53 protein-coding genes (2 of these 53 only partly in view) are annotated in these 54,817 nt (G+C 69.8%); 27 read left to right on the forward strand and 26 right to left on the reverse strand.

Annotated features, from left to right (window positions below; all coding sequences use genetic code 11):
• Positions 1–766, reverse strand: the 5' portion of a protein-coding gene (locus ACN469_RS18350; protein WP_498769653.1) for a bifunctional methionine sulfoxide reductase B/A protein. The gene continues 398 nt to the left of window position 1, outside the view; only the first 766 of its 1,164 coding nucleotides appear in the window; the start codon lies at positions 764–766; its stop codon lies beyond the left edge, outside the window.
• A gap of 162 nt (positions 767–928) precedes the next feature.
• On the reverse strand, positions 929–1,822 hold the full coding sequence (locus ACN469_RS18355) for a GspE/PulE/PilB domain-containing protein (RefSeq protein ID WP_498769655.1): 894 nt from the start codon (positions 1,820–1,822) through the stop codon (positions 929–931).
• Between the two features lie 320 nt (positions 1,823–2,142).
• Between ACN469_RS18355 and ACN469_RS18360 the strand changes: the two genes are divergently transcribed.
• The 4 genes from ACN469_RS18360 (at position 2,143) to ACN469_RS18375 (ending at position 4,848) form a co-directional block, all read left to right on the forward strand.
• Complete coding sequence (locus ACN469_RS18360) at positions 2,143–2,883, forward strand: MotA/TolQ/ExbB proton channel family protein (protein ID WP_498769657.1); 741 nt, start codon at positions 2,143–2,145, stop codon at positions 2,881–2,883.
• A 128-nt stretch (positions 2,884–3,011) separates the two neighbouring features.
• The gene (locus tag ACN469_RS18365) at positions 3,012–3,500 is read left to right on the forward strand and encodes an ExbD/TolR family protein (RefSeq protein WP_253995333.1); all 489 of its coding nucleotides are present in this window, start codon (positions 3,012–3,014) and stop codon (positions 3,498–3,500) included.
• Between the two features lie 25 nt (positions 3,501–3,525).
• The gene (locus ACN469_RS18370; protein ID WP_498769659.1) at positions 3,526–4,104 is read left to right on the forward strand and encodes an ExbD/TolR family protein; all 579 of its coding nucleotides are present in this window, start codon (positions 3,526–3,528) and stop codon (positions 4,102–4,104) included.
• Positions 4,105–4,188: 84 nt separating this feature from the next.
• Positions 4,189–4,848 (forward strand): HAD family hydrolase, encoded by a 660-nt coding sequence (locus tag ACN469_RS18375; RefSeq protein WP_498769661.1) that lies wholly within the window; start codon positions 4,189–4,191, stop codon positions 4,846–4,848.
• 19 nt (positions 4,849–4,867) lie between these two features.
• Here ACN469_RS18375 and ACN469_RS18380 read toward each other — a convergent pair whose 3' ends face one another.
• Positions 4,868–5,659, reverse strand: coding sequence for a helix-turn-helix transcriptional regulator (locus tag ACN469_RS18380; RefSeq protein WP_498769663.1), 792 nt, complete (start codon positions 5,657–5,659; stop codon positions 4,868–4,870).
• 163 nt (positions 5,660–5,822) lie between these two features.
• Here ACN469_RS18380 and ACN469_RS18385 point away from each other — a divergent pair, with 163 nt between their 5' ends.
• The 4 genes from ACN469_RS18385 to ACN469_RS18400 all read left to right on the forward strand — a co-directional run bounded on the left by ACN469_RS18385 (position 5,823) and on the right by ACN469_RS18400 (position 8,543).
• The gene (locus tag ACN469_RS18385; RefSeq protein WP_498769665.1) at positions 5,823–6,437 is read left to right on the forward strand and encodes a putative glycolipid-binding domain-containing protein; all 615 of its coding nucleotides are present in this window, start codon (positions 5,823–5,825) and stop codon (positions 6,435–6,437) included.
• 90 nt (positions 6,438–6,527) lie between these two features.
• Positions 6,528–7,079 (forward strand): hypothetical protein, encoded by a 552-nt coding sequence (locus ACN469_RS18390; protein WP_498769667.1) that lies wholly within the window; start codon positions 6,528–6,530, stop codon positions 7,077–7,079.
• A 121-nt stretch (positions 7,080–7,200) separates the two neighbouring features.
• On the forward strand, positions 7,201–7,629 hold the full coding sequence (locus tag ACN469_RS18395) for a hypothetical protein (protein ID WP_498769669.1): 429 nt from the start codon (positions 7,201–7,203) through the stop codon (positions 7,627–7,629).
• Positions 7,626–8,543: a hypothetical protein gene (locus ACN469_RS18400; protein ID WP_498769671.1), complete on the forward strand. Its 918-nt coding sequence runs from the start codon at positions 7,626–7,628 to the stop codon at positions 8,541–8,543. Before ACN469_RS18395 ends, ACN469_RS18400 begins: the two co-directional genes overlap by 4 nt.
• Before the next feature lie 68 nt (positions 8,544–8,611).
• Here the strand turns inward: ACN469_RS18400 and ACN469_RS18405 are convergent, their stop codons facing one another.
• Entirely contained in the window at positions 8,612–8,833 is a 222-nt protein-coding gene (locus tag ACN469_RS18405; RefSeq protein ID WP_234068031.1) for a DUF5683 domain-containing protein, read from the reverse strand.
• A gap of 257 nt (positions 8,834–9,090) precedes the next feature.
• Between ACN469_RS18405 and espC the strand changes: the two genes are divergently transcribed.
• Positions 9,091–11,499, forward strand: coding sequence for a serine histidine kinase EspC (gene espC, locus ACN469_RS18410; RefSeq protein ID WP_498769802.1), 2,409 nt, complete (start codon positions 9,091–9,093; stop codon positions 11,497–11,499).
• A 28-nt stretch (positions 11,500–11,527) separates the two neighbouring features.
• On the opposite strand, the gene ACN469_RS18415 is transcribed toward espC, so the two are convergent.
• A complete protein-coding gene (locus tag ACN469_RS18415) occupies positions 11,528–12,511 on the reverse strand; it encodes a quinone oxidoreductase family protein (RefSeq protein ID WP_498769673.1) in 984 nt (327 codons plus the stop codon).
• Positions 12,512–12,609: 98 nt separating this feature from the next.
• Between ACN469_RS18415 and ACN469_RS18420 the strand changes: the two genes are divergently transcribed.
• On the forward strand, positions 12,610–13,575 hold the full coding sequence (locus tag ACN469_RS18420) for an AraC family transcriptional regulator (RefSeq protein ID WP_498769675.1): 966 nt from the start codon (positions 12,610–12,612) through the stop codon (positions 13,573–13,575).
• Positions 13,576–13,580: 5 nt separating this feature from the next.
• Here ACN469_RS18420 and ACN469_RS18425 read toward each other — a convergent pair whose 3' ends face one another.
• A complete protein-coding gene (locus ACN469_RS18425; RefSeq protein WP_498769677.1) occupies positions 13,581–14,867 on the reverse strand; it encodes a serine hydrolase domain-containing protein in 1,287 nt (428 codons plus the stop codon).
• A 75-nt stretch (positions 14,868–14,942) separates the two neighbouring features.
• Here ACN469_RS18425 and ACN469_RS18430 point away from each other — a divergent pair, with 75 nt between their 5' ends.
• The 6 genes from ACN469_RS18430 to trxA all read left to right on the forward strand — a co-directional run bounded on the left by ACN469_RS18430 (position 14,943) and on the right by trxA (position 20,571).
• Positions 14,943–15,584, forward strand: coding sequence for a TetR/AcrR family transcriptional regulator (locus ACN469_RS18430; protein ID WP_498769679.1), 642 nt, complete (start codon positions 14,943–14,945; stop codon positions 15,582–15,584).
• A gap of 140 nt (positions 15,585–15,724) precedes the next feature.
• Positions 15,725–16,384 carry an LON peptidase substrate-binding domain-containing protein gene (locus ACN469_RS18435; protein ID WP_498769681.1) on the forward strand — a complete coding sequence of 220 codons (660 nt, stop codon included), beginning with the start codon at positions 15,725–15,727 and terminating at the stop codon, positions 16,382–16,384.
• A gap of 108 nt (positions 16,385–16,492) precedes the next feature.
• Positions 16,493–18,385 (forward strand): NAD(+) synthase, encoded by a 1,893-nt coding sequence (nadE, locus tag ACN469_RS18440; protein ID WP_498769683.1) that lies wholly within the window; start codon positions 16,493–16,495, stop codon positions 18,383–18,385.
• Positions 18,386–18,535: 150 nt separating this feature from the next.
• Positions 18,536–19,678, forward strand: coding sequence for an outer membrane protein (locus tag ACN469_RS18445; RefSeq protein WP_498769685.1), 1,143 nt, complete (start codon positions 18,536–18,538; stop codon positions 19,676–19,678).
• Between the two features lie 146 nt (positions 19,679–19,824).
• Positions 19,825–20,151, forward strand: a complete 327-nt coding sequence (locus tag ACN469_RS18450) for an FKBP-type peptidyl-prolyl cis-trans isomerase (protein WP_498769687.1) — start codon at positions 19,825–19,827, stop codon at positions 20,149–20,151.
• 39 nt (positions 20,152–20,190) lie between these two features.
• Positions 20,191–20,571, forward strand: coding sequence for a thioredoxin (trxA, locus tag ACN469_RS18455; protein WP_498769689.1), 381 nt, complete (start codon positions 20,191–20,193; stop codon positions 20,569–20,571).
• Between the two features lie 100 nt (positions 20,572–20,671).
• Here the strand turns inward: trxA and ACN469_RS18460 are convergent, their stop codons facing one another.
• A complete protein-coding gene (locus tag ACN469_RS18460) occupies positions 20,672–21,265 on the reverse strand; it encodes a DUF2378 family protein (protein ID WP_498769691.1) in 594 nt (197 codons plus the stop codon).
• A gap of 66 nt (positions 21,266–21,331) precedes the next feature.
• On the reverse strand, positions 21,332–22,210 hold the full coding sequence (locus tag ACN469_RS18465) for a hypothetical protein (protein ID WP_498769693.1): 879 nt from the start codon (positions 22,208–22,210) through the stop codon (positions 21,332–21,334).
• A gap of 153 nt (positions 22,211–22,363) precedes the next feature.
• On the opposite strand from ACN469_RS18465, the gene ACN469_RS18470 reads away from it, so the two are divergent.
• Together ACN469_RS18470 and ACN469_RS18475 are read left to right on the forward strand one after the other, a co-directional pair.
• A complete protein-coding gene (locus ACN469_RS18470) occupies positions 22,364–24,940 on the forward strand; it encodes a TonB family protein (protein ID WP_498769804.1) in 2,577 nt (858 codons plus the stop codon).
• A gap of 139 nt (positions 24,941–25,079) precedes the next feature.
• Positions 25,080–25,880 (forward strand): hypothetical protein, encoded by an 801-nt coding sequence (locus ACN469_RS18475; protein ID WP_498769695.1) that lies wholly within the window; start codon positions 25,080–25,082, stop codon positions 25,878–25,880.
• Positions 25,881–25,885: 5 nt separating this feature from the next.
• Here ACN469_RS18475 and ACN469_RS18480 read toward each other — a convergent pair whose 3' ends face one another.
• Positions 25,886–27,133 carry a sterol desaturase family protein gene (locus tag ACN469_RS18480; RefSeq protein ID WP_498769697.1) on the reverse strand — a complete coding sequence of 416 codons (1,248 nt, stop codon included), beginning with the start codon at positions 27,131–27,133 and terminating at the stop codon, positions 25,886–25,888.
• Positions 27,134–27,199: 66 nt separating this feature from the next.
• On the opposite strand from ACN469_RS18480, the gene ACN469_RS18485 reads away from it, so the two are divergent.
• A complete protein-coding gene (locus tag ACN469_RS18485) occupies positions 27,200–27,793 on the forward strand; it encodes a Crp/Fnr family transcriptional regulator (RefSeq protein WP_498769699.1) in 594 nt (197 codons plus the stop codon).
• A 14-nt stretch (positions 27,794–27,807) separates the two neighbouring features.
• Here ACN469_RS18485 and ACN469_RS18490 read toward each other — a convergent pair whose 3' ends face one another.
• From ACN469_RS18490 to ACN469_RS18540, 11 genes are all read right to left on the reverse strand, one after another.
• Positions 27,808–28,803, reverse strand: coding sequence for an Ig-like domain-containing domain (locus ACN469_RS18490; protein ID WP_498769701.1), 996 nt, complete (start codon positions 28,801–28,803; stop codon positions 27,808–27,810).
• A 120-nt stretch (positions 28,804–28,923) separates the two neighbouring features.
• A complete protein-coding gene (locus ACN469_RS18495; protein ID WP_498769703.1) occupies positions 28,924–29,625 on the reverse strand; it encodes a hypothetical protein in 702 nt (233 codons plus the stop codon).
• 145 nt (positions 29,626–29,770) lie between these two features.
• Complete coding sequence (locus ACN469_RS18500; protein WP_498769705.1) at positions 29,771–30,409, reverse strand: hypothetical protein; 639 nt, start codon at positions 30,407–30,409, stop codon at positions 29,771–29,773.
• A gap of 77 nt (positions 30,410–30,486) precedes the next feature.
• Positions 30,487–31,092 carry a hypothetical protein gene (locus tag ACN469_RS18505; RefSeq protein WP_498769707.1) on the reverse strand — a complete coding sequence of 202 codons (606 nt, stop codon included), beginning with the start codon at positions 31,090–31,092 and terminating at the stop codon, positions 30,487–30,489.
• A 51-nt stretch (positions 31,093–31,143) separates the two neighbouring features.
• Entirely contained in the window at positions 31,144–31,812 is a 669-nt protein-coding gene (locus ACN469_RS18510; RefSeq protein WP_498769709.1) for a hypothetical protein, read from the reverse strand.
• 343 nt (positions 31,813–32,155) lie between these two features.
• On the reverse strand, positions 32,156–33,598 hold the full coding sequence (locus ACN469_RS18515; protein WP_498769711.1) for a sulfatase family protein: 1,443 nt from the start codon (positions 33,596–33,598) through the stop codon (positions 32,156–32,158).
• A 68-nt stretch (positions 33,599–33,666) separates the two neighbouring features.
• Complete coding sequence (locus tag ACN469_RS18520) at positions 33,667–34,236, reverse strand: MarR family winged helix-turn-helix transcriptional regulator (RefSeq protein WP_498769713.1); 570 nt, start codon at positions 34,234–34,236, stop codon at positions 33,667–33,669.
• Between the two features lie 192 nt (positions 34,237–34,428).
• Positions 34,429–35,058, reverse strand: a complete 630-nt coding sequence (locus ACN469_RS18525; RefSeq protein WP_498769715.1) for an EcsC family protein — start codon at positions 35,056–35,058, stop codon at positions 34,429–34,431.
• Positions 35,059–35,094: 36 nt separating this feature from the next.
• Positions 35,095–35,538 (reverse strand): hypothetical protein, encoded by a 444-nt coding sequence (locus tag ACN469_RS18530; protein WP_498769717.1) that lies wholly within the window; start codon positions 35,536–35,538, stop codon positions 35,095–35,097.
• A gap of 97 nt (positions 35,539–35,635) precedes the next feature.
• Positions 35,636–36,028 carry an aspartate 1-decarboxylase gene (panD, locus tag ACN469_RS18535; protein ID WP_498769719.1) on the reverse strand — a complete coding sequence of 131 codons (393 nt, stop codon included), beginning with the start codon at positions 36,026–36,028 and terminating at the stop codon, positions 35,636–35,638.
• Positions 36,029–36,122: 94 nt separating this feature from the next.
• Complete coding sequence (locus ACN469_RS18540; protein WP_498769720.1) at positions 36,123–36,965, reverse strand: LEA/WHy family protein; 843 nt, start codon at positions 36,963–36,965, stop codon at positions 36,123–36,125.
• Positions 36,966–37,136: 171 nt separating this feature from the next.
• Between ACN469_RS18540 and ACN469_RS18545 the strand changes: the two genes are divergently transcribed.
• From ACN469_RS18545 to ACN469_RS18565, 5 genes are all read left to right on the forward strand, one after another.
• Positions 37,137–38,603, forward strand: a complete 1,467-nt coding sequence (locus ACN469_RS18545) for an alpha/beta hydrolase (RefSeq protein WP_498769722.1) — start codon at positions 37,137–37,139, stop codon at positions 38,601–38,603.
• Between the two features lie 13 nt (positions 38,604–38,616).
• Positions 38,617–39,351: an ABC transporter ATP-binding protein gene (locus tag ACN469_RS18550; RefSeq protein WP_498769724.1), complete on the forward strand. Its 735-nt coding sequence runs from the start codon at positions 38,617–38,619 to the stop codon at positions 39,349–39,351.
• Positions 39,348–40,520, forward strand: coding sequence for an ABC transporter permease (locus tag ACN469_RS18555; RefSeq protein WP_498769726.1), 1,173 nt, complete (start codon positions 39,348–39,350; stop codon positions 40,518–40,520). The genes ACN469_RS18550 and ACN469_RS18555 overlap by 4 nt, the downstream gene beginning before the upstream one ends.
• 103 nt (positions 40,521–40,623) lie before the next feature.
• The gene (locus tag ACN469_RS18560) at positions 40,624–41,691 is read left to right on the forward strand and encodes a DUF2804 domain-containing protein (protein WP_498769728.1); all 1,068 of its coding nucleotides are present in this window, start codon (positions 40,624–40,626) and stop codon (positions 41,689–41,691) included.
• An 11-nt stretch (positions 41,692–41,702) separates the two neighbouring features.
• Entirely contained in the window at positions 41,703–42,818 is a 1,116-nt protein-coding gene (locus ACN469_RS18565; RefSeq protein ID WP_498769730.1) for a hypothetical protein, read from the forward strand.
• Between the two features lie 29 nt (positions 42,819–42,847).
• Here the strand turns inward: ACN469_RS18565 and ACN469_RS18570 are convergent, their stop codons facing one another.
• The 3 genes from ACN469_RS18570 to ACN469_RS18580 all read right to left on the reverse strand — a co-directional run bounded on the left by ACN469_RS18570 (position 42,848) and on the right by ACN469_RS18580 (position 47,426).
• Positions 42,848–44,206, reverse strand: coding sequence for a DUF6986 family protein (locus ACN469_RS18570; RefSeq protein WP_498769732.1), 1,359 nt, complete (start codon positions 44,204–44,206; stop codon positions 42,848–42,850).
• A 24-nt stretch (positions 44,207–44,230) separates the two neighbouring features.
• A complete protein-coding gene (locus ACN469_RS18575) occupies positions 44,231–46,783 on the reverse strand; it encodes a M1 family metallopeptidase (protein WP_498769734.1) in 2,553 nt (850 codons plus the stop codon).
• 103 nt (positions 46,784–46,886) lie between these two features.
• A complete protein-coding gene (locus ACN469_RS18580; protein WP_498769736.1) occupies positions 46,887–47,426 on the reverse strand; it encodes a hypothetical protein in 540 nt (179 codons plus the stop codon).
• 142 nt (positions 47,427–47,568) lie between these two features.
• Between ACN469_RS18580 and ACN469_RS18585 the strand changes: the two genes are divergently transcribed.
• The 3 genes from ACN469_RS18585 to ACN469_RS18595 all read left to right on the forward strand — a co-directional run bounded on the left by ACN469_RS18585 (position 47,569) and on the right by ACN469_RS18595 (position 51,443).
• Positions 47,569–49,638: a sensor histidine kinase gene (locus tag ACN469_RS18585; protein WP_498769738.1), complete on the forward strand. Its 2,070-nt coding sequence runs from the start codon at positions 47,569–47,571 to the stop codon at positions 49,636–49,638.
• Positions 49,639–49,779: 141 nt separating this feature from the next.
• Positions 49,780–50,442 (forward strand): NlpC/P60 family protein, encoded by a 663-nt coding sequence (locus tag ACN469_RS18590; RefSeq protein WP_498769740.1) that lies wholly within the window; start codon positions 49,780–49,782, stop codon positions 50,440–50,442.
• A gap of 68 nt (positions 50,443–50,510) precedes the next feature.
• Positions 50,511–51,443: a transglycosylase domain-containing protein gene (locus tag ACN469_RS18595; RefSeq protein ID WP_498769742.1), complete on the forward strand. Its 933-nt coding sequence runs from the start codon at positions 50,511–50,513 to the stop codon at positions 51,441–51,443.
• Between the two features lie 10 nt (positions 51,444–51,453).
• Here ACN469_RS18595 and ACN469_RS18600 read toward each other — a convergent pair whose 3' ends face one another.
• The 3 genes from ACN469_RS18600 to ACN469_RS18610 all read right to left on the reverse strand — a co-directional run.
• Positions 51,454–53,379, reverse strand: coding sequence for a CBM96 family carbohydrate-binding protein (locus tag ACN469_RS18600; protein WP_498769744.1), 1,926 nt, complete (start codon positions 53,377–53,379; stop codon positions 51,454–51,456).
• Positions 53,380–53,594: 215 nt separating this feature from the next.
• Positions 53,595–54,182, reverse strand: coding sequence for a hypothetical protein (locus ACN469_RS18605; protein WP_498769746.1), 588 nt, complete (start codon positions 54,180–54,182; stop codon positions 53,595–53,597).
• On the reverse strand, positions 54,179–54,817 hold the 3' portion of the coding sequence (locus ACN469_RS18610) for a hypothetical protein (protein WP_498769748.1). It continues 93 nt past the right edge of the window; 639 of the gene's 732 nt are visible here — the last part of the coding sequence; the start codon falls outside the window, past its right edge; its stop codon occupies positions 54,179–54,181. The genes ACN469_RS18605 and ACN469_RS18610 overlap by 4 nt, the downstream gene beginning before the upstream one ends.

Here is a 54,817-nt window from a genome sequence, read left to right on the forward strand (position 1 = left end):
CGACGTCCGTCTGGAGCACGCCCGGAATCTTGCGGAGCAGGTCCTCCATGCCCCAGAAGCAGCCTCCCGCGAGCAGCGCCGTCTCGGTGACACCCGACGCGGCGAGCGCCTTGCCCACGTCCACCTTCGCGGGCGTCGCGCTCGCGGGCTTGCGGCCGAACAGCGTCAGCCACTCGCCGTATCCCTGCTTCTCCAACTCATTCACCGGCACGAAGCGCAGCGACGCGGAGTTGATGCAGTAGCGCTGCCCCGTGGGCTGCGGCCCGTCGTCGAACAGGTGGCCCAGGTGGGAGTCTCCCGCCTTCGAGCGGACCTCGACGCGCGCCATGCCCAGGCTCGAGTCGCGCTTCTCCACCACGTGCGCGGACTCCACCGGGCGCGTGAAGCTGGGCCAGCCGGTGCCGGAGTCGAACTTGTCCTTGGACGAGAACAGCGGCTCGCCCGTGACGACGTCGACGTAGAGCCCGTCCTCGTGGTGGTTCCAGTACGCGTTGCGGAACGGAGGCTCGGTCGCCTCCCGCTGCGTCACCTCGTACGCCATGGGAGACAGGGTGCGGCGCAGCTCCGCGTCCGAGGGCTTCTCGTAGCGGCGGGAATCTCCCGGGGCGGACCGAGTCCCTGCCTCGAGCGCGCCTCCCGGCGTGGCCGCGCTGCTCGCCTGCGTGCACGCCGCGAGCACCACGAAGGCCATTGATAACAACAGACGTCTGGACGCGCTCCACGAACGCGAGCGGGCGGAGCGTGAGCTGATGATGACGGACGACATGGCTGGAGCCTCTCTCCGGACACACCCGACGCGCGGGGGTTCTGCTTCCCTTACGCGCGAGGCCCGAAGTCGGTTTCAGCCAAGGCCCAGGTACCCCGGGAAGCCAGCGGACGACCAGGCCGCCGGTTCACGCCAGCGGCCCGGGTGCGCGAGGCGCACGGCTCAGCCCTTGTTCTCGCCCTCGTCGTCCAGCTCGCGGCTGAACTCCTCGCCGCTGAGCAGCCCCTTGCGCGCCATGATGCGCATCAGCGCCCAGAACTTGCGCTCCAGCTCCTCGATGCGGTCCGGGTCCTCGCGGGCCTGCCCGAAGAGATAGTCCAGGTCATCGAGCACCCCGCCAGCCGCGGGGGGCTTCGGCTTCGCCGTGGCCTGCTCGCGCTTCTGCTTGCGCTGCTCCTCCCGCGTGCGGATCAGCTCCGCCAGCGAGGTTCGCTGGGTCGTCTCACCAGGGGGCAGCTCCTCGCCGACGATGACCTCGTCCTCGTCTTCGTCCGCACCCGCGTCGCCCGGCGGAGGCTGGGTCGAAGGCGCGGGCTTCGCGGGCACGGCGGCGGGCCGCGCGCGGGCCGTCGGAGCGGCGGGCCTGGCGCTCGCCCCACTCGCGGGTGCGACGGGGACCTTGTGGTAGTAGCGCAGGATGGCGCCCCGCACGGCGGACAACGCCGCCACGCGCACGCTCACCTTGAGTCCGGTGGTGAACTCAATCTCCTCCACCGCCGGCACGTTGAGTGGATCACTCATCGCGACGACGAGCTGACGACGTCCGCCCACGCTCTCCAGCGCGATGGGGAACAGGTCGTGCTGCTCGCAGAAGCGCGGGCGCAGCATGTGCACCGCGGCCCACTCGGGCGTCACCGCCTGCAGATCCACCTGCGGCATCCCGAGCGCCTGACTCAGCGCGCTCGAAAGCGTCGCCTCGGTGATCGCTCCCTGGGCGATGAGTGTCGCCCCCAACCGCTGCCCTGACTTCCGGTGGGCCGCGAGCCCCGCCTCGAGCTGGGCGACGCTGATCGCCCGCTGCTCCAGCAGCAGCTCGCCAATGCGCTTCCTCGCCATGCGCCGGCATTAGCATGCGTTCCCTGGGCTCGGAAGCGCGCGCTGACACAACGGCTCGTTCTTGGGAAGCCCCCCAGAAGGCCCGCACTGCTGCCTGGAGTCCATGCTGGCAAGGGGTACTCCAGCGCAAAATTCCTGTGAGATTTCAGCACTTAACGCCAGGACCCCTGCCTTGACACCCCAGACAGCCATTCCTAAAGTCGGCACCACCGTTTTCAACATCCATACCTGCCGCCCATCTCTGGGGCGCACGCCCGGGGGGGCGACAGGTTCTGGAAGGTCCGGACCGCCGGGCCAAGCTGCCGTGGAGGCAAGACGCGATGAACCTGGGTTTTTTGACGAATCTGGCCGTGCTCGCCAACGCGGGTGGTCCCGAGCGTGGCTTCTTCGAAGAGATTGCCAGGCGCTGGGAGGCTGGTCAGTGGGGCATGTATCCCATCGCGGCCTGTCTCGTGGTGGCCCTGTCCATCATGGTCGAGCGGACCATCGTTCTCTTCGGCAAGGCGTCCATCAACAAGGAAGCCTTCCTCCGTGGACTGAAGAAGCACATCTACGCGGGTGACCTGGACAAGGCCATCAACTACGTGGCGGGCCAGAAGGCGACGCCGCTGACGAGCGTCATCAAGGCCGGTCTGATGAACGTCCCCAAGGGCCAGGACGAAGTGCAGGCGGCGCTGGACGAGGCCACCCTGCGCGAGACGCCTCGCCTGGAGGCCCGCAGCGGCTACCTGGCGATGCTCGGCAACGCGGCGATGCTCGCCGGTCTGCTCGGCACCGTGTCGGGTCTCATCTCCTGCTTCGAGGCCGTGGCGAACGTGAACCCGGCCGACAAGGCGACCATTCTCGCCAACGGTATCTCCGAAGCCATGAACTGCACGGGCTTCGGGCTGGTGACGGCCATTCCGTGCCTCATCGCCTTCTCCGTGCTGATGGGCCGCACCCAGGGGCTGATCAACGACATCAACGAGACCAGCGTCTCCGTGCTGAACCTCATCGTGGCGAACAAGGACAAGTTCAAGAACCTGAATGTCCCCGCCGCTCGGGACCACCACGACGACTGAATCGGGCTCCCGTAGGGAACCCGGAACCCGGGCGCGCTGTCCTGTCCCCACATAGCGTGGGGGCAACGGCGCGCCCCTTTCAGTCTCTTGCCGCGCTTCACCGCGCGGGGCCGTAGGAGGACAACGCCATGGCCGGCGGAATGGACACAGGAGGTGGTGGGAAAGGCGGCAAGAAGTCGCTCGATGCTCCCATCAACCTGACCGCATTCATCGATCTGATGGCAGTGACCATCAGCTTCCTCATCATGACGGCGGTCTGGACGCAGATTGGCCGTCTCCAGGTTTCCCAGGCGGGAGGTCCCTCCACGGAGGAGGAGCAGCCGCCGACGGAGACCAAGACGGTGCAGCTGACCCTGCTCATCACCCCGTCGGAGCTGCGGCTCTCGGCGGACCAGAGCACGTTCGACCCCATCCCCCTCACCAAGGACGGCAAGGGCAAGACGGACCTGTCCAAGCTGGTGGCGCGCTTCAAGGAGTTGAAGGCGCAGCTTCCGGACCAGACAGCCATCACCCTGCAGCCCGAAGACAAGGTCCGCTACGAGGACCTGGTCCGCATCATCGACGAGTGCATCGGCTCTGGGTTGCCCCAGGTGTCGGTGTCCGCGGCGATGGGCTAGCCGAAGCACGGAGCCACACCCAGTCATGGCCATCAAGGTTCCAGGCAAGCGGTACGGCAAGCGGCTCGAACACTCCAAGGTGTTCGGGCACGGCGCCGCCCACGCGAAGCGCAGCGGCTACTCCGACCTGCTCATCACTCCGCTGGTCGACATGTTCGTCATCATCGTGCTCTTCCTCATCGCGAACTTCTCCGCGACGGGCGAGGTGCTGATGATGACCAAGGACATCCAGCTCCCGGAGGCGGTCCACGTCCAGGAAGTGGAGATGCACCCCGTCGTCATGGTGTCCGGCGAGCAGGTGAGCGTGTCCGGCACCATCGTCGGCCGCGTGGAGGACTTCTCCAAGGACGAGTACCTCAACATCCCCGCGCTGGAAGAGAAGCTGCGGGACATGAAGAAGCAGTTCGAGGACCTGCACGCGATGGCGAACGACGACGCCAACACGTTCAAGGGCGACATCAACATCCAGGCGCACAAGGATGTGGAGTACGCCATCATCAAGCGGGTGATGTTCAGCTGCGCCACGGCCGGCTACAACAACATCAACTTCGCGGTGCTGACCGTCGCGGGACCGGACGACGCCACCGCCGCGGTCACTCCCTGAGAGACCGCTGAACGGGCCTCGAAGCCCTGAACGCCCCGGCCCTGTTGGCTGGGGCGTTTTTGTTTTCCCGGGAGACCTCATCACATGCAGCTTCGTGCCGTCTTCTTCGACCTGGATGGGACACTGGTGGATTCGCTGGGGGACATCGCGGACGCGATGAACCATGCGCTGGCACACCACGGCCTGCCCACGCATCCGGAGCCTGCCTACCGTCGCTTCGTCGGTGAGGGGGTGAGGGAGCTGGCGCGCAGGGCGGTGCCCGCGGGCCGTGAGGACCTGGCCGCGCCGGTGCTGGAGACGTATCGCGCGTACTACGACGAGCACCTCTTCGACCGGACCGCGTCCTACCCCGGCATCCCCGCGCTGCTGGCGACGCTGGCGGAGCAGGGCGTGGTGATGGGCGTGCTCAGCAACAAGTCGGACAGCTTCGTGAAGCGGCTGGTGGAGCGGCTGTTGCCGGGTGTGGCCTTCGCTCGGGTGTATGGCGAGCGGCCAGGGGTGCCTCGCAAGCCGGACCCGACGGCGGTGCTGGGGATGGCGGCGGAGCTGGAGCTGGCCCCTGGCGTGTGCGGCTTCGTGGGCGACACGGCCGTGGACATGGAGACGGCGCGCGCGGCGGGCATGTACGGCGTGGGCGTGACGTGGGGCTTCCGCGACGCGGAGGAGCTGCATGCGCACGGCGCGCGCGCGGTGGCCACGACGGCGGAGGAGCTGCTCACGGCGCTGCGCTCGGCGCGCTTCTGAGTGGAGGTGGCCTCGCGGCTCAGGCGCCGGGGGGCGTCAGGGTCTTCCTGACAGCGCCCGGTGTCTTGCCGTAGCGACGCTGGAAGGCGTTGCCCAGGTGGCCCTGGTTGGCGAAGCCCGCCTCCAGCGCCACGTCGGCCAGGGGCAGGTGTGTGTCCAGGAGCAGCGCGAGCGCATGTCGCAGCCGCGCTTCCTGGAGGTGCTGATGGATGCCGGTGCCCATCACCTTGCGGAAGACGCGGCACGCGTGGAATGCGGACACGCCCGCGCTCCGGGCCAGGGACTCCACGGAGGCTCGCGCGTCGAAGTGGAGTGACGCCTCGTGGGCGATGGCCTCGGCGATATCGCGCTCGCGTCGGCTCACCGAGGTGTCCGGCCGCTCTGTGGGGGAGAGGACGAGGGCCAGGCTCTCCTCCAGCTTGACGCGGTCCACGGGCTCGCCCCGCGTCGCGCGGGCCAGCAGGGACTGGAGCCGCACGTACGCTTCGGCGCTGACCGGGAACGTCGTCGTCTCCGCCTGGGGGCATTGGCTCAGCCACGGGCCACGCACGGAGAGACACGCGTCGCCTCCGCCGTGCGGATGGCGGATTTCACAGGGCCGGCGCGGGTGCATGCGCAGGCCGACACCCGGCGCCACCACGGCGCGTGTCCGCGCGTCGCGGAACTGGAAGCGACCGTGGAGCGCGAGGATGACGCGCTCGCTGTCCACGCCTTCCTCCTTCGGCCGGGGGCTGTCGTGTCCATCGCAGGTCACCCGGGCGAGCTGAAGGTCCGGGGCGCTGAACAAGAGCGAGGCGTGCAGGCGCGGCATGCCGTCACGATGGCGTGGTGACGGGGGCACGGCAAGGGTGAGCAGGGTGTGCTCGCGAACAGTGGGAGCAAGGATGTGTAAGACGGCCCGGCTCGCGCTGCCTAGGGTTTGCCTCGACTTCGGTGAGGCGCCGACGCTCCTCTTCCCTTCGCGAGCACTCCTCATGACCTCTCCCCAGGACGACATGGACTCCAACTCGGGCTCGACGCGGCGGTGTCTCCGCGCGTGGCAATGGACGCGACAGGACCAGCCCGGGAGCGAGTACTGCGAGCTGCGGGAGTTCGACGGCGGCTGGGAGTTGGCGGGCTCCGTGGTGGTCGCGGAGGAGGGGGTGCCCTTCCTCGCGGAGTACACCGTCACGTGCGATTCGCGGTGGATGACGCGGGAGGCGCGCATCCTGATGCATGGTGGTGACGCGCCACGCTCACTCGTCCTCCGGGTGGACGAGCAGCAGCGGTGGTGGCGAGGCGACGAGGAGGTCGCCCAGTTCCGTGGCTGCACGGATGTGGACCTGGGCTTCACGCCCTCCACGAACACGCTGCCCATCCGTCGGCTGTCGCTGCCGGTGGGACAGTCGAGCGACGTGACGGCGGCATGGGTGCGCATGCCGGACCTGGCGCTGCTGCCGCTGCCGCAGCGCTACACGCGGCTTTCGCCCACTCGCTTCCGGTACGAGAGCCGGGGCGGGAGCTTCGTCGCCGAGCTGGAGACGGATGAGCTGGGGCTGGTGACGCGCTATCCGCCCGCGTGGGAGCGCGTCGCCGTCACTTCGCGCTGAGTCCGCGGCTCGGAGTCAATCGGAGTCCACCTTCAACACCGTCATGGCGGGGCTCGAGCTTCCTCGGGGCCCGAATGGGAGACGTGCATCATGTCGCATCACGAGTCCCCGCTCTCGCAGCGGGCCCTGGAGTTGCTCCGCGCGGAGGGACCGCTGCCCGCGCAGGCCGAGTCGCTCGCGCTGTTCGGGCGCTTCGTCGGCGCCTGGGACATGGACGTCGCGTTCTTCGACGCGGCGGGGAAGGAGGTCTTCCGCCAGCCCGGAGAGTGGTCCTTCTCCTGGGTGCTGGACGGACGTGTCATCCAGGACGTGCTCAGCTATCCGAATCCGGAGGGACTGAGCGCCGCCGTGGGGGCGCGTCGCATCGGCACGTCGCTGCGTCACTTCGACCCGAAGACAGGGACGTGGCGTGTCATCTGGCTGGGCGCCACCGCGGGTTATCTCGTCGTGCTCAACGGCAAGGCCGTGGGCGACGAAATCCACATCGAGGGGCCGGACCCGGATGGCAAGGCGCTGCGCTGGAGGTTCACCGCCATGGCCGAGGACTCCTTCACGTGGAGGGGCTTCCTCTCGGACGACGGTGGCGCCACGTGGCGACTCACGCAGGAGATGAGGGCCCGTCGCCGTGTCCATCACCCTTGAGTGCCAGCCCCTCGCGGGGGGCTGGACGGTGGAGTCGTGAGGACGCTCCGGGTCCTGGCGTTGGCGTACACGGGCCGTGGCTTTCACGCGCGGCTCGAGGCCCTTACGATGGGGCCGTGAGGTGCATCACTTGAACACCCAGGGCACTCCGCCCGGTGCGAATGTCCTGCGGGGGCTGTCGAAGTTCCGCCTCGGCCGGGTGCTGCTGTGGGCTCTCGCGGTGTGGCTCGGGCTGATGGCGCTCGTCCCGGGCCCCGGGCGCGAGGAACTGCTGACCCTGGCCCTGTTTCCCGCCGTGCTCGCGGCCTGGGGGAGCTGGACGGCCTGGCGCGAGGAGCGTGAGTCCGCGCGGCGTGGGACGGTGGCGTGGCTGCTGCCTCGACTCGTGTTCGTCGCGGTCCTCCTGGGCGGCGCGGCGCTCCTGCTGTGGTGGCGCAAGCGGCGGGACGCGAAGGTGGCGCTGCCTCCTCCTCCGTCTCCAGAGGACGTGGACCGGTGGGCCGTGGCGGAGCTGCGCGAGGACTCGACGCCGGTGGAGCGTGTGGCGTGAGCGCGTCCGTGAAGACGACGACGGGTTCGGGGGCGCGGACGATGGAGTCCGCACCGTCTGGAGTGTCAGGCTCGGAATCGGCCACCGGAAACGGGGTGTCGATGGAGCAGGCTCCTTTCTCCGCGCCGCTGGAGTCGTTGTCGACGACGTCCGAGCCACACGCGGCGACCGAAGCCCCTCCCCCCAGCAATCGCCGCGTCATGAAGGGCGTGGCGCGCGCGGGCCTGCGGATGCTCGTGGGCGTGGTGCCCGCGCTCGTGGGCTCGGGGCTGTGGGGCGCGGTGAAGGGGTTCTTCCTCTTCGGCACCTTCGGGCTCGCCCTGGCGGGGACCTTCCTCCTCGCGCCGCGCATGCTCGGCATGCCGCCGACGCCCGGGTGGCTGGAGGCCCTCAGCCTGGGGCTCACTCCCTTCGCCCTGGCCCTGGCGGGCGGGTATGCGCTGATGCTCAACGGCCTCGGCTCCCGACTCGCGGAGGAGGCACAAGAGCGCGGGTGGATGGGGTACGCCTATGCCGTGCTCAAGCCCGCGGCGCTCCATGTCGCCCGGCGCCTGCGGAGCACGGGCCCGCTCGGTCGCAAGGAGCTGATCCAAGCCGTCGAGTCCTCCGTGGCCGAGCGGCTGCGCGAGCCTCCCGAGGAGGACACCGGGCCGCCCTCGCGCACGGAGCGGCTGGAGCGCTTCCTCATGGAGCAGTCCTACCGCGTCCTCGGCGCCGTCGCCCTGCGCACGGTGCTCACCGCGCCCGACACCGCGACGGCGGTGCACGAACTGGAGACGCTGGCCGTGGACCGGCTGGAGGTCTCCCTGGTGGAGACGCTGGAGGACCTGTTCTTCGTCCAGCAGGTGCTCGCGCTCGTCGTCGGCTTGCTCGTCGCGGCGATTCCGACCTTCATCCTGCTGTTCTCGCGCTGAGCGGCGCGGAGAAAAAAGCGCGGGCCGACTACCCCTGAGAGCCGGCCCGCGCCCCGCGAATGCCGTCGCTACACGACGGTGACGCGGTACTTCTCTTTGTCCTCCGCCCGGTTGTGCGCGGTGGCGGCGGAAATGATGTGGCACACCCAGCCCAGGCACCCGCCCGTGCCAATCCAGAAGCCCGGGGTGATGATGAGCCAGAAGACACCGCGCAGAATGTCGCCGTTGTAGATCTGCCCCACACCGGGGATGAGAAAGGACAGCAGGGCTGCGATTCCGGGACGCGACATCGTCTTGGTACCTCCTGTCTGTCCCTACGCACCGCCCCCAGAGCCATTGCATCGCCGAGGTGTTTCCGACCTATCAGCTCCTGGACGCTTGCCTGCCCTGTGGGACGGGGGGAAGGTGCAATACCGAGCCTGGCCCGCTACCATGGACTTCACTTTGTGAACCCGTCGGGTCGGCGGACGGGTCTTCCGGGGGGATGGTCATCATCGGGCTGCTTCGAGCCAGCGCACGCGCGCTTCGCGGGCGGCATCTCTTGGAGATGCTGGTCCTGGCTGGGGTGTATCTGGCCGTGGCTCGGCTGGGCCTTTCCCTGTCCACCGTGGGAGGAAATGTCAGCCCCGTCTGGCCGCCCACCGGGGTGGCGCTCGCGGCGCTGGTGCTGCGCGGTCCGCTGCTGTGGCCGGGCATCTATCTGGGCGCCTTCCTGGCGACCGCGTCCACGGGCGCGCCGCTGTCGGTGGCGCTGGGCGTGGCCACGGGGAACACCCTGGCCACCGTGCTCGGGGCGTTGCTGACACGTCGGCTGCGCATGGGCTCGGACCTGTCACGCATCCGTGACGTCGTCGTGCTGTGCGTGGGAGCGGGTGCGGTCTGCACCGGGGTCAGCTCGCTGGTGGGGCCGTTGTGCCTGCTGCTGGGGGGCGTGCTGCCTCCGGAGGTGCTGGGCCGCGCGGTCTGGGTGTGGTGGGTGGGGGACTTGATGGGCGTGCTCGTGGTGGCGCCGCCGCTCTTGCTCTTGAGCCGACCCACCTGGCCGCACCGGCCAGGCGAGGCGCTGGCGCTGGCGGGGCTGACCACCGTGCTGGGCGCGAGCATCTTCCTCTTCCGGAACCTGCAGCCCGGCTTCGCGCACGCGGCCAGCTTCCTGCTGTTCCCCATTTCGGCGCTGGCGGCGCTGCGCTTCGGACCTCGGGGCGCGGCGATGGCCACCCTGGCCATCTCCATGGTCGCCATCACCGGCACGGTGCGAGGCCAGGGGCCGTTCTCCTCGGGCAACGTGGAGCAGGACCTGCTCGTGCTCCAGCTCTTCGTCGTCGTCAACGCGGTGACGGGCCAGTTGCTGGCGGCGGCGAGCGAGGAGCGACGGCGCGCGGTGGAGAAACTCCAACTGCTCGCCACCACCGTGAGAGGCGTGCACGAGGGCGTCTTCATCGCGGAGGTGGAGGGCCCCGGCAAGCTGCGGACCGTCTTCGCCAACGAGGCGCTCGGCCTGCTGTTGGGGCGGTCTCCGGAAGAGCTGGTGGAGCAGGACCCGTGCAAGCTGTACGGCGACCAGGACCCTCGGCTGTGTCAGCGCCTGAACGCGGCGCTGCTGGCGGGCGAGTCGCTCTGCGTGGAGACGACGGTGCCGCGCAAGGATGGGCGCGTTGTCTCGACGGAGGTGCTGTTGTCGCCGGTGCGCGCCACGGGCGGGGACGTGTCGCACTTCGTGGCCACGCACCGGGACATCACCGCCACCAAGGAGCTGCAGGCGCGGCTGGTGGCGGCCGAGCGTGTCGCCGCGGTGGGGACGCTGGCGGCCGGGGTGGGGCACGAAATCAACAACCCGCTGGCCTACCTGGTGCTGAACCTGGAGTCGGCCACGCGCGCGCTGACGGAGGGCGGGATGCTGGGACAGCGGGACGCGCAGGCGAGCGTGCGTGGCGCGCTGGAAGGCGCCGAGCGCATCCGCCTCATCGTCCGCGACCTCCAGGTGTTCAGCCGTCAGGGGGACCAGGACCGGACGCTGGTGGACCTCAACGCGCTGGTGCCTCCGGCGGTGCGCATCATCAGCCATGCGCTGCGCCACCGCGCGCGGCTGGTGGAGGAGTTCGGCCCGGTGCCGAAGGTGCTGGGCAGCGAGGCCCGGCTGGGACAGGTGCTGCTCAACCTGCTCGTCAACGCGATGCAGGCGGTGCCCGAGGGCAACCCGAGCCTGCACGAGGTGCGCGTGCGCACCAGCACGGACGTGACGGGCCGGGCCCGCGTGGACGTGGTGGACACGGGCATGGGCATCTCCGCGCAGGTGATGGCGCGCATCTTCGAGCCCTTCTTCACCACCAAGCCCACCGGTGAAGGCACCGGGCTGGGGCTGGCCATCTGTCAGCAGATTGTCCGCACGCACGGGGGCGAGCTGGAGGTGCGCAGCGAGGAGGGAAAGGGCTCCGTCTTCACCATGCTGCTGCCCGCGGCGCCGGTGCAGGTGGAGGTGACGCCCCGGCCGGTGGTGCGCGCCAAGCCGGCGGTGCCCTCCACGGGGCGACGAGGCCGGGTGCTGGTGGTGGACGACGAGCCCCGGCTGGCGCAGTCGATGCGGTTGTTGCTCGAGCCCTACCACGACATGGTGATGACGACGCGAGGCAGTGAGGCCCTGGCGCTGGTGTCCGCGGGGCATCGCTTCGACGTCATCCTGTGTGACTTGCAGATGCCGGAGGTGGACGGCGCCATGCTCTACCGGCGACTGGGTGTGATGGCGCCGGAGCTGACGCGGCGGGTGGTGTTCATCTCCGGTGGGGCGTACACGGCGGAGACGCGGAACTTCATCGAGACGGTGCCGAACCTGGTGCTGGAGAAGCCCGTGCGGCCGGAGGTGCTGATGGCCTCGGTGGATGCGGCGCTGGACGCGCTCGACGCGCGGGGCGAGGACGACGAGCCCGTGGTCGCCCGCGCGGGTGGCGCGCGCCACTGAGGGCGGCGCCACCCGGAGGAACGGGTGCTCAGTCGACGCGGATGACGACCTTGCCGGTGGTGCTCCGCTCGGCCATCGCTCGATGGGCCTGTGAGACGGCCTCGAGCGGGAAGGTCTGGCCGATGACCGCCTGGAGCTGACCTCGCTCGACGAGCGACAGCGCCTCACGGAGTGCCGCCTGACGTTGCTCGAAGGGCAGGGTGAAGGTGGCGAAGCCGCCGATGGACTGGTTCTGGGCCATCATCCCGGTCATCTGCTCACGGCTCCACTGCGTGTCGAACATGCTCTCCGCGCCAAAGAGCACCAACCGTCCCCGGAAGGCGAGGGCCTGGAGGCTCCGGGCGGGAAGCTCTCCACCGCCCGCGACGAAGACGACGTCCGCTCCGAGTCCACCGGTGGCCTCGCGAACCTGCGCGGGCCAGTCCGCCTGGGACGTGTCCACGGCCGCATCCGCGCCCAGGCGCAGGACGAGGTCTCGCTTGGCTTCAGTGCTCGCGCCACCGATGACACGGGAGGCGCCCATCCGCTTCGCGAGCTGCACCAGGAACGTCCCCACCCCTCCAGCCGCGGACGGGATGTAGACCGACTCGCCCTCGCGCAGTCGCGCGCCTTCGCGCAGCCCGAGCAGCGCCGTGGGAGCCTGCGCTGGAAGACAGACGGCCTGCTCGAAGGAGACCGCGTCGGGAAGGGCGAGCACCGTGGCCGTCGGCGCGATGGCGTAGGCCGCGAAGGCGCCTTGATTTGGGAGGATCGCGACGACTCGGGTTCCCTTCGTGAGCCCCTGAACGCCGGGGCCGAGAGCGTCCACGACTCCAGCGGCCTCCAGCCCTGGGACGAAGGGGAGCGGCGGCGTGCCGGGCATGCGGCCCTCTCGCTGGCCCAGGTCGGTGAAGTTGAGCCCCGAGGCGTGCACTCGGATTCGGACCTCTCCTTCCCCGGGCGTGGGCGTGGGAACGTCGTCGAGGCGCAGCTCCTCGGGACCGCCGAACCTGTGCAGGCGAATCGCTTTCATGGTGTCTGTCTCCCGGACGGCGGGCCGTGGGACGAGGAGACTCGTGCTTCCACGCCCGTCGCGTGAGTGGACCTATAGTCCCGGGAGAAAGGACGAACATGCGCCAGAAGTCCGTTTCTCTCGTCCAACCATCCGGCGAAACGCCCGGGCTCGATGTCCTCGCGGACGTACTCCAGGGCGTGCACCTGCGCAGCCGCGTGCACGCGCGCTACGAGCTGACGGCGCCGTGGGGCATGCGCATCGATGGCTCTCCGTTCCCGCTGTTCTACGCGGTGATGCGTGGCCACTGTCTGTTGTCCACGGACGAGCGGGAGCTGTCGCTGGCGGGCGGTGACTTCGTGTTCATCCCCGCCAACGTGAAGTTCACGTTGAAGGACCGGCGTGGCACCCGCGCGCTGCCCATCGCGGAGGTCTATGCGACGCGTCAGCCCATCCGCTGCGGCGGCCTGCTGCACTACGGAGGGGGCGGTGAGGCGGTGACGCTGATGGTGGGCTCCTTCACCTTCGAGGGCGAGACGCTGAGCCCCCTGGTGAAGCACCTTCCGACGCTGCTCCACGTCCGGGCGGATGACCCCAGGTCTCCTCGGTGGTTGGAGTCGACGCTGCGCTTCGTGGCCGCCGAAATCGAGGCGAAGCAGCCTGGGCATGAGACGGTGGTGAGCCGACTCGCGGATGTGCTCTTCGTGCAGGCCTTGAGAGCGCATCTGGAGTCGCCCTCCGGGGAGAACGGCTGGCTGCGAGCGCTGGTGGACCCGCGCATCGGCACGGTGCTCCAGCGTGTCCACGAGAAGCCCGAGGCACCGTGGACACTGGAGGGGCTCGCTCGGCTCGCGGGCATGTCGCGCTCGGTGTTCGCGGAGCGCTTCAAGTCACTCGTGGGCGAGGCACCACTGGCGTACATCGGCCGGTGGCGCATGCACCGGGCGATGGCGCTGATGCGCGGCCGGGACGTCGCGCTGGCGGAGGTGGCGCGCGCCGTGGGCTATGAGACGGAGAGCTCCTTCGGCAAGGCGTTCCGGCGCTGGGTGGGCGTGACACCTGGCGCCTTTCGTCGACAGGCCTGAAGGCCTCACTGCTTCGCCGGAGGCGTCGCCGCTGGCGCCTGTGCGGCGGCGTAGACGGCATCACGCACGGCTCCAGGGAACGCGCCCGACATGCCCTCCAGCGCGGTGTTGGTCAGCGCCACCACCGTGATTCCACTGCGCGGGTCCACGAACCAGTTGTGCCCGTAGGCGCCTCCCCACTGCCACGTCCCCGCCGACTGGGGGCTGTGCGCCTGAGCCGGGTCAATGAGCACCGCCGAGGCGAGCCCCCAACCCCAGCCCGGGCCCTGCGGCTGGGACTCCGGACCCACGTGGATGGCGCCGAGCTGCTCGACGGTGCCCGGCTTCAGCACCGGCGCTCCACCCTTGCGCAGCGCCTCCAGGAACTTCACGTAGTCGCTCGCCGTCCCCACCATGCCCGCGCCCCCGGAAGGGAAGGCACGGGTGTCGAGGGCCCGGCCCGGCGTGTAGTGGACCACGCTCGCGCCGAAGGGAATGTCGTGCGTCTTGTCCATGCGCACCGGGGCTCCCTCGCCGTTCGCGTACGGCGTCGCGAGCCGCGAGACGTCACTGACGCGGAAGCCCGTGTCCTTGAGCCCCAGGGGCTGCGTGACGAGCCGTGAGACGACCTGGGGCAGCGGCGCGCCTCCCGCGCTCGCGACGACGGCGCCCAGGACATCCGTGGCCAACGAGTAGGCCCACTGCTCCCCAGGCTCCGAGGTCAGCGGGACGGTGGCGAGGCGACGCAGGTTCTCCTCCAACGTGAGCCCCGGAGGATTGTCGAGCCCATCCGAGACCTTGGCCTGTGCATAGGCCCCCAGGGCCGGCTGGTTGAAGCCGTACCGCAGGCCCGCCGTGTGCGTCAGCAAGTGGCGCACGGTGATGACGGGCTCGCGTCCATCCGGAAGCCTGGGACGGAACGTGGGCAGCCACTTCGTGACGGGGTCCTCCAACGACAGCTTCCCCTGGTCGACCAGCGCGAGCGCCGCGACGGAGACGAGCGGCTTCGTCATCGAAGCCAGCCGGAACACCGCATCCTCACGCAGGGGCTTCTTCGCCTCGCGGTCCGCGAAGCCCGCGGCGCGTCGATAGAGGACCTCCCCGTCCTTCGCGACGACGACGACGGCTCCGACGATGCGCTGGTCCGCGAGCGCCTTGTCGATGACCGGGTCCAGGCTCGCCGCGAGAGCGCTGGACCCGGGACTCGAGGTGACAGCGCTCGCCACGGCGGCGCGCGGCTCCGACTTCACCGGGGTAGCGGGAGACACACCAAGGCCAGCGGCCACCAGGAAGGTGGCGAACATGGAATTCATCGGACGGGACTCCCTTTTGTGTAGCGGGTGTTATGTAAATAGGGAGCCCGTTTTCCGATTTCAATAGTGAGCGTTATGAAAATCGACCCCACCCCTCGCCCCCGCCCGCGTGGGAGGCCCCGCGAGTTCGATGAGCTGAAGGCGCTGGACCTGGCCCTGGGGGTGTTCTGGCGGCTGGGCTACGAGGGCGCGTCGGTGGCGGACCTCACCCGGGCCATGGGCATCACCGCGCCCAGCCTGTACGCGGCCTTCGGCTCCAAGGAGGGGCTCTACCGGAGCGTCCTGGAGCGCTACCAGACGGGCCCCGGGGCCTACACGTGGAGCGCGCTCACCGAGGAGCCGACCGCCCGGGGCGCCATCGAGCGGGTGCTCCGCGAGTCGGCTCGCATCTTCACCCGTCGCAAGCACCCCCCGGGGTGCATGATTTCAACGGCCGTCCTGCGGTGCGCGGAGGCCCACCAGCCCGTGGCGGACCTCGTCGCCAGCCTCCGCGCGGGCGCGGTGGAGCTGTTTCGCGAGCGCATCGCCCGGGGCATCGCCGCTGGAGAGCTGCCGCCGGGGACGGACGCGAGCGCCATGGCCCGCTACCACGGCGCCATCATCCAGGGCATGTCCGTGCAGGCCCAGGACGGCGCGAGCGAGGCGGAGCTGCTCGGGCTGGTGGACGTGGCGATGCGGGCCTGGGGCGGAGGGGCTGGCCGCCCGCGCGCACGGTAGTCGGCGCGGGGGCGTACCCGGAAAGTCCCAGCGAATCCCGGGGGTTGCGCCGGGTAGGCCGGGGGACGCCGTGGTGGGTGGCGGGTTTGCGGTGCGACGGGCGTCCGAGAGGCTTATCAACACAGGTAAGGATGCCCGACATGACCGCCCAAGAACGCGTCGAGCGCGCCGCCGCGAGCGCGCTGAAGGTCTTCCCGCTGCCGTCGGCGGTGCTGTTCCCCCACACCGTCATTCCCCTGCACATCTTCGAGCCCCGCTACCGGGCCATGGTGAAGGACGCGCTCGCGACGGACCGCGTGGTGGCGCTGGCGCAGCTCGAGGACGGCTGGGAAGGCAAGTACGAGGGCCGGCCGCCGATGCAGTCCATCATGTGCGCCGGTGTCATCGTCTGGGACGAAGAGGTGGAGGAGGGGCGCTACAACATCCTCCTTCAAGGCGTCTGCCGCATCCGCATGGTCTCCGAGCTGACCACGGACAAGGCCTGGCGCGAGGTGCAGGCGCTGGCGCTGCCGGACCTGCCGTACCAGGGGCCCGAGGAGGAGCGGCTGCGTCAGGCCGTCTTCGAGCTGGCCGGGCGCGTGCCGCCGACGTTCGCGGAGAACCTGCTGCCGGTGACGGCCCGCGCGACGGGCGGCAGGCTCGCGGACGTGGTGGCCTCCGCCATCAGCCCGGAGGCCGAGCGGCGCCAGCAGCTCCTCGCCGAGCTGGACGTGAAGAGTCGGCTGGAGGCAGTGCTGGAGGACGTGGGCGACCTCATCGCCCGGCTCCAGCCCGTGCGGCCCTCGGGCCCGTTGAACTGACGAAGTCCGCCCCGTGGCTCTCGGGGCTTGGGGCTTGGGGCTTGCCTTGTGCGGCGCTCCGAGCATTGCTGCGCCCTGCGTCGGAAGTGAAAGGGGAGCGGGAGAACCATGCGGCTCGTGAAAGTCGGCATCGCCAGCGTCAACACCACCGTCGGAGCCTTCGTCCGCAACACGGACAAGGCCCTGGTCCTGGCGAAGCGGATGTCCGAGGACGGCGTCACCGTGGGCGTCTTCCAGGAGCAGCTCCTCGCCGGCTACCCCGCCGAGGACATGGTGCAATGGCAGGGCTTCATCGACCGGCAGTGGCCGGAGCTGGAGCGCTTCGCGCGCGAGACGGTCGCGCTCCCCACCGTCTTCGTCGTCGGCGTGGGCGTGGCGCTCCAAGGCCAGCGCCTCAACTGCGCGGCGGTGGTCGCCGGAGGCCATGTGCTGGGCCTCGTCCCCAAGGAGAAGCTGCCCACCTACAGCGTCTTCTATGAAGCGCGGACGTTCGGCCGCGGCCAGCCGGGCATGAAGGAGCGCTACCGCGGCGTGCCGCTGGGCGACTACCTGTTCCAGTTCGACTTCGGCCTCGTCGCGCCGGAGGTCTGCGAGGACATCTGGAGCGCGGACGGCCCCATGCGCCGGCGCACGTACTCGGGCGCGGAGCTGGTGGTGAACGTCTCCGCCTCGCCCTTCCGGCTGGGCTTCGTGGAGACGCGCCGCGAGCTCATCGCCACCCGCGCCGCGGACCACCAGTGCACCATCGCCTACTGCAACGCGGTGGGCAGCAACGACGGCCTCATCTTCGACGGCGGCGGCTTCCTCAACCAGAACGGCCGCCACGTCATGGAGACGCCGCGCTTCCAGGAGGGCTTCGCCTCGGCCGTCGTCGACCTGGACCGCACCCTGCGCCTGCGCGGCGAGGCCACCACGTGGCGCGTGGACCGTGAGGCGTGGCTGACCACCGGAGGCCAGGCCTCGGCGGTGCTGGACTGCACGGAGGCGGTGCGCACGCGGCGCGAGGCGCTGACGTACCCCGTGCCCGCCAACCGCAGCTTCTTCCTGCCGGCTCCGGACAAGCGGCGGCCCGCGCGCGAGGCGCTGTGCGAGGACGTCCTGGACGCGCTCTCCCTGGGCGTGGGCGACTACTTCGAGAAGACGCGCGCCTTCAAGGTGCTGGGCATCGCCCTGTCCGGTGGACGTGACTCGCTGTTGACGCTGCTCATCGCCCACCGCTACGCGAAGCGCGCGCGGCCGGAGAACCCGGGCTCGCTCATCCAGGCGTTCTACATGCCCAGTCGCTACTCCAGCGACTCCACCCGCGACGCGGCGGAGACCATCGCCCGCGAGCTGGGCGTGTCCTTCCAGAGTGTCTCCATCGACGAGGCCTTCGAGCGCGAGCGCGACGTGGCCGCGAAGATGCTGAACGGCACCCCCGTCACGCCGATTACGGAGCAGAACATCCAGGCCCGCCTGCGCGCCCAGCGCATGTGGAACTGGAGCAACTCCTGCGGCGGCCTGTTCCTCCAGACGGGCAACATGAGCGAGAAGTCCGTGGGCTACACCACCATCGGCGGAGACTTGATGGGCGCGCTCGCCGTCATCTCCAACCTGCCCAAGACGGTGGTGATGTACCTCTTGGACTACCTCCAGGAGGTGACGGGCTACGAGGGCATCCGCAAGGTGCTCGCCAAGCCCGCGGGGCCGGAGCTGGCGCACAACCAGGTGGGTGAGGAGGAGCTGATGCCCTTCCCCATCCTGGATGCGTGCTTCTACCTGTTCGCGAGCGAGAAGCTCACGCCCGCGGAGATGCTCCAGGCGCTGACGCCCATGTTCCCGGAGGTGGAGGCCGCGCGGCTGGGCGGCTATGTGGACAAGTTCGTCCGCCTCTTCACCCAGTCCATCTACAAGTGGGTGCAGTCCCCCTTGTCGCTCCACGTCGGCAACCTGGACCTGGACCGGGAGCGCGCGCTCCAACTGCCCGTCGTCACCAGCTCGGAGTGGATGCGCGAGAAGTAGGCCTGCTCGTGCAACCGTGTTGCCCGGGCTCCACGCCCGGTCGCCTGCTCAGCGAGGAGGCACGCATGGGAGAAGTCTTCCCAGGTGTGCCTTGCCGGATGTGACCTCGCCAACAAGCTTCATGTCAGCCACTCGACGACGGAGGGTTGGATGAAAGCGAAAATTCTGGCAGGCGCCATCGGGGCGCTCCTTTACGGTACCTCGGCACTGGCTTCGGACGGCGACTGCCCGCCACCCAGGGCGAGCGCGGACAACACAGGCAAGGGCGTGTTGCTGGCCCAAGCGCAGGACACCTCCGTGGATGACTCGTATCAGGAGGAAGACATCATCATCGAGACCGAGCCCGTGCCCGACTCCATGGGCGCGGATGACAACTCGGGCATCGGCGGCAGCGGACAGAGCGGGCAGGACGACTCGTCCAGCGGCAGTCAGGCCACACCTCCCGCGGAGGGTGAGCTGCGGATGAACATGCCGCTGCGCTGCGAGCCGGTGAACCAGGACTCCCAGCAGCAGGGCACGGGTGGCAGCGGCTCCAGCGGTCAGCAGGACATCCAGGGCCTCCAGGCCCCGCCGCCGCAGTCCTCGCCGCAGCCGCGTCCGGAGGCGGGCCCCGCGGTGGAGCCTCGCTCCGAGTCATACCCGGCCGAGCCCCAGGACGATGCCTTTGGCGGTAGTGGTGTCGCGGCGCCTCCTCCCTCGGACTTTCGTCCCTCGGCGGATGCCGCGGAGCCTGTCGAGCCGCTCGAGGTGAAGAAGAAGGACAAGAACGACATGCGCGGTCTGAGCGTGCTGGTGGGCGGCGGTGTGGAAGGCTACACCGGCGCGTTGGCACCGCAGATCAACCCGGGCCCCACCGCGGGCGTGACGGCGGCCATCCGGCCGTCCAAGGTGTTCGGCATCGAGCTGGGCTATACCGGCGCCATCAACGACATCGACTCGAAGCGCGGCGAGGTGAGCACGGACGGTCCTGACCTCGTGCGCAACGGTGGAACCGCGGTGGCGACGCTGGGCCTGTTCCCCACCCCGTGGCAGCCGTACGTGCTGGGTGGCATCGGTATCAGCGATTACAACTTCCGGGGCGGCCAGTCGCTGGGCTACCGGGATGACACCGTGGGCACCGTGCCGGCGGGAGTGGGTCTGCGGGGCCACGTGGGCAACTTCACGGTGGACGCGCGCGCCAACTACAACTTCCTGTTCGACAAGGACTTCGCCCCCGGCATCGAGTCCGGCGGCGGCGACTTTGGCAACGGCGGCAGCTACCAGGGCGTCGTCAGCGTGGGTGGTACGTTCTGACGCGGGCGGCCTGAGCTCTTCACGCCTGGCGTGAGTCGGTGGCGCGGTGCCCGGTAGCCAACGGGCCCGCGCCACTGTGCTTTCCAGTGCGGCGCCCCGGGGGGCGGCGAGTTAAGGTGGAGCCTTCTACTGCAACAGGAGAAGGAATGGGCTTGGGTATCGAGGACGTGAAGGTAGGCACGGGCACGGAGGCCACCGCCGGCAAGTCGGTCACCGTGCACTACGTGGGGACGCTGACGAACGGCACCAAGTTCGACGCCAGCCGGGACCATGGTGACAAGGGCTTCACCTTCAAGCTGGGTGCGGGCCAGGTCATCCAGGGCTGGGACCAGGGCGTCGCCGGGATGAAGATTGGCGGCGTGCGCAAGCTCACGATTCCGCCCGAGCTGGGCTACGGCGCGCGCGGCGCTGGTGGTGTCATCCCGCCCAACGCCACCCTGCTGTTCGAGGTGGAGCTGTTGGAAGTCCGCTGAAGTCACGCTCCGCGCTGGCGGGGAGAAACGAGGGCCGTCATGGCGACGGTGGAAATCACCAAGGACAACTTCAAGGATACAGTCGGGAAGAGCGGCATCGTCATCCTGGACTGGTGGGCTTCGTGGTGTGGCCCGTGCCGCATCTTCGCGCCCACGTTCGAGTCGGCGTCCGGCAAGCACGCGGACATCGTCTTCGGGAAGATTGATACCGAGGCGCAGCCGGAGCTGTCCGGAGCGTTTGAGATTCGCTCCATCCCCACGCTGATGGTGTTTCGTGACGGCATCCTGCTCTTCGAGCAGGCTGGCGCGCTTCCCGCCGCCGCGCTGGAGGACCTGGTCCGCCAGGTGCGCGCGCTCGACATGGAGCAGGTGAAGAAGGAAGTCGAGGAGCGCCGGAGCAAGGAAGCCCCCAAGGCTTGAGCCGGTCCCCGTCGGGCGGGCCTTGCGCCCGTCCGCGCCCCTGGCCGGAAGCGTCTCGCGGTGCTTCCGGCCAGTCGGCGGCTCCCTCGCGAAAGAGGGGCTACCAGTGGATGAGCAGCGAGAAGTCCTTGTAGGGCGGCTCGCCGGATTCCAGCTCCACGCGGAAGCGCCGCTCCGGGTTCGTCTTGAGCAGGCCACCGCGCACCAGGCCACTGCACCACGCGGGGCCGAAGAACTCGTCCTTGAAGCGCAGGCGCGCGGTGGTGTCGGAGACGCGCTCGTACTCCCGCTCGCCGAAGGTGCTGGTGGCGTCCGCCAGCCCCGAGCTCACGGACAGGCCGCGGTGCGGGTCTTCCCCGGTGATGGCCATCACCATGGCGCCCACGGGCGCGGAGAAGACGTGGCCAGCGGCGGTGAAGGACAGCTGCTCCACGGCGTGGGAATAGTCCTCGCCCAGCGTGCGCTCCACGGAGCTGGCGCCCTCGTGGAGCAGCTCCAGGTACTCGCGGGCGGGGCGGTGCGAGGGCGCGCCGCGCGAAGGGACACCGGGGACGAGCGCTCCGGCGGCCCGCGCCAGGTTCTGACCCATCCGCTGGGCGATGCTCTCGCGGAGGCTCTGCACGAACAAATCGAGCACCGTGTGCTCGGGAAGGCAGAGGGCCATGCGGGCTTGCAGGTGCAGAGGAGAGTCCATGAGACTTTCCTAGCGGCGCGAGGCCAGCCAAGTCCAGCGGGGGTGGGGTGTCCGCGGGTCGGCCTGTCATTTGGCGACCGTGCAGACACCTCCTCCGTTGAGGTGAGCCTGGTCGACAATGCTCTGGGTGACGAACTCCTGGAGCGTGCGCACATCATGCGCCCCCGGCAGATACATCACGGGCTGACCCGCTGCGTCGCGAAGCTCCTGACCTTGGGCATCCTTCAAGTCGGTGAGGTGCTGTGCGGCGAGCCCCTCCGGGGTGATGAGGCGCTCCGGGCTGGCGGTGGCGGCGATGGCGTCGAAGCGCAGCTGCACGCCTTTGTGGGTACCCAACCTGTCGTAGAACATGTGCTCCGCGTGGATGGTGACCTCCACGTCCGCGCGGGAGCCCTCCGGGACGATGATGCCCTGGGTGCCATCCACCCCGTTGATGCAGTCCACCATGCGTGCCTCCACGGGGAAGCCCATGCGGAAGTCGAAGATGCCCACGCCCGCCTTCACCGCGCGGCCCTCCACCCAGTAGCTGAAGCCGCGCTCGCGCATCATCGCCAGGTCTCCGGCGGAGACCTGACCGTCGGCGAGCTCCGTGTCGTCGCGGGGCGGGCTCACCCGGAAGCCCACGTTCCAGCGGCCCGCCGGCAGGCCCGTCAGCTCCGTCAGCGGGAGGTCGCCCTTCTGCACGTCCACCAGCACGTGGCGGCGGCTCTCGCGCGCCTCGCCCGAGGCGGACGTCAGGGTGAAGTCCCCGAGCGACACGAGGTACTTGGTGAACTGCACGGACCAGCCGTCCTGGAAGAGCGTGTCCGGCAGGCCCCGCTGGGTGCCGTCTCCACCGCTCATCGTCACGCGCACGTCTCCAGGGGGCACGGAGTCACAGGCAGGGAGCACCAGTGTCAGCGCCAGCGCGGCGCAGAGGCCAGGGACGCTCGATTTCAGTTTCATGTTTCTTGGGTGTATATGTAACCAAGTTGCAATTCAAGCGGGCCGTGATGTATCTCCGGGCTGTCGACGTTCCGGTGGCGAGGTGTCCCGGGTGCCGCCGAACCCAGGAGTGAGGTCCTCGCCGTGTGGATTGCGATGGTGGTGTTGTGTGCGATGGGTGCGCTGGAGGAGCCGCCCATTTCGCCGCCGGTCCCGGTGGAGGCGGCGGCGCCGGTGATGCCTGGGGATGCGCCGGTGCTGGAGCACCCGGCGACGGTGCTGCTGAGGCTCACGATTGATGACGTGGGCGCGGTGTCGCGGGTGGAGGTGCGCGAGTCGGCGGGCGCCGTGTTTGACCGGGCGGCGATGGGGGCCGCGGTGCGCTGGCGGTTCGAGCCGGCTCGGCGGGGTGCGGTGCCACTGGAGGTGCAGGTGGATGTGCCGGTCAACTTCGCACCCGCGCGAGCGCGCGAGGCGCTGGCCGGAGAGGCGCTGTCGGAACGGTCGAGGTCCGAGTCCGTGCGAGCCGCCGCCGTGGACGCGTCGCAAGGGGAGACGGGAGCGGGCGCCGTGGACGTGCCGACCGAGGGGTCATCACCGGTGGAGGTTCCCGAGGGTGAATCCACCGACGCGCCGAAGCCGTCCGCTGGAGCGTCTTCTCCCGTGTTCTCCACCACGGTTCGAGGTGCGGCCGAGGCGCCGCCGCCCGTCGCGGTGGGGGACTTCCACATCGAGGTGGGGCAGCTCGCGGACGTCCCGCGCAACTCGGCGTCCGACCTGATGTTGCTCGCGCCCGGGGTGATGCTGGCCAACCATGGAGGTGAGGGCCACGCGGAGACGGTGTTCATCCGAGGCTTCGACGCGGGCGAGGGCAAGGACGTGGAGATGCGCCTCAACGGCGTGCCCCTCAACGAGGTCTCCCATGCCCACGGGCACGGGTACGCGGACACGTACTTCATCATCCCGGAGCTGGTGGACTCGCTGCGCGTCACCGAGGGGCCCTATGACGCCTCGCAAGGTGACTTCGGCGTGGCGGGCACGGTGGAGTACCAGCTCGGCCTCGCGCGTCGCGGGCTCACCGCTTCAGCCGGCTTCGGCAGCTTCGCTTCGCGTCGGCTCGCGCTCGTCTGGGGCCCGCCTGAGTCCAGCGAGGCCACCTTCGTGGGGCTGTTGCTGCGACAGGGGCAGGGCTTCGGTCCGAATCGCTCCTTCGCCAACGCGACCGCCATGGCGCAGGTGGAGCTGCGGCTGGGGGACGACACTCGGCTGCGATTGCTCGGCGCCAGCTATGGGGCCCGGTTCGCGTCGGCGGGCGTGGTGCGGGAGACGGACGTGGTGGATGCGCGGTTGCCGTGCGCGGCGGACGCGGACTCGCAGTTCTTCTGTTTCTATGACGAGAACCAGGGTGGCGCGAGCCAGCGTCACCTCGTCTCCGCGGAGCTTCAGTCGCGGCTCAAGCGCGGCGGCAGGATGGTGCAGCAAGGCTATGTGGTACTGCGGCAGACGCGCATCCGCGACAACTTCACGGGCTTCATCCAGGACACGCCTCCGGGCGAGGACGTGCAGCGCGGAGACGGCACGGAGGGCTACTACCGGGGCAGCACCCTGGGGCTGCGCGGACGCTACATCCCGGGGCTCACCCTGCTGGGACAGTCGCGTCCGCTGGAGCTGGGCTACGTGGCTCGCTACGACGATGTCCGCACGCGCTCGCGACGACTGCGGGACAGCGGCGGCGCGCCGTACTCCACCTTGTTCGACAACCAGGTGCGCACCACGAACCTGGGCGGATATGCCTCCCTTCGCGTGCAGCCGCTCGACTGGCTGGCCCTGCGCGTCGGCATTCGGTTGGACACATTCCTGTTCGGCGTGGAGGACCTGAACCGTCCCGCCGTGGACCGTGATGGGCCGCGCATCCCCGAGGAGTCCCTGGATGCCTATGGCTTCTTCGCCAGTCCCCGGGCCAGCGCGGAGGTGAAGCTGTCACCTCGGCTCACGTGGCTGACCAGCGCGGGGCTGGGTGCGCGCTCCAGTGACGCCGCCGCGCTGTCGGACGCGGAGCTGGCGCCGTATGCGCGGGTCGCCTCGGGAGAGACGGGGCTCGGCTGGAGGCTGGAGGGCGAGGCTCGGCCGTACTCGCTGGAGGCACGCGGCGCGGTCTTCGCCACGCGCGTGTCCCAGGACTTCGTCTTCGACGAGCGACTGGGGCGCAACCAGCCCATCGGCGCCTCGCAGCGACTGGGGGCCTTCGCCACCGGGCGGTTGCAGTGGGCCGACTGGCTCGACGCGCAGGCCTCGATTGCGTGGGCTCGCGCGACGCTGCCTGTGCCGGGGGCGTCGTCGTGGAAGCTGTGGGACGGCGCGGTGATGCCGTACATCCCCGCGCTGCTGGGACGGGTGGACGCCTCGGTGCGAGGCCACGTCACGGTGGGCAGCGAGCGGCTCGGGTGGAACGTGGCGCTGGGACACAGCGCGGTGGGGCCGAGGCCCTTGCCGCTCAATCGCTACAGCGAGCCCGTGTTCCTCTTCGACGTGGGCACGCGTGCTCGCTGGGACTGGATGGAGCTGGGCGTGTCCGTGGAGAACGTGCTGGACGCGCGCTGGCGTGAGACGGAGCTCAACTACGTCTCCAACTTCCGGGGCCCCGACGCGCCCGCGTCACTGCTGGCCACGCGGCACTTCTCCGCCGGAGCCCCGCGCACCTTCCGAGGCACCTTCACGCTGTATCTCGACTTCGAGGAGGACGCTCCATGAGGCACACGTCCCAGCTACCCCACGAGCCCGCCTGGTCGCGGACGATGCCAGCCCTGGCGCGACACCGCGCTCCGCTGTGCGGGGACTCGCCGGAGGGCCTCCCGTGACACGTGCGCTTCGTAGCTCCCGTCGAGCCTTCATGTTGTTCATGGGCGCGGCGCTCGTCGGTGGTGGCTCGGCGTGCGGCCTGTCCGGAACGGGTGGACGGGGCATCATCTTCCGCATGGGGCTGCGCACCGCGCTCGCGCCCGAGGCCTCACGCGTGGGCGAGTTCACCACCGATACAGGCTGGAACGTGCGGCTCGACTCCGCGCGGATGGTGCTCGGGCCCATCTACCTCTTCGAGAAGCCCTCGCCGCTCCAGCAGCAGACGCGGCGCGTCCTCGAGTCACTGTTGAACGTGCTCGTGCCCGCGGCTCATGCACATGACGGAGATTTTTTCTCGGGCGGGACGGTGCTCGGGGAGTGGGACCGCGAGGTGGTGTTCGACCTGCTCTCCGGAAGAGAGGCGCAGGTGCTGGGGCTCGCACCGGGCATCGCGGGCCGGGCGCGCTCCTTCTCGCTGTTGCTCCAGCCTCCGTCGCGAGCACTCGGTGAGGAGGCGGCCTCGCTCGAAGGCCACTCGGTGCTCCTGGCGGGCACGGCCTTTCGAGGAGAAGCCCGGGTGCCCTTCCGTGTGGCGCTCGACTTCCCGCCGCCCGTGGAGCTCCAGCGCGTGGACTTCGTGCCCGTGGATGCGGACCTGGATGACGACGGACTCTTCGTCGTGGAGGTCCGCCCTCATCAGTGGTTCGAGGGAGCGCACTTCGACCGGCTGACGCCTCCGGCTGACGGGAGTCCGGTGGACGTCACGCCCGAGACGCAGGTGCACCGCGCGCTGTCCGTCAACGTGCGGCGCTTCACTGCTTTCTCGGGCGCCTGGGAGCCCGGGGCGGACTGAGCGGCTCAGCTCATTCCGCGCGCCACGGGTACGGGACTCCGGCTGCTCGCGCGCGCCACGCTGATCCACACCAGGGTGACGGCGAGCCAGCCCACGGTGAGGGCTCGCCAGGACAGCGGAGAGCCCGCCTGGACGAGCCACAGCGTCACGGCGCCGCCCATGGCGAACACGCGAGCCATCTCCAGCGGCAGGCCCCAGCGCTTGGACTCCATCATCCCGCCCCAGGCGGTCGCCATGCCCCAGAACAGGACGCTGAGCATCAGCTTCTGCCAGCCCGCGAGCGGCGAGGCGTGGTGGCTGACCAGGAGCATGAAGGGCATCGACGCAATCATCTGGAAGACGAGGTAGCCGCGGATGTTGGGCAGCTCGGTGGACTGGAACTTCACCTCCACGCCCTCACGCTTCCACGGGGTCGCCTCGCGGGCCGGCAGGTCGGCGGGGCGCCAGCCGGTGGGCATCACCCAGAGGCGGAGGCGGTCCCACCAGCTGCGCGTCTTCACCGCGTCACTGAAGAGCTTCCCCCAGAACTGGAAGTTGATGACGGTGGGGTCCCAGGTGTTCGGCGGGGACGTCACCCCGTAGGAGCACTCCTCCGTCTCGTCGGCGTAGGTGCCGAACATCTTGTCCCAGATGATGAGGAATCCCGCGTAGTTCTTGTCGATGTAGAGGTCATTGCGCGCGTGGTGCACGCGGTGGTGTGAGGGCGTGTTGAGCCACGACTCAATCCACCGGGGCAGCTTGGGGATGACGCGCGTGTGGGGGATGAACTGGAGCACCAGGTGGAAGGCCACCATGGCCAGCACCGCCTCGGGCGAGAAGCCGACGATGACGAGCGGCCAGTAGAACAGGAACGAGAAGATGCGCTGCGTGACGCTGGCCCGCAGGGCCACCGCGTAGTTCAGCTCCTCGGTGGAGTGGTGCGGCGAGTGCGCGGCCCAGCCGATGTTGGTGCGGTGGCCGAAGCGGTGGAACCAGTAGAAGAGGAAGTCGACCCCCAGGAAGAGACCGAGCAGCGCCCAAGGGGACGCGACTTCAATCTTCCAGGGCGCGAACTGCCCCAGCATCGTGAAGAGCGGCAGCATCAGCAGCGCCACCGCCACGTTGACGCACTGGTTCAGGACGGCGGTGCCCACGCTCGCGATGGAGTCCTGGAAGCTGTAGTACCCGTTGCGCCTCGCCACGCAGTAGATGAACTCGCCCAACGCCAGGGCGATGACGAAGGGTGTGGCAATCGCGTAGACGTTGATGGACATGGCTCCGGTGTACGGCGCCCGGCTCGATTGCCGCCTTAACCTGGGTTAACCTCCGTCCTCGTCCCCGTGAGATTCCCGAAGCTCTACGAGCAGCTGTCCCCGCTCGGTCCCATTCCCGAGAGTGAGTGGGAGAGGGCCGAGTCGCTCGCGAGAGAGCAGGCGGTGGAGCGCAAGGCCCACTTCCTGCGCCCCGGTGACGCGGCGGACCGCTTCGCGGTGGTGCTCCAGGGGGTGTTCCGTCTGGTGCGTGTGTCGGCGCGAGGCGGCGAGACAGTAAAGGCCTTCCGCGCGGAGGGTGAACTCCTGGGCGCGTATGCGGAGATGCTCCAACGCATGGCGTCGATGACGTCCATCGAGGCGCTGGAGCCCGCACGGGTGCTGGTGTTCCGGACGCAGGACTTCCAGACGCTGGAAGAGGGCCACGGATGCTGGGTGCGCGTGGCGCGCCGTGTCGCCGAGCGGCACTTCCTGCTCAAGGAGAAGCGGGAGCAGGAGTTCCTGGAGCTGTCCGCGGAGGAGCGGCTGGACACCTTCTGGGCGGAGCACCCGCACCTGCGCGGGCGCGTGCCGCAGCGCGACGTGGCGGCCTACCTCGGAATCACCGAGGTGGCCCTGAGTCGCATCATGTCGCGCAAGCGCAAGCGCAAGCGCACGGAGTGAGCTTCACCGCGGCGTCAGTATCGCTCGAAGACGAAGGTGAACTTCTCCAGCGGCGTCGGGCCGTAGGTGAGGCGCAGGAAGCGGTCTCCGGCGGGCGCGGTGAACTTCAGCGTGTGGGTAATCGCGGGGAGGCACACGGCGGGCGCCGGCGTCACGGCGGAGGCAATCACCGTCTCGCTCTCCGTCACGTCGTGAATCACCACGGGGACGTCGTGGCTCAAGTACATGATGACCGGCGCGTCGCGCTCCGCGGAGACAACCTCCGAGTATCCGAGGAACGACGCTCCGCTCGCTGGCAGCGTCAGTTCGTAGAACTCGTGAGGCGAGTCCGTCGCGGGATACATCGTCGTCGGAGATGCACCCGCCCTCACGGCCACGGGAGCCTCCAGCAGCGCGTGCCCGCAGGCGTGCTCCGTGACGCGGTCCCGCTCTCCGGTGGTGAAGTCCAGTCGGCCATTGCCGAGTCCCGCGTGTGCCGCGTCCAGCGTGTTGCCCGCGACATCTCGCAGTGACGTGAGGTCCAGCGAGTAGCGGTTGTCCTCCTCCAGCGGCGGCAGGTCGGCCTCGGGACGTGGAATGGAGAGCGAGAAGGTCAGCGCATCCTCGGACCAGCTACCCGTGAGGACCCGCGCGGTGTTGGCGGGCACGCTCACGTCCAGCAGCGTCACCTGCGCGGCGGTGGAGTCCATGGGCTCGCTGAAGGAGACGCTGACGAGCCGTCGCAGGCTGGTGTTCGTCGTGTCCACCACCTTGTAGGTCTGCACGGGCAGCACGTTCGTCGCGCCCTCCTCGGGGCTGGACGCGGTGACGTGGGGCTTCGTGGTGTCACCTCCCGCATCCGGGCCCGCATCCGTCGGGGTGCCCGCATCCGGCGGAGGACCCGCGTCCGGGCCCGCATCCGTCGGGGTGCCCGCATCGGGACTGGGATTGATGGGGTCGTCGTTGTCGCAGCCCGTCAGGGTCAGGACAGCGCAGGTGGAGAGCAGGGCGGCGACGTGGGACAGACGCATGGTCGGGTGTTTCCTCGCGGGAGAAGCTGGGACGGACGGGTGAAGCGCGGGGCGCCCTCGAACACTGAGGACGCCCCGCTGGAGGGGCCACGGTGGGCCTTGGCTGCGATGGGGTGAGGCTCAGCAGTTGAAGATGGCGGGGTTCGTGTCGTCGCAGTCGAAGCGCGTCTTCGAGTAGCCGGAGTTCACCTCGCAGGCGAAGCGGTAGACGGGCGTGTTGACGCCGTACCCGTCGCCGTCCTGGTCCCGATAGAAGCGGTCCCGGTTGTCGTAGAGGTTCTCGTGGACGATGCGGACCTGATTCCCCGTCGCCGGACCCGTGGCGAGGATGTACTCGCGGCCGGGGACCAGGTCATACACACGGGCCTGAATCAGCGCGCAGCCCGTCTCGGAGACGGACTCGCTGATGAGCGCGGACACGGTGGCGCTGGTGGTGGTGTCCACCACCGTGAAGGCCACGTTCTGCGTCAGGTAGAACGCGATGGACTCCACGGCGAGGCCCGACGGGGAACCGGGCGTGAAGGTCACCGAGCCCTCCGCGCCCGACGGCAGTGACAGCGTGTAGTGCTTGTGGGTCGTGCTGATGTCCGGCGCGGTGGCGACGCGCGTGGCGCTGGCCGTCACGTTCACGTTGTCCCCGCTGTTGTTCGAGTGGGTGCAGGCGTGGGTCGTCATCAGCGTGTCATCCACCGACACGCAGCCCGCCTCCAGCGACGCCTCCAACTGGCCCGCCGACTCCTGCTCCGCCTCGTCCACGGGACCGCAGGCCGCCAGCGACAGCCCGAGCAACGCACCGCAAAGGGTCTGCTTCAGCATCTTCATTGTGGGGTTCCTTTCAAACGCCGGGCGCGACGCGCGGGCACCGAAGCTGGCATCCACCGCCACTCCACGGCGCGGGCATTCATGACTTAAATGTAATTGAGTTGCAATAACGAGGCGGACGTTTTCCTTGGACGGGCGTGCATGGCTATTCGAGGTGTTCGATGACCATGCCGACCTCGGAGAGCGAGGTGGGGCCCAGGGTGAGGGTGTACTGGACGCGGTCTGTCAGCTCGTAGCCGACCATGTGTCGCAGGCCCGAGCAGAAGTCGCCCGTGGGCTTCGTTCCCGCTGGGGTGAGCTGCGTCTGGATGGCGGTCTCGACCCAGGTGACGGGCACGTCGGGCGTGCTGAGGTAGACGACGAAGTCACCGCTGGCGAAGGCCTTGTAGCTGAAGGTGCCCGTGTACTGGCCGTTCTCCTCGCGGAGCTTCACCGTGTAGTGCGTGTGGAAGTCGTCCACGCGCGGGTTGCGACTGGTGGTGGCCGCCACGGTGACGTAGGGGCCGTGAGAGACGTGCCAGCAGGCGTGCTCTCCGTTGTCGCCGAAGTCGAAGCCGTCGCTGGGGACGTAGTTGGGGTCCACGACACAGGCGAGGCCCTGGGGCGCGGCGACGTGGCCCTTGTTGCAGTGACACCAGTCACCCTCGGCCTCACGGTGGATGTGTCCATTGGGAGCGCACGGGTCTTGCGGCTCGGGCTCGACGTTCGGGGGCGTCTCGCCACCATCGCAGGCGGAGACCGCCATGGCGCACGAGACCAGAAGGGCACGGAGGTTCAATCGCATGCGGGAGCTCTCCATGAAGAGGTGGGCGGAATGCCCGGAGCGCTCCGGGCACCCGCTGGGGGGTGAGACGACGAGGACTACTCCTCGTGGTGGTGCCCGGCCTCTTCGACGACGAGCGTGAAGGAGGCGTTGCGGCTCAGGATGGAGCGGAACTCCAGGTAGTACTCGGTGTCGGCCTCCAGGTCCGCGATGACGGCCGTCTTCAGCACGTCACACACGTCCGTGGGCACCTGGTAGCGGCACTCGCGCGCGACTTCGAGACCCGTCGCCGCGTCGTAGATGCGCAGGCCCCGGTGGCGCGACAGCATGAAGGCGAACTCTCCGGACTCGTCGGGGAGGAAGGACACGCGGCCCGCCCAGCCCCAGGAGTTCGTGTTCCACGGGAGCGTGAGGTTGTACGCGGTGTGAGGCGTGCTGACGTCCACCAGCACGGGCGCGCCCAGGGCGGCGGCGGTGGCGGCTTCGAAGGGCCCCAGCTCCGCGTGGATGCAGGCGTGCTCCACGACTTCGGCCAGCTCCTCCGGCTCCTCGCAGGAGGGCAGCATGCCGAGCAGCGCGGACTCGTCGGTGGACAGCTCGGGCTGGGCGACTTCCTCTTCGGCGGCGGTGGTGCCGCAGCCGGTGAGGAGGAGCGCGACACTGGTGGCGAGCAGGGACTTCTGGAACAGGGACTGAGACTTCATCGAGGGACTTCTCCTTGTGGGACTGCTGGGGTGAATCAACGGTGAAGGGGTTCAGGGCGCGTCCGGCGGGAGGACGACCCAGGCGGCGGAGACCTCACCCGAGGGGAGGTGCTCGGCGGGCAGTTGCAGGTGCGCGCTCCCACCGGGGAGTCGCAGCTCCGGCGTGAGACGGAAGGCCGCCTCGAAGGAGGCCGCGTCCGGGAAGGTGACGCGACTCACGCAGCCCGCGGCGAAGCAGCGCGGTGCCTCCGGTGACTGGACGGGCAGCACGCTCGTCGTCACCTGCTGGCGCCAGAGGTCCAGGGCCTCGCGAGCCTGCCGCGTCCAGGGGGCCTGGCTCTCGCCCGAGGCGACCAGTGAGGCGAGCACGGCCTCACGGCGCGCGGCGGGCTCGGGGGCGGCGCCGCGCAGGGCTTGAACGACGCGCAGCCTGGGCTCCGAGGGAGGCCGGCGCGCTCGGACAGAGGGCGCGGGTTCGAGTCCCGAGGTGTCGAGCGCCGACGGAGTGTCCGTCTCGGGAGGTCTCGTGGGCTCTATCGCGGAGACGCGGAGCGCGGGGCGGGGCGGCGGGCCTTCTTCGGCGATGCGTGGCGCCCGCGCGGACTCCGTCGCCGGGGATGCCTCCGTGAAGGAGGGCTCCACGGGGCGGCGAAGCAGCACGGACGTGATGCCCGCGAGCGCGAGTCCCGCCACTCCCGCGCTCCAGATGAGTCTGTTCATGACGGCCGCTCCTGCTCCGTGACTGACGGGAAACGCGAGGTCGTGTCCGACCCCGAACGTCAGCGAGCCCCGCAAATATGCAACTGATATCTAAAAGTAATCAAGTTGCATTTACGGCGCGGACTCGACGCCTGTTCGCGGTCGGGTGCATCGACGCGTGACGCCCGTCAGCGGGTTGTCCGGTGGGGGAGGCTCGGAGATGGCGCGTGTTCCTGGAGGACGCGTCCGCTCACGCGAAGGCGAGTGGGCGCCGTCGGCGGGTCGTCGTCACCGAGGCCGCGAGCTTCAGCCTGGATGCGGCTCGACAGGCGTGTCCGGCGCCTGGAGCCCCGTCACTTCCGTGTCAGACGGCGGGCTGCTGGGGCCAGGTGAAGCCGGAGGGCGTGGTGCCGTTCGTCTGCATCACCTGGATGAGGGCGTCATTCAGCTTCAGGAGCTGGCGCCTGCTGTCCGGGGTGATGTTCCGAGGGTTGGCGAGGTTCGTCAGCTCGTCGGGGTCCACATCCAGGTCGTACAGCTCGTACTCGAAGACGCCGCCGTCCTGCGTGAAGTACGCGGCGTACAGCCATTGCTTCGTGCGCAGCGCGCGGATGTGGCCGGGCGTCGTGGCGGGCATGCCCTGGGCCAGCGCGGTGTCGTCGAAGGTGAAGTGGATGGAGTCCTGGAGGGACGTGGTGGGGGCGGTAAACAGCGGCGACAGGTCGATGCCCTTGAACTGCCCCGGGAAGTCCCCCAGCACGCCGGCCACGGAGGCCAGCGTGGGCAGCAGGTCGATGTGGCTGGCGAGCTCCCGCGTCACGACACCCGAGGGGAACAACACGGGGTTGGAGATGATGAGCGGAACGTTGAGGGTTTCGTCGTAGGCGTTGAAGGTCTTCTCGACGAGCCCATGGGACAGGCCCATCTCCCCGTGGTCCGCGAGTCGGACGACGAGGGTGTTGTCGGTGAGGCCGCGCCGCTCCAGCGCCTGGAGCAGCGTCATGATGTCCTGGTCCACGAGCGTCTGGAGGTACGCGTAGAAGCGCGCGTAGCTCGTCCGCTCCGCGTCGCTCCATGCGGGGACGTTCCAGTTCTTCCCGCTCGCCTGGAACCAGGACTGCACCGAGGGCTTGGTGGACAGGTCCTCGTTCCACGACGCGGGAGGCTGCTGGGGCAGCGACGCCCAGTCGGCGGGGTCGTAGCCCGAGTCCTTGTATTGGAAGGGCGCGACGTAGACGTCATGCGGATTGACGAACGAGGCGACGAGGCAGAACGGCGTGCTCGCGTCCGCGCTCTCGAGGAAGTCGAGCATGCTCGGCCCCGTGCCCGGAGGCTTCTCCGCGGCTCCGGTGACGGTGCCCAGGTAGCGCGCGTCGTTGTTGTAGCCGCCCGCGCCCTGCGTGCTCCCGGCTGCCAGGGACGTGCCCGCGTCTGGCCCATCCCAGGGCCCGAAGCCGTGCGTCGGAGGCGGATTGCCCAGGTGCCACTTGCCCCGATAGCCCACCCGGTAGCCCGCCTTCGCCATCACCTGGGCCAGCGTGGTGAGGCCAGTGGGCAGGGACTGCTCACCCGTGTCGACGACGCCCGTCTGCGCGGGGAAGAGGCTGGTCCACAGCGTGGCCCGACTGGGCGAGCACATGCAGGTGTTGGTGAAGGCCCGCTCGAAGCTCAGCCCGTTGCGCGCGAGGTGCTGGAACGAGGGCAGGTGCCGCTCCGCCCAGCCCTGGGGCCAGTGGCGGAACCGGCGCTGCTGATCCGTCAGGATGATGAGCAGGTTGGGCGGCGTGGAGGCGTTGCCGAGTCGCATGGGCCACTCCAGGACACGAGGGACTCCAGCGTACTCCGCGACGTGCCCCCACGCCGGAGCGCGAGCCGTCAGGCCGCGTTGGCGGTGACGCCTACGTCCTCGACGGCGGTGAGGCGGGGGTGAGGCGTGGCGCGAGAGCCATCCGCGTCGGCCTCCTCCGTGGCCTGCTCCTCCGCGCGGTTCCAGCAGCCCAGCGCCTCCACCCAGCCCTCGAGCAGGTCCATCAGCGCGCTGCGTTGCTCTCCACCCAGCGGCATCAGGAGGCGCGCCATCCGCTCCTGCACCACCGTGTCCGCGCGCTCCGCCAGGGCGCGGCCCTGCTCGGTGAGGCGCACGCGCACGCGGCGGCGATCATGCCGGACGGAGCGCTCGCGCTGGACGAGCTTGGCGTCCTCCAGGCGGTCCAACAGCCGGCTCAGTCGAGGCAGGGCGATACCACCCAGGCGGTCGGCGAGCACGTTGACGGGCAGCAGGCTCTCCGCCTTCAGCCACCAGATGGCCTGTACCTCCATCGGGTCCAGCTCCTGGTGAGGCAGCGCTCCCAGAGGGCTGCTGAGGGCGCCGCAGCGCGCCACGTCAATCACCAGGTTCCGCAACCGCGCCACCTGCACACGCACTTCCGCCGAAAGCTCGGACATCTTCGTGCCTCCGCCTTTCGAGCGCCGCTCCCGGTCCGGCCCTTGGGAGTTCATCGGTCGCCCGCCATGGATGGGGGCTTTCGCCCCGCCTGGGAACGGGAACGTAGAGGCGAAAAGGGCATATCGGACCCGTTGAATTAATCCGGGTGCCGGGCGCGCCGGGCGCCCGTGGATCCGCACCCCCCGTGGCCGTCAGCCCGCCTGCTGGGGGCGGTGGGCCTTGGCCTTGGCGTGGGCCTTGTCGAAGCCTTCGTAGAAGCGCACGGCCTGCTCACCCACGCGCTGGATGTGCTGGTTGTTGAAGTAGGCCGTAATCGGCGCGGCCACCAGCGGCATGGCGCGTCCCAGCGTGTGCAGGCCGCCCTTCTCCAGCATCAGCGCGGCCAGCTTCCCCAGCACCTTGGGGCTGGAGCGTTGGATGGGGCCCAGGCCGTTGGCGTAGCCAAACAGGTCCAGCATCTCCCCCCGCGCGCGCTCTGTCTTGAGGTTGACCTTGTAGAGCGTGGCCAGGTCGGTGAGCAGGATGATCTGCAGGTAGGCCATGAACAGCAGGTCCGCCGGCAGCGCGACGAGTCCGAAGACGCCGCTCACCCCGCCCACCATGCTGGCCAGGTTCTTCTTCTCGTCGACCAGGCGCTGCGCCAGCTCCTTCACCTCCGCCCGGGGGTAGCGCTTCTCCAGCTCCGCCACCCGCACGCGGGCGCGCTTCGTCTCCTGGAGGACGATGTCCGACAGCCGCGCCGAGCCGAGCTTCTTCAGCTCCGCGGGCGTCAGCTTCTTCATGAAGGCCAGCCGCTCGGCCACGCTGTCGTAGAAGCCCATTGTCGACGCTCCTCCAGGGGCGGTTTCCCGCGTCCTCTAATAACCCCGCTCGGCGAGGTAGAGGTCCACCAGCGCGCCTTCTTCGTACCAGGCGTGCCGCATCTCCACGTTGAACCAGCGCGAGTCCGGCTTGGCCCCTCGCACCTCCAGCTTCACCTGGTTGGGAGATGTGTCGATGACGGCCGCGCGCGCCTTGCAGGCATAACCCGGCTCCTCGCCGTAGCCACCCTCCAGGCAGACTTCGTCGCCCACGGACAGTCGCCGGGTGTACTCCGTGGCCAGGTAGAGCGCCTCGTCGCAGTTGGCGCGCACCGAGGACTTCCCATGCGCCACGCAGCGGACCTGCTGGGGCGCCTTGATGACGGGAATGGCCCCGTAGAGCGGATCCTCATCATTGGGGTTGGGCCGGAAAGAGCCCGCTGCGGAACAACCGGAGAGTCCCAGCGCGAGCACGCTGGCTCCCACCCACATCCGCGTCATCGTGGTGATGCCTCCGGGGCCATGGGCCCCCCTCTAAAGGTGGGCCGAGCATGGCAAAAGGCGCGCGGAGGGGAAAGCCGTGGGAAGGCCTGAGTCCTCAGGCGAGTCGGCGAGCGGGCCCCGGAATCTCTTCCGTCTGTCCCGGGACGATGCGGTTCTGGGCATCCACGAAGACGACCTTGGGCTTCCAGGCACGGGCCTCGGCCTCTTCGACCTCCGCGAACGTGGCGATGATGACCAGGTCCCCGGGCTTGTTGAGGTGAGCGGCGGCGCCGTTGATGCAGATGACGCCGCTGCCGGGCTCGCCCTCCAGGGCATACGTCTCCAGGCGCGTGCCCTGGGTGACGTTCCAGATGGCCACCTTCTCGTTGGCGATGATGTCCGCCGCACGCAGGAGGTTCTGGTCGATGGTGACCGAGCCTTCGTAATCCAGGTCGGCCTGCGTCACCGTCGCGCGGTGAATCTTGGACTTGAAGAGGATGCGGCGCATGGCGTGTGTCCCAAAGGGCGCCCAACCGTAACGGCAAGGGCGCCCTGGAACAACCACGAGGTTGCATCCCGCCCGCCTGCTGCCCGGTCGGGCGTTATTTCACGATGTTGACGAGCTGGCTCAGGTTGAGCGGCACGGACTGGGCGTCCGAGGTCAGCCGCCCGTCCAGGCTCAGCTTGGCGTTGCCTCCCGAGCGCAGGGCCACGGCCGCGGAGGCCGCCCGCGCGAAGTGGATGGTGAGCGGCAGCGTCACCTGCTTCGTCCCGCTGCCGTCGAGCATGCCCAGGTTGCCGGTGGACAGCGTCCCCACATCCGCGCCGGCGATCTTGAGCGCGCCCGTGATTCCGGCGACAGGCAGGGGGAAGCTGTTGCGGTTGGTGATGGCCAGGGGGAACTCCACCGTGGCGCTGGTGAGGCCAATGTTGGTGATGCGGGGCGGCTGGAAGGCCACCTGCGGAATCTTGGGCACGTCGAAGGTGCCTTCCTTCTGGAGCGGGAAGTTCAGCACGCCGATGGGCGTCTGCACGCCGACGCTGCCCTGGGCCTTGAACGCCGCGCGGTCCTTGTTGAGGAAGGTCTCCACGACGGGGGCGATGTCCGCGAACTTCACGTTGGCGGGGAAGACCAGCTCGCTCTTGCCGTTGGCCTTGAGGTCCAGGCCCTTCTTGGGCTTGCCGGCCACCACCTGCTTGCCCTCGACGAAGAAGGAGTAGTCGATGCTCGCCAGCTCCAGTCCGAAGCCGTTGGGGTTGTTCACCTCGTAGACGAGGTCGACGGTGGCGTCGGAGAGCGACGCGCTGGAGAGCCGCGCCGTCTTGAAGGAGAGGGTGGGCTTCTTGAAGACCCCCTTCAGCGTCTTCTGCAGGGAGGCGCAGCCGCTGAAAGTGGTGAAGCAGAGAGCGGCCAGGACGAGGACGGCGCGTTTCATCGTGGGCATGGGCGTATCACCAGACGGCCGCTCGCGGCGGGGATTCACGGCGGGGCGCTCGCTCGTGAGGGATATACCCCTTCGCGCATCTTTATTGGGATGCGGTACAACGCCCGCACTCTACACAAGGAATCGCCTTTGACGGAGGTCAGGCCACACATGCCTACTTGTGTTCCGCGTATGACCTGGCGCGCGCTCGCACTGGGGCTGTTGGGGCTGGTGCTGGTGTCGTGCAACCGAGGTGGCGCCTCGGCGGCCGAGAGGCCACGCCTCGTGCTGAAGCCCTGCCGGCTGGAGGGCCTGGCGCCCCAGGCGCAGTGCGGGACGTACGAGGTCTTCGAGGACCGCGCGGCGAAGTCCGGCCGCAAGCTGTCCCTGCGGGTCGTCGTGGTGCCCGCCCTGGCGGCCCAGCCCCAGCCCGACCCGCTGGTGTTCCTGGCGGGCGGCCCCGGGCAGGCGGCCACGCGGACGGCGCAGATGCTGTTGGCCGTGGAGCGCATCCGCCGCCACCGCGACATCGTGCTGGTGGACCAGCGGGGCACGGGGGACTCGAGCCCGCTGGACTGCGAGCTCCACGAGGAGGGCGAAGGGCTGTCGGCCCGCTTCGAGGAGGGCGACGCCCCGCGACGCCTCCGCGAGTGTCGCGAGCGCTGGAACGCGGACGTGCGCCAGTACACCACGCCCATCGCGATGGAGGACCTGGACGAGGTGCGCGCGGCGCTGGGCTACGAGAAGCTCAACCTCTGGGGCGTCTCCTACGGCACGCGCGCGGCGCTGGTGTACATGCGCCAGTTCCCGGAGCGGGTGCGCACGGCCATCCTCGACGGCGTGGCGCCCATGGGGCTGTACCTGCCCCTGTACATGCCTCGCGACGGTCAGCGCGCGCTGGAGCTGCTCCTGTCCCACTGTGAGCAGGACGCGGTCTGCGAGAAGACCTTCCCGAAGCTGCGCTCCCGTACGGAGGCGCTGCTGGCGAAGCTGGCGGAGGCCCCCGCACGCGTGAAGGTGCCTCACCCTCTCACGGGCGTGCCGGAGGACATCGTCCTGTCGCAGCAGGCCTTCCTGGGCGCGCTGTTCACCCAGCTCTACTCCGCGGAGGGGGCCTCGCTGGTGCCGCTGATGCTGGACCGGGTGACGCGGGATGACTGGGCGCCCTTCGTCGCGCTGAGCGTGGGCAGCGGCGACACCCTGGAACGGACGCTGAGCCGCGGCCTCCAGTTCGCCGTCATCTGCGCGGAGGACACGCCCTTCTTGACGAAGGAGGCCGTGGAGCGCGAGGCGAAGGGCACCTGGTTCGGCGCGCGGATGGGCCTGGAGATGATGGCCGTGTGTGAGGGCTGGCCCCGCGCGACGCTGCCTCCGGGCTACCGCGACGCGGTGGTGTCCGACGTGCCCACGCTGCTGTTGTCCGGGGAGTTGGACCCGGTGACTCCGCCTGCCTGGGGCGAGGAGGCGAAGCGCACGTTGAAGCACGGCCTCCACGTCGTGGTGCCCGGAGTGGGCCACAACGCGCTGGTCGCCGACTGCGCCCGCTCGCTGATGGTCGACCTGGTGGCCAAGGGCAGCGTGGAGGGCCTGAATCCCTCCTGCGGCGGCAGCCTGTCGCGGCCCCCCTTCTTCACCTCTTTCGCGGGCCCCGTGCCTTGAGGATGCAGCGCGGATGATACGAGCCACGAATCTGCACAAGCGCTTCGGGAAGGTGACGGCCGTGGAGGACGTGTCCTTCACCGCCGAGGACGGGATGATTACCGGCCTCCTGGGCCCCAACGGCGCCGGGAAGACGACGACGCTGCGCATGCTCTACACGCTGGTGCGCCCGGACCGGGGCACCGCGACGGTGGACGGCGTGGACGTGGTGGCCCGTCCGGAGGACGCCCGGCGCGTGCTGGGCGTGCTGCCGGATGCGCGGGGCCTCTATCCGCGCCTCACCGCCCGCGAGCACGCGCGCTACTACGGCGAGCTGCATGGGCTGTACGGGGCCGCGTTGGACAAGCGCGTGGACGAGCTGGTGGACCTGCTGGACATGAAGGAGCTCGCGGACCGGCGCGCGGAGGGCTTCAGCCAGGGCGAGCGGGTGAAGGTGGCGCTGGCGCGGGCGCTGGTGCATGGGCCTCGCAACGTGCTGCTGGACGAGCCGACCAACGGCCTGGACGTCATGAGCACCCGCGCGGTGCGCACGCTTTTGCGGCGGCTGAAGGACGAGGGATGCTGTGTCGTCTTCTCCAGCCACATCATGCAGGAGGTCGCCGCGCTGTGTGAGCGCATCGTCGTGGTGGCGCATGGCCGCGTGGTGGCGGACGGCACGCCGGACTCCCTGCGCGCGAGCACTGGCAAGGACAGCCTCGAAGAGGCCTTCGTCGCGACCATCGGTAGCGAGCAGGGGTTGATGCAATGAGGCGCCTGATTGGCACTGTCTTTCGCAAGGAGCTGAGGGACCACGTGCGGGACCGGCGGTCGGCGGCCACCTCCCTGTTGTGGGCGGTGCTGGGGCCCATGATGTTCCTGGTGTTGATCAACCTGCTGGCCTCCTGGACCCGACAGGACAAGCCCCTGGAGCTGTCGGTGGTGGGGCGCGAGCATGCCCCCAGCCTGATGGCCTTCCTGAGTCGCTTGGGGGTGGCGCTCAAGGATGCCCCGGAGGACTACGAGGAGCTCATCCGCGCGGGCTCGCTGGACGTGGTGCTGGTGGTGCCTCGGGACTATGGCCAGGACTTCTCCTCCGGGCGCACCGCGGATGTGAACCTCGTCATGGACAGCTCGCGCCAGGCGGCCCGGCGCTCGGTGCAGCGGGCGCAGCGGCTGTTGGAGGTGTACTCGCGGCAGGTGGGTGACCAGCGGCTGTATGCGCGCGGCATGGCGCCGGAGCTGGCCGTGCCGGTGCGCGTGGAGGAGCTGGACCTGTCCACGCCGGAGCGCACCGCGGCGATGATGCTCAACATGCTGCCCTTCTTCCTGGTGATGGCCGCCTTCGCCGGAGGCATGCAGCTGGCGAGTGACACCATGGCGGGTGAGCGCGAGCGCGGCTCGCTGGAGCCCCTGCTGCTCAACCCCGTGCCGCACGGCGCCCTGGTGACGGGCAAGTGGCTGGCCACCGTGGGCATGTCGATGCTCACGGTGGTGCTGGCGCTGGTGGGCTTCCTGCTGGTGGTGCGTCAGGTCCCGCTGGAGGACCTGGGTGTGAGGGCTCGCTTCGACGGCCCCGCCACCCTGGCCATGGCCGCCGCCGTGTTGCCGCTCGCGCTGGCCACCTCCGCCCTGCAGATGTGGGTGTCCACCTATGCGCGCTCCTTCAAGGAAGCCCAGACGTACCTGTCCCTGCTGATGGTGGTGCCCACGCTGCCGGGCATGATGCTGATGCTGTCACCGGTGCAGACGAAGACGTGGATGTTCGCCGTGCCGGTGCTGGGCCAGCAGATGCTGGCGGGCGAGGTCTTGCGCGGCGAGGTGCTGGGGCCGCTGCCCTTCCTCGTCGCCGCGGCTTCCTGCGTCGCGGTGACGCTGGTGTCCTTGCGTGTCACCACGGGGCTTATCTCCCAGGAGCGCATCGTCTTCGGCCGGAGCTGAGGCGCACCGACAGTCACGGTCAATGTCGTCGAGGCGTCGGTTCCCACCCATTCCCCCCGCGCCTGGGTGACTTCGGCCGGCGGTTGGCTTCCAATGGGCGCGGATGACGCCCGAGAGAGAAGCCCTCCTGCCCCTGGCGCCGGCCTCCGTGGCCACCGCGCAAGGTGAGCCCCGATTCGGCACGTACCAGGGTGAGCTGCCCGAAGTGGACCTCCCCAAGCTGCTGGGACGGTGGGCTCCGGCCCGGACCACGCGCCTGCTCAAGCGCAAGCGGTGGCACTACACCTTCGTGGCGACGCCGGAGGTGGCCGCCCTCTTCGCGGTGGTGGACTTGGGCTACTCGTCCAGCGCCTTCGCGGTGGCGCTCGACTTGAGCGAGCGCAAGCCCCTGTGTGACGTGAGCTTCCTGGGCGCTCCCGGCCCCATGCTGTCCTTGGGAGACAAGCCTGGCGCGGGACTGTCCGCGTCCTTCAGGACGCTGGGCGGCAAGCTGTCCATCCGCCGGGGCGAGGAGGACGAGCGCTACCAGGTGGAGGTGGACGTCAGCCGCGTGCGCACCGGCAGCCTCAACACCTTCCAGTGGGCCGGCGAGCTGCTCGTCGCGGGCGGTCCTCCGGCGCTGACGGTGATTGCCCCCGTGCAGGGTGACGGGCTCGTGAATGTCACGATGAAGCGCAACGGCCTGTTGTCCTTCGGCAGCCTGGAGGCGGGCGGCAAGCGCTTCCGGCTGGACGGAGGCGTGGGCGGCATCGACTACACGCAGGGCTACCTGGCGCGGCACACGGCCTGGCGCTGGGCCTTCGCCGCGGGGCGACTGGCGGACGGCACGCCCGTGGGGCTCAACCTCGTGGAGGGCTTCAACGAGAGCAACTCCGACGCCAACGAGAACGCGCTGTGGTTGGGAGACCGGCTGTATCCGCTGGCCCGCGCGCGCTTCGAGTACGACGCGAAGAACCTGCTCGCGCCGTGGAAGCTGACGACGGTGGACGGCGCGGTGGACCTGCGCTTCCAGCCCTTCTACGTGCACCGCGAGGAGCGCAACCTGCGCCTCATCATCAGCCACTTCGCTCAGCCCGTGGGCTTCTTCGAGGGCACGGTGACGGTGGGTGGCAGGACGCTCCAGCTCTCCAACGTCCCCGGCGTCACCGAGGACCAGGACATGCTCTGGTGAGCGTGCCCCCCATGTCCTGTCCCCACTGCCGCAAGCCCCTCCCCGAAGCGCGCATCGCAGCGTGTCCCCACTGTGGCCGGGACGTGAAGCAGTCCTTCGACAAGCCGCTGTTCTCCGACGAGACGGCCGAATCCGCCCGGCGCACCGCCGAGTCCGCGGGCCGCGCCGTGCAGTCGATTCTGGAGGACCCTCGCCTTCGGGAGCGGCTGCCGGGCGGCTCGCTGCCGCTGCTGGGCTCGGGGCTCGTCGCAGCCGCCGTGCTGCTGCCGGGGCTCCCCATCCTCGGCGGGAGCATCGGCCTGCCGTGGTCCGTGACGATGCTCGCGGGCAGCGTGCTGCTGGGCGCCCGGGAGTGGAGCGCCGCGGGCCGTCCTGTCCCGCCCGCGCTGGAGAAGCTGGCCCAGGTGGCGTCGCATGCCGCCTTCCTGCCCCTCTTCACGGCGCTGGCCATCACCTTCGCGTTCCTGTCGCTGGGCTTCGGACTGGTGCCGCTCGTCTGGATGGGGGCCGCCGTCGTGCTGGGCTACGTGCAGTGGCGCGTGTTCCAGGCGTCACCCGCCTCGGCACCCGAGCTGCGAGCTTCAGCCGAGGCCTCGCGGTTGAAGCGCTGGGTGTGCGCGGGCGCGGCCGTGTGCGCGGTGTCGCTGCTGTTCTCCTGGGGCACGGGGATGCGCATGTCCACGTCCCTGGGCGGCTACGGCTACGACGACAGGCTCGTGCACGAGGTGGACACCACCGGCCGCCCCACGGGCCACACGTATACGGACAGCCGGTACACGTGGAAGCCCGGCATCACCAACACGTCCAGCTTCTTCGCGAAGTCGGGACGCGCCCGGCCCGGTGCGCCGCTCATCGTCCTGGCCCTCATGTCGCTGGGGCTGCTGGCCGCCGTGCCGCGTGCCCGTGACGCCGTGCCGTCCATGCTCCCGTACCTGCTGGCCGGCGTCGTCACCCTGTGGGGGCTGCTGGGCCTGGGCATGAGCGCGGGCCCGCTCCTCTTCCTGCTCGGCGCGGTGGCCATCGACGTGGCCTTCTTTCGCGCGCATCGCGCGGCGAGTGGCGGAGCAGGGGACGCACCTCCGGGTGGCGAGGATGCGCCGCCGGGCCCGGGCTCCGCCGAGAGCTGAGTCGTCCCGGCGGAGGTGCTCGCGCCCGACTACGTGACGCGGGCGCGACGTGACTCGACGATGGCGCGGAAGGAGCGGCTGCGCAGCTCCTCCAGCGAGAGGCCGGTGGCCAGCGCCTCGTCCTGGCTGAGCGCGCCGCAGCTCAGGCCCCGGAGGAAGAAGTTGAGCAGGCCCTGGCCCGTCGCCGCGTCGTCGAACACGTCGCCCACCAGCGTCGCCTGGGCCGCCTTCTCCATGAAGGCCTTGAGGCGTCGGGTGGCGGTGTCCAGGCCTTCGAGGAAGAAGGCATACACGGCCGCGTAGCGCACGGGGAGCTGCGCGGGGTGCAAGTCCCAGCCTTGATACCAGCCGCGCTCCAGCGAGTGACGGATGTGGCGATAGGAGAACTGCCACACCCGCTGCACCGCCTCGCTGTTCTCACGAAGCTGCGTGGGCAGGAGCGCCACGTCGCCCTTCTTCCGGTTCGGCGGCACGGGCATCACGTTCGTCGCGCCGTCGGACAGCTGGATGCCGGTGCCCGCGAGGGAGACCTGCACCAGGTCCCGCAGGAAGTCGCAGGCGGGGTGCAGCATGTTCTGCACGTGGGCGCTGACGCTGAGCGCGGCGGTGTAGTCATACAGCCCCAGGTGCACGGCGGAGCACCGCCCCGCGCCCGCGGCCACCAGCGCCGGCAGGTGCAGCTTCCCCTCCCGGTCGAAGAGGGCCTGTGGTGTCTCCACCATCAGCTCCAGCCCCAGCGCGCCGCGCGTCAGGCCGTGCGCTGTCTCCAGCACCTCCAGGATGCGGGCGAGCGCCGCCACCTGCTCGGGCGCGGAGACCTTGGGCAGGGTGACGACGAAGGACGGCGGCACCTTCCCGCCGCTGTGCTCCAGCAGCGTGGTGACGAAGAGGTCCAGCGTGCGCGAGGACCGCTCGAACAGCTCCTCGGTGAAGGACTTCACCCGGATGCCCACGTACGGCGGCAGCGAGCCCTGCGCCAGTCCCCGCGCCATCTCCTGGGCGGTGCTGACGGCGTGCGAGTCTTCTTCTTCGTCGGGACGGTGGCCATAGCCGTCCTCGAAGTCGATGCGGTAGTCCTCCACCGGCTCGCGCTCCAGCTTGTCCAGCACGCGCTCGTAGACGCGCTGGGCGAAGCGGCCCCGCTGCGGCAGCCCCAGGCCGTGGGCCAGCTCGGCCGCGTCCGGCGCGTAGTCCTTCATGGCCCCCAGCGCGAGGTCCCCCAGCTTCCGCGCGGCTTCGGCGCGGAAGAGGTGGGCGCCGCCGTACACGACGTGCACGGGCTGGCGACGCGGGGAGTCCCCCGGGTACGCGCGCGCGAGCTCGGCGTTGGCTCGCCGGAGGGACTCGCGCGCGTCGGAGAGGCTGGTGGGCGTCAAGGTGGTCTTCATCGAGAGCCTCTCAGGTGGGGTGCGTCAGGGCTGGCGTTTCAGCCACGCGGAGACCTCGGGGCCGCAGCGCTCGCGCAGCTCCACGTCCTGCGACAGCCGCTCCAGCGTCTGCGCGGTGGCCTGGTTCGCGTCGCTCACCGGCTGGTCCTTCAGCAGCGCCTTCACCGCCTCCAACTGCTCGCGCGTGCGCAGCATGCCCAGCGACTCCACGATTCGCCGCACCAGCATGGGCGCGCCGCCCGTGCGCGCGACGACGTCCTTCCACTGCTTGCGCATCTGCTCCCACCACGCGTCGCGGCCGGTGCGGTTGGCGAGCAGCCCCGTCACGAAGCTGGCCACGTCCTGCGTCTTCACCGTGTCGGAGAAGAACAGCCCCTGCGCTCGCTCGGCCAGCGCCGGGTCCTCGAAGGTCGTGAGCGCCATCAGGTAGCGGCGCTGCGTGGCGGGGTCCGGCTCTTTCGGCATCTTCTGGAGGAACGTGTCGAAGAGGGCCGAGTCCCCCGCGCGCGCCACCATGGCCACCGCGGCGTCGAGCAGGTTGGGCTCCAGCGCGTCACGCTCTCCCTGGAGCATGCGCGCCACGCGCGGACGGGCCTCCGCGAGCGCCTCCGGGCTGCGCGAAAGGCCACCCACCGCGCGCACCAGCGCGGAGCGCCGCAGCTTCACCCGGTCCGACTCGCCCGCCGTCGCCTGCCAGCCCAGCTTCTTGAGTCCCGGGCTGAGCAGCCGCTCCACCCACGCGCGCACGCGCGCCTGGTCCTCGCCATCCACCAGCCGGCTCTCCACGTACGCCAGCCGGCCCACCAGCTCGTCCAGGACGGAGTCGTCCTCCTCGTTCCCGAAGCGCGCGGCCAAATCCAGCAGGTCCGCCACCGAGCCCCGGCCCGAGCGCACCAGCGCCCACTCGTCCGCCAGGAGGGAGATGCGCTCCGAGGGCGCCAGGGCCTGGAGGTTCGACGTCAGCCCCGCGAGCGACGCCTTGTCGTAGGCCACGCGGTAGAAGCCCGTGGAGCCCGCGTTGGCGCACAGCCACTTCACCGCGCCGGAGCCCTCCAGCTTCACGGTGGCCTGCTTGTCTCGGAAGAGCACGCGCTGCTCGCGCACGCCGGTGGCGTCCTCGTAGCGCAGCACCATGGGCACCGGCCACTTCTCGCCGCTCTCCACGCCGGGCTCGGAATAGAAGCGCTGCTGAGACAGCGACACCTCGCGGCCCTCCACGCGCGCCGTCACCAGGGGGAAGCCGCTCTGGCCCACCCACGCGGTGGCCAGCTCCTCCACCGGCTGCTTCGCCGCCTCGCCCAGCGCGTTCCAGAGGTCTTCCTTCACCGCGTTGGCGCGCGCGTGCTTGCGCATGTACAGGCGGATGCCGTCGCGGAAGGGGCCCTCCCCGAGGAAGCCCTCAATCATCCGCAGCACCGCGCCGCCCTTCTCGTACGTAATCGCGTCGAAGCTCTCACCGGCCTCGCCCGCGTTGCGCACCTCGCCGTGGATGGGGTGCGTGGACTTCAGCGCGTCCAGGAACAGCGCGCTGGTGCGGTGCGAGTCGAAGTCCAGCCACATGCGCCACTCGGGCCGCCACTGGTCCACGATCTTGAAGGCCATCCACGTGGCGAACGCCTCGTTGAGCCAGAGGTCGTCCCACCACACCATGGTGACCCAGTTGCCGAACCACTGGTGCGCCAGCTCATGCGTCACCACTTCCGCCACGCGCTTCTGTACGGACAGGGGCGCGGTGGCCGGGTCCAACAGCAGCGCGACCTCGCGGTAGGTAATCAGGCCGGCGTTCTCCATCGCGCCCGCCTCGAAGTCCGGGATGCCCACCTGGTCCACCTTGGTGAAGGCATACGGCAGGCCGAAGTAGTCCTGGAGCTTGGGCAGCACCGCCAGCGCCACGTCCTGACCGAAGCGCGTCAGGTGCTCCTTCTCCTTCAGCGCCCAGGTGCGCACCGGCACGCCGCCCACCAGCTGCGCCGGCGTGCCCACCAGCGGGCCCACCACCAGCGCGATGAGGTAGCTGCTGAGCACCTCCGTCTCCTGGAACGTCACCTTCGTCAGCGCGCCGTCCTGCTCCTCCTTGACGATGGGGCCGTTGCCCAGCACCGCGAGCCCCTGGGGCACGCGCACGCTGAGGGCCCATTTCGCCTTGAAGGCGGGCTCGTCGAAACAGGGGAAGACGCGGCGCGCGTCGGCGGCCTCGAACTGCGTGGCCGCCACCTTGCCCGCCGCGTACAGGCCGCGCAGGCCGTCCGTGAAGAGGCCCGTCCACCCGAGCTCCAGCGTCGCGGGGCCCTTGGGCAGCGGCGCGTCGAAGCGCAGCACCACCGTCTCGCTCACCGCGACGGGCTGGATGGACGCGGGCTTGTGCCGCGCGCTGCCCGAGCGGAAGGTGACGTCGCCCAGCTGGAGGGCGATGGCGTGGAGGATGATTTCGCGCGTGGGCTCGGCCAGCTCCACGTCGACGGTCTGCTGTCCGGAGAAGGACTTCGCGTCCAGGTCCAGGGTCAGCGTGGCCGCGTAGCGGTGGGGGCGAACGGCGGTGGGGAGCCGGAAGTTCTTGTCTTCGGTCGGATGCGCCATAGGGAGGCGGAATCTAGCCTCGCTCGCGGCGCGCGTTCCCACTTCTGTCACGCGGGTGCAAGAAACCTGTCGTCCGCCGGGTGGGGTGTCGTCCGCCACACCCTTACGGCCTCGGGTCTCCCGCAGGGCCCTTCCGCCGTCCGCGCGGGGCGGGGCCGGGGACGAGCTGATGGAAGAGGCTGGACTCGCGCTGGAAGAAGCCGTCCGTGTGGAACGAGTGGGGCAGCTCCAGCAGTTGGAAGTCCAGGTGATGACACAGCTCATGCAGGAAGGTGCGCAGGTACGTGCGGAAGGCCACCACGCGCGCCTGCTTCGCGGTGCGCATCCAGACCTGGAGTCGAGGCCTGCGCCCCGGCTCCCAGGTGTAGAGGCCATGCAGCTCGCCCTCCTCGGACGAGGGCCGCACCTCCAGCACCTCCACCCGGACGGCGGCGACATCCAGCCGCTCGCACAGCGCGCTCCCCAGCTTCGCGGTGGCGAGCTCCAGCGGCGCACGCTCACCGGAGGCCAGCGCCTCCCGGAGCGCGTCCACCTGGGGGCGCAGCGTCGTGGGCTCCCTCACCCGGAGGGCCGTCACTCCATCGCTCATCCGATAGATGCGCTGCTGCTCGGGGCTGAGCTGCTCATAATAAGCGAAGGGCACGGGACGAAGGCATTCTAGCGAGCCTGGGGGGCGGGTGCTTGCCTCCGCCGCGGGGCTGGCTTGGACGGACAGGGGCCTTGCCGCTCTCCTGCTCCCAGCGCGCCTCCTCGCCCGGGCTGCTTACCTTGAAGTGGGGGTCGGAATGGCACTCACGCTGGGGCGCGCCGCCTGGGAGCGCGCGGTACTGCTCGCGGTGTCCTTCGAGGTCCTGAAGGTCGTCAGCTCCCACTTCGTGTTTCCGCCCCTGAGCAGCGCCGTCCTCTGGCTGCCCGCGGGGCTGACGCTGGCGTTCCTGCTGCGCTCTCCCTCGCGCATGTGGCCCGCCCTGCTGGCCGCCGTCTTCGCCGCGGAGCTGGGCTCGGTGCTGTCCCAGGGCCTGCCCTGGGGGCTGGCCGCGATATGGGCGGTGGGCAATGTGATGCGCACCTGGCTGAGCGCGGCGCTGATGCGGCGCTGGGTGGGCCAGTCCGTGCGCTTCCACCAGGTGGGGGATGTCACGGGGTTGTTGATGCTCGGGGGCGTGGTGGGCGCGCTGCCGAGCGCCACGCTGGGCGCGCTCGCCGCGACGAGGTGGCTGGGCTCGGCGTCGTTCGGGAGCGAGTGGATTGTCTGGTGGCTCAGCGATGCGCTGGGCACGGTGCTCGTCGCGCCGTTGATACTGACGTGGTGGCCGGTGACGCGCGCCTCCTCGCCACCCCGACGCCTGGGGGAGTCCTTCGTGATGATGGGCGTGGTGGCGCTCGTCGGCATGCTCGTCTTCCACATCGATGGTCCGGCAAAGTCCGCGGCCATCTCCACCACGCTGCCCTACGCCGCGTTTCCCCTGGTCATCGCCTCGGCGCTGCGGCTGGGTCCTCGAGGGGCGGCGACCGCGTCCGCGGTGATGAGCGTGGTGGCGGTGGAGTACACGCGGCTGGGCAGGGGGCCCTTCGGAGAGCTGCCCGTGTCCGCGTGGGAGCGTGGCCTGTCCGTGCAGGTGTTCCTGGCGGTGCTCAGCCTGTCGGCGCTGACGGTGGCGGCCGTGGTGGCGGAGCGGCGGCGGGCGGAGGCCGCGCAGCGCGTGCTGGCCACCGTGGGCGTGGTGCTCGCCGAGTCTCCCGAATGGAGCGTCACGCTGCCCCGGGTGGCGCGGCTGCTCGTGCCCGAGCTGGCGACGGGCGCGGCCATCTGGCTGCAGAACGCCGAGGGCGTGGTGGAGCGGGTGGCGGCGGCCGGGTGGACGCAAGCGCGCGAGGTAGGGCTGCGAGGCAGGTTCCCGCCGTTGCCGACACGGGTGAGTGAATGGGCTGGCGCGGAGGGCTCGGGGGTGCTCGTGCCGTTGCAGGTGCGCGGAAAGGTGGTGGGCGCGCTGGCGGTGGCGATGGAGCTTTCGGGTACGGGCCGCCGCACGCGAGAGCACGTGCTGGCGGAGGACGTGGCGCGCAGGTGCGCCATGGCGCTGGAGAACGCGCGGCTGTTGGAGGAGGCCCGCGAGGCCGTCGCCGTGCGTGAGGACTTCATCGCGGTGGCGGCGCACGAGCTGCGCACGCCGCTGGCCACCATCACCCTGCGCGTGCAGGGATTGATGAAGCTCTTGCGCGCCGATCCCCGGCAGGGCTCCTTGCTGGAGCGCCTGGATGCGATTGCCCGCCAGTCACGCCGGTTGACGCGACTGGTGGAGAACGTGCTGGACGTGGGGCTGTTCAAGGCGGGCGGGCTGGAGTTGCGGCGCGAGTGGGTGGACCTCACCGCGCTGGTGGAGGAGGTGGTGGAGCGCTCCATGGAGGAGGCCACGCGCTCGCGGACCCCGCTGCGAATGACGGCCACGGGCCCTCGGGTGCATGGATGGTTGGACCGGGGGCGCGTGGACCAGGCGCTCTTCAACCTGGTGTCCAACGCCATCAAGTTCGGCGCGGGGGCGGAGGTGGACGTGGCGCTGGGCCAGGTGGGCGACCGTGCCCGGCTGGTCGTCACGGACCGGGGCATCGGCGTTCCGCCCGAGGCGGTGGAGCGCATCTTCGGTCCCTTCGAGCGAGCGGTCTCCACGCACGAGTACGGCGGGCTGGGCCTGGGGCTGTACCTCACGCGCCGCATCGCGGAGGCGCATGGCGGCTCCGTCCAGGTCCTCAGCACTCCGGGCCAGGGAGCGTCCTTCGTTCTGGAGCTGCCGGTGGAGCCGGCGCTCTCGCTGCGGGAGGACGACTCGGCGTCGCGGCCTCAGGCAAGAGCCTGAAGCGAGTCACTGGGTTCCGGTGACGCCAGGAGGGCGACTCCGAGGGGCAGGGTGGGAAAGAGATTCTCCAGGGAGCTGTTCGCGAGCCAACGTCTCGCGGGGGCTTGGGGCGAGGCACGCCCATTGCTGTGGCGTGCGGGTATGTACCGTGGAGCGTGGCTCGGGGCGTTGGTGGGGTTGTGGGTGTGGGGTGGGACGGCCGAGGCCGCGAGGCGTACTCCGCCGAAGCGGGCGGCCACGGTCACCTTGTCGGACCGGGCCCTGTGGCGCGCGAAGGGGTGGGTGGGCCTGGGCTCGCTGCGGACGGTGAGCACGGCGGTGAACGACGACTGCTCGGGCCTGACGCAGCTGGCGTACCGCAAGCCCGGCCTCAGCCTGCTGCCGGAGCTGACGCTGCCCGGTGAGAATGGCGTGAAGGCCATCTATCGGAAGGCGGGCACGCTGGGCGCGCTGAGCGAGGAGCCGCGCGCCGGGGACCTGGTGTTCTTCCGGGAGACCATCGACCGCAACAAGGATGGGCAACTCAACGACGGCCTCACGCACATCGGCATCGTCGAGCGGGTGGGGACGGATGGCACCGTGACGTTCGTCCACCGCGCGGGGGGTGGAGTGAAGCGCAGCCGCTTCAACCTGGCGCGCCCCGAGGCGAGGAAGGACGACAAGGGCCGCGTCCTCAATGACTGGCTCCGTCGCCGCGACAAGCGCAACCGAGGCTACCTGGCGGGAGAGCTGGTGGCCGGGTTCGCCTCGGTCGATGAGCGCTGGAAGGTGGAGCCTGCCTCCGTGTCGCGCGCTCGTCGCTGACCTGACGAAAGACGGGGTGCCGGACGGGGGCGTGACGGCGAAGGCCGGAGGCGCTATGCACGGCGCTGATGTCGAACACGGAAGGACGACCTGAAGGCCCTGGCCCCTCGGAGCAACCCGAGGCCGTGCCACCGTCCGAATCACAGGTGGCCGTCGTTGCTCCAGAGCCGTCTGGGGCTCGCCCCGCGCAAACGCCGCGTCGCAAGTCGTGGCGGCGCCGGGTGGTGCTCGGGTTGGCGGTGCTGCTGCTCGGCTTCGGCGTGTATGAATACGTCACGCTTCCAGAGGCCGAGCCGCTGGTGCGGGAGAACCCGAAGTCGACGGCCCTGATGGACCAGCGCGCCAACGAAGCGCGGGAGGCTGGGAAGAAGGTCCGCCGCCGACAGCAGTGGGTGTCGCTCACGTCCATCTCCAGGCTCGCGGTGACGTGCGTGCTGGTGTCCGAGGACGCGGGCTTCTACCTCCACGAGGGCCTGGACACGACGGAGGTGCGCAAGGCGATGGAGGAAGCCTGGGCGAAGCGCAAGCTCGGTCGCGGGGCGTCCACCATCACCCAGCAGCTGGCGAAGAACCTCTGGCTGTCGACGGACCGGAGCCTGCTTCGCAAGGCGAAGGAGCTGGTGCTGGCCCACCGGCTGGAGGAAGCGCTCACGAAGGCGCGCATCCTCGCGCTGTACCTCAACGTCGTGGAGTGGGGGAACGGCGTCTACGGCATCGAGGCCGGTGCGCGCGAGCACTTCGGCGTGTCCGCATCCCGGCTCTCCGTGGCGCAAGGAGCCATCCTCGCCGCGATGTTGCCGGCGCCTCGAAAGCGCTCGCCGAAGTCGGGCTCGAGGGCGCTGTGGAGGCGCTCCCACTGGATTATCGACCAGCTTGATTCCGCGGGCCGAATCTCGGGCGCGGAGGCGACCACCGCCCGCGCGGACATCGACCGGTTGCTGGGCCGGACTCCCGCCGCGAGCAGCGGCGGTGAGGAAGAAGACCCCGACGACGACGTGTGACGCGTGCGCTTCAGCGCCGTGGCTCGGAGGTGAGCTGGAGGAACAGCAAGTCTCCTTCGCCCCGTGAGGTGTACGTCGTGTCCTCCGGTGCCAGCGAGGCCTCGAATGGAATGCAGACCCGCGCCTGACCACCAGGCGTCACCTGGAGCGCCACGTTGCCCGGGTGGGTGATTCCCAGGGCCCGTGAGTCGAGGTGGGCACCCGAGGCGTCATAACGCGCCAGGAAGTGGAGCACGTCACCGCGAGAGACGGAGGACGCTCCGAGCGCGCCGCCGCCCAGGTCCAGCCGCTCATCCCGTGTCCATCCTCCGATGACGAGCTCGCCCGCGGCGCTCAGTCCGAGGGTATGGGCCTGTGCCGCGCCCAGCTCTCCCAGCACTCGCACCCAGCCGTCCGCGGCTGTCGCGTGAAACGTTCCGAGCAGCACGTCCTCGCTCGCGTCGTGCGCCTCTCCGCCAAAGGAGAACCTGCCGCTGACGTCACCGACGAAGGCCACGTCCCCCTGGGCGAGCGGCGCGAGCGCGCGAACACTGCCCCGTGCTCCGTTGAGCGCACGGAACCACTGCGGTGTGCCGTTGGCGGAGAGCTTTCCGAGGAAGGGCGTCCGTGGCGCGGTGGCTCCCAGCAGCGAGGAGTCGGTGTCGCCGCCCACGTAGATGAAGCCCGCGCCATCCGTGGCGAGCGCCTCCGCGCGCGTGCCCGAGTCCCCACCAGGAAACGCGAGCGACCATGCATGCGCGCCGCTCGCGTGGAACTTCGCGAGGAAGATGGCTGGTGCGGTGTCATCCCGCGTCCGGTTGCCCGGGTCCGCGAAGAGCCTGTTTCGGCCCAGGCTCAGCTCCCCCTGGAAGTGGCCGGTGATGACGATGCTGCCTTGCGAGTCGATGACCACGGCCTGGGCGCGCACCATCGCCGTGCGGCTGATGCCGGAGGATGACGGGGAGTGCTCTGCGCGAAAGCCCTTGGACCAGAGGGGCTCGCCCTCCGGTGACAGCCTGAGGAGGAAGAAGCCCGACGTTCCCGGTGTCTCCTCGATGCGCGGCAGTGCACCCGAGCCCAGGTCGGGTGCGCCTTGATAGGCCCCCACCAGCCACGCTTCACCCGAGCTTGTGACGGCGAGCCCCGTGGCCTCCACCCGCTCACCCACGGCATACGCGCGAGACCAGCGATGCGCCCCGTCCGAGCCATAGCGCGCCACGACGAGGCCTCGCTCACCCTGGAAGACCTCGCCTCCGAAGTCGCCGCTGCCGGTGAAGGCGCCTGCCACGAGGAAGTCGAGACCGTCCTCCGCGGTGGCCATGACTCGCACCTGCTCGTCCCCCTGTCCGCCTCGGTGGTGCGCCCAGTCCGGCGCGGGTGCTGGCGGTCTGGGGGCGGCCGTCTCCAGCTCCACCACGAGGCGTGGATGCAGGGCGGGGTTGCTGTCCTCGCGCGAGCTGAAGTCCGCGCCATCGATACCCGTCGAGTAGAGCCCGAGATTCAACGGGCCGTTGCCCGCCACCGCGCTCGTCACGTCCAGCTCCGTCCACCTTCCGGCGCTCAGCGCTCCCGCGTCGGACAGGGCCGGCCCCACCTGCGCGGGCTGCCGGTCGAACGTGACTTCGTCTTCCTGCCATTGCTCATCGACGCGATGGACGACGGGACCGTCCTCCGAGCCATTGGTGATGTACAGGCGCAGCGTGGCGCGCTTCACGCGGCCTTGCAGGCCCTTCACCTGGAAGCGAAGGAAGGTGCGGTACTCCGTGGGCGTCCGGTCCACGCAGAGCTGGCTCTCCGCGCCCAGGTTCATCGCGGGCCGCGAGGCATCCACCTGTGCGTCGGCGACGGCGACGAAGGTGCCTCCGCCCACCGAGGAGTCATCGTGTCGCACCAGGGGCTCGCCACCCTGGGAAGAGGTGCTGCCTCCACAGTGCGGGAGGAGGGCCAGGACCGCCACCGCACCTGCTTCCCTCCATCCCGGCTTCCATCTTCCGCGCATCCATCCCCCCAGGCCTGAAACTCGTGGAGGGCTCGCTGTGCATCGAGGGTGCCGCGCTCCACGGGTGAGCGCGGTGAGCGGCACGACGCTCGCCTCGTCCCGGAGGACGAGACGAGGGCAGCGCGCTTCCATCCCAGGGAAGTGACGAGGGCCGCGCGGGGTGGCGCGTGGGGCTACAGTCCTCCGACTTCCAGGGCACCGCCGAGGCCCGGAAACGGCTTGGTGAGCAAGGCCTGGAAGACGATGTCCTCGAGCAGGATTTCCACCGGAAGCTGCGGCGCGCCGAGGTCCCCGCGCGCCACGGTGTTGCTGACGATGAACCAGACGCGCCTGCGTCCCACGGCGTCCTTCAGCGCGGGACTGTCGATGCGCACGGCCGTGCGGGTGTTGGGTCTGAACTCGCGTGCGGGGAGGATCTCCGCCGCCTGGGCGTAGTACGCTGGCCGGTTCAGGTCCGTGTAGAGGACGGGGTCCTCCGGCGTGGCCTGCCCGGTGAAGGACAGCCGCATGGACGTGCGCAGCGTCAGCGTCGAGGACGGGTTGACGACTTCGAGCGTGGCGGCGACTTCTTCCACCACGATGTCCAAATCCTTGGTGTTCACCGACTCCTCGGGCAGGTCCAATGCCACCTCCGCGTAGACGGGCTGGAGGACGGAGGTGACGGGCACCCGCACGTCGAAGGGCTCGGTATCGATGGCGATTTCAGCCGAGCAGCCGGACAACACCAGGAAGCACGAAGCCAGGAGCGCGCGGGTCATCATCGGAAGGTCCAGGAGATGTCGAGGACGGGGAGGACGGGCAGTTCCTCTCCCGGAACGGCGGGGTCGCTCAGGTCCACGTAGGTGGCACCCAGTCCGAAGCCCAGGTGCTCTCCGCCGTAGCGGATACCCGCGGCGGCTCGGAGGGTCGCTCCGCCCTTCACCCGCACGCCGGCCTCGCCCACCACGGACCAGGGGCCCGTGAAGTTGAAGGCGACGCCGCCCGTGAAGGACAGATAGTCGGAGGTGTAGTGCGCGTAGCGCGCCTCGCCCTGCACGAGCAGGGGGCCGAGCGCCAGGCCATAGACGCCGTAGAAGGAAGGGCCGCTCAGCTCCGGCTCGAAGCGCTTGAGGGAGGGCGTCTCCGACTCGACGATGCTCGAGTAGACGGAGGCGCCGACGAAGTGCGTGTAGCGCGCGCCCAGCACCAGGCGGTGCGGGCCCGCCGCCATCGCCCAGCGCAGCCCCACGTTGGGCGCGAGCATCACGTCCGCGTAGACGGAGGTGTCCACCGCCAGCCCCGCGAACAGGGGCAGCGCGGTGCGCTGGAGGCCGAGCACGGGCGCGTCGATGACCTCGGCCGCGTCGGTGCCCATGAGGCGCGCGGTGTTGGTGCGCACGCCTGTCACGGGCTCGGC

The sequence above is a fragment of the Corallococcus terminator genome (assembly GCF_049194865.1).
Taxonomy (GTDB): Bacteria; Myxococcota; Myxococcia; order Myxococcales; family Myxococcaceae; genus Myxococcus; species Myxococcus terminator_A.

Coding starts and splice junctions, on each gene's coding strand:
- ACN469_RS18355 (WP_498769655.1), bottom strand. CDS start 1,822: ATGGCGAGGAAGCGCATTGGCGAGCTGCTGCTGGAGCAGCGGGCGATC.
- ACN469_RS18360 (WP_498769657.1), top strand. CDS start 2,143: ATGAACCTGGGTTTTTTGACGAATCTGGCCGTGCTCGCCAACGCGGGT.
- ACN469_RS18365 (WP_253995333.1), top strand. CDS start 3,012: ATGGCCGGCGGAATGGACACAGGAGGTGGTGGGAAAGGCGGCAAGAAG.
- ACN469_RS18370 (WP_498769659.1), top strand. CDS start 3,526: ATGGCCATCAAGGTTCCAGGCAAGCGGTACGGCAAGCGGCTCGAACAC.
- ACN469_RS18375 (WP_498769661.1), top strand. CDS start 4,189: ATGCAGCTTCGTGCCGTCTTCTTCGACCTGGATGGGACACTGGTGGAT.
- ACN469_RS18380 (WP_498769663.1), bottom strand. CDS start 5,659: ATGCCGCGCCTGCACGCCTCGCTCTTGTTCAGCGCCCCGGACCTTCAG.
- ACN469_RS18385 (WP_498769665.1), top strand. CDS start 5,823: ATGACCTCTCCCCAGGACGACATGGACTCCAACTCGGGCTCGACGCGG.
- ACN469_RS18390 (WP_498769667.1), top strand. CDS start 6,528: ATGTCGCATCACGAGTCCCCGCTCTCGCAGCGGGCCCTGGAGTTGCTC.
- ACN469_RS18405 (WP_234068031.1), bottom strand. CDS start 8,833: ATGTCGCGTCCCGGAATCGCAGCCCTGCTGTCCTTTCTCATCCCCGGT.
- espC (WP_498769802.1), top strand. CDS start 9,091: ATGCTGGTCCTGGCTGGGGTGTATCTGGCCGTGGCTCGGCTGGGCCTT.
- ACN469_RS18415 (WP_498769673.1), bottom strand. CDS start 12,511: ATGAAAGCGATTCGCCTGCACAGGTTCGGCGGTCCCGAGGAGCTGCGC.
- ACN469_RS18420 (WP_498769675.1), top strand. CDS start 12,610: ATGCGCCAGAAGTCCGTTTCTCTCGTCCAACCATCCGGCGAAACGCCC.
- ACN469_RS18425 (WP_498769677.1), bottom strand. CDS start 14,867: ATGAATTCCATGTTCGCCACCTTCCTGGTGGCCGCTGGCCTTGGTGTG.
- ACN469_RS18430 (WP_498769679.1), top strand. CDS start 14,943: ATGAAAATCGACCCCACCCCTCGCCCCCGCCCGCGTGGGAGGCCCCGC.
- ACN469_RS18435 (WP_498769681.1), top strand. CDS start 15,725: ATGACCGCCCAAGAACGCGTCGAGCGCGCCGCCGCGAGCGCGCTGAAG.
- nadE (WP_498769683.1), top strand. CDS start 16,493: ATGCGGCTCGTGAAAGTCGGCATCGCCAGCGTCAACACCACCGTCGGA.
- ACN469_RS18445 (WP_498769685.1), top strand. CDS start 18,536: ATGAAAGCGAAAATTCTGGCAGGCGCCATCGGGGCGCTCCTTTACGGT.
- ACN469_RS18450 (WP_498769687.1), top strand. CDS start 19,825: ATGGGCTTGGGTATCGAGGACGTGAAGGTAGGCACGGGCACGGAGGCC.
- trxA (WP_498769689.1), top strand. CDS start 20,191: ATGGCGACGGTGGAAATCACCAAGGACAACTTCAAGGATACAGTCGGG.
- ACN469_RS18460 (WP_498769691.1), bottom strand. CDS start 21,265: ATGGACTCTCCTCTGCACCTGCAAGCCCGCATGGCCCTCTGCCTTCCC.
- ACN469_RS18465 (WP_498769693.1), bottom strand. CDS start 22,210: ATGAAACTGAAATCGAGCGTCCCTGGCCTCTGCGCCGCGCTGGCGCTG.
- ACN469_RS18470 (WP_498769804.1), top strand. CDS start 22,364: ATGGGTGCGCTGGAGGAGCCGCCCATTTCGCCGCCGGTCCCGGTGGAG.
- ACN469_RS18475 (WP_498769695.1), top strand. CDS start 25,080: ATGTTGTTCATGGGCGCGGCGCTCGTCGGTGGTGGCTCGGCGTGCGGC.
- ACN469_RS18480 (WP_498769697.1), bottom strand. CDS start 27,133: ATGTCCATCAACGTCTACGCGATTGCCACACCCTTCGTCATCGCCCTG.
- ACN469_RS18490 (WP_498769701.1), bottom strand. CDS start 28,803: ATGCGTCTGTCCCACGTCGCCGCCCTGCTCTCCACCTGCGCTGTCCTG.
- ACN469_RS18495 (WP_498769703.1), bottom strand. CDS start 29,625: ATGAAGATGCTGAAGCAGACCCTTTGCGGTGCGTTGCTCGGGCTGTCG.
- ACN469_RS18500 (WP_498769705.1), bottom strand. CDS start 30,409: ATGCGATTGAACCTCCGTGCCCTTCTGGTCTCGTGCGCCATGGCGGTC.
- ACN469_RS18505 (WP_498769707.1), bottom strand. CDS start 31,092: ATGAAGTCTCAGTCCCTGTTCCAGAAGTCCCTGCTCGCCACCAGTGTC.
- ACN469_RS18510 (WP_498769709.1), bottom strand. CDS start 31,812: ATGAACAGACTCATCTGGAGCGCGGGAGTGGCGGGACTCGCGCTCGCG.
- ACN469_RS18515 (WP_498769711.1), bottom strand. CDS start 33,598: ATGCGACTCGGCAACGCCTCCACGCCGCCCAACCTGCTCATCATCCTG.
- ACN469_RS18520 (WP_498769713.1), bottom strand. CDS start 34,236: ATGTCCGAGCTTTCGGCGGAAGTGCGTGTGCAGGTGGCGCGGTTGCGG.
- ACN469_RS18525 (WP_498769715.1), bottom strand. CDS start 35,058: ATGGGCTTCTACGACAGCGTGGCCGAGCGGCTGGCCTTCATGAAGAAG.
- ACN469_RS18530 (WP_498769717.1), bottom strand. CDS start 35,538: ATGACGCGGATGTGGGTGGGAGCCAGCGTGCTCGCGCTGGGACTCTCC.
- panD (WP_498769719.1), bottom strand. CDS start 36,028: ATGCGCCGCATCCTCTTCAAGTCCAAGATTCACCGCGCGACGGTGACG.
- ACN469_RS18540 (WP_498769720.1), bottom strand. CDS start 36,965: ATGCCCACGATGAAACGCGCCGTCCTCGTCCTGGCCGCTCTCTGCTTC.
- ACN469_RS18545 (WP_498769722.1), top strand. CDS start 37,137: ATGACCTGGCGCGCGCTCGCACTGGGGCTGTTGGGGCTGGTGCTGGTG.
- ACN469_RS18550 (WP_498769724.1), top strand. CDS start 38,617: ATGATACGAGCCACGAATCTGCACAAGCGCTTCGGGAAGGTGACGGCC.
- ACN469_RS18555 (WP_498769726.1), top strand. CDS start 39,348: ATGAGGCGCCTGATTGGCACTGTCTTTCGCAAGGAGCTGAGGGACCAC.
- ACN469_RS18560 (WP_498769728.1), top strand. CDS start 40,624: ATGACGCCCGAGAGAGAAGCCCTCCTGCCCCTGGCGCCGGCCTCCGTG.
- ACN469_RS18565 (WP_498769730.1), top strand. CDS start 41,703: ATGTCCTGTCCCCACTGCCGCAAGCCCCTCCCCGAAGCGCGCATCGCA.
- ACN469_RS18570 (WP_498769732.1), bottom strand. CDS start 44,206: ATGAAGACCACCTTGACGCCCACCAGCCTCTCCGACGCGCGCGAGTCC.
- ACN469_RS18575 (WP_498769734.1), bottom strand. CDS start 46,783: ATGGCGCATCCGACCGAAGACAAGAACTTCCGGCTCCCCACCGCCGTT.
- ACN469_RS18585 (WP_498769738.1), top strand. CDS start 47,569: ATGGCACTCACGCTGGGGCGCGCCGCCTGGGAGCGCGCGGTACTGCTC.
- ACN469_RS18590 (WP_498769740.1), top strand. CDS start 49,780: ATGTACCGTGGAGCGTGGCTCGGGGCGTTGGTGGGGTTGTGGGTGTGG.
- ACN469_RS18595 (WP_498769742.1), top strand. CDS start 50,511: ATGTCGAACACGGAAGGACGACCTGAAGGCCCTGGCCCCTCGGAGCAA.
- ACN469_RS18605 (WP_498769746.1), bottom strand. CDS start 54,182: ATGATGACCCGCGCGCTCCTGGCTTCGTGCTTCCTGGTGTTGTCCGGC.